Source organism: Aquimarina ulvae (assembly GCF_053613295.3).
On the sequence record NZ_JBSIBP030000005.1, the window covers coordinates 57,672 to 115,342 of the forward strand.

53 protein-coding genes and 1 tRNA gene (2 of these 54 cut by a window edge) are annotated in these 57,671 nt (G+C 33.2%); 32 read left to right on the top strand and 22 right to left on the bottom strand.

Going from position 1 to position 57,671, the window contains the following annotated elements; all coding sequences use genetic code 11:
- From ACWGOQ_RS12195 to tilS, 5 genes are all read right to left on the bottom strand, one after another.
- On the bottom strand, positions 1 to 461 hold the start of the coding sequence (locus tag ACWGOQ_RS12195) for a tetratricopeptide repeat-containing sensor histidine kinase (RefSeq protein ID WP_452058429.1). The gene continues 1,516 nt to the left of window position 1, outside the view; 461 of the gene's 1,977 nt are visible here — the first part of the coding sequence; it begins with the start codon at positions 459 to 461; its stop codon lies beyond the left edge, outside the window.
- Between the two features lie 198 nt (positions 462 to 659).
- Positions 660 to 2,528: a DUF885 domain-containing protein gene (locus tag ACWGOQ_RS12200; protein ID WP_452058430.1), complete on the bottom strand. Its 1,869-nt coding sequence runs from the start codon at positions 2,526 to 2,528 to the stop codon at positions 660 to 662.
- Between the two features lie 27 nt (positions 2,529 to 2,555).
- Complete coding sequence (locus tag ACWGOQ_RS12205; RefSeq protein ID WP_452058431.1) at positions 2,556 to 4,457, bottom strand: CocE/NonD family hydrolase; 1,902 nt, start codon at positions 4,455 to 4,457, stop codon at positions 2,556 to 2,558.
- 175 nt (positions 4,458 to 4,632) lie between these two features.
- Entirely contained in the window at positions 4,633 to 6,612 is a 1,980-nt protein-coding gene (locus ACWGOQ_RS12210; protein ID WP_452058432.1) for a protein-disulfide reductase DsbD family protein, read from the bottom strand.
- A complete protein-coding gene (gene tilS, locus ACWGOQ_RS12215; RefSeq protein WP_452058433.1) occupies positions 6,612 to 7,958 on the bottom strand; it encodes a tRNA lysidine(34) synthetase TilS in 1,347 nt (448 codons plus the stop codon). Before tilS ends, ACWGOQ_RS12210 begins: the two co-directional genes overlap by 1 nt.
- A 126-nt stretch (positions 7,959 to 8,084) precedes the next feature.
- On the opposite strand from tilS, the gene ACWGOQ_RS12220 reads away from it, so the two are divergent.
- A complete protein-coding gene (locus tag ACWGOQ_RS12220; protein WP_452058434.1) occupies positions 8,085 to 8,789 on the top strand; it encodes a hypothetical protein in 705 nt (234 codons plus the stop codon).
- Between the two features lie 17 nt (positions 8,790 to 8,806).
- Here the strand turns inward: ACWGOQ_RS12220 and ACWGOQ_RS12225 are convergent, their stop codons facing one another.
- From ACWGOQ_RS12225 to ACWGOQ_RS12240, 4 genes are all read right to left on the bottom strand, one after another.
- Positions 8,807 to 10,114: an anthranilate synthase component I family protein gene (locus ACWGOQ_RS12225; RefSeq protein WP_452058435.1), complete on the bottom strand. Its 1,308-nt coding sequence runs from the start codon at positions 10,112 to 10,114 to the stop codon at positions 8,807 to 8,809.
- 3 nt (positions 10,115 to 10,117) lie between these two features.
- Complete coding sequence (locus tag ACWGOQ_RS12230) at positions 10,118 to 10,657, bottom strand: NADPH-dependent FMN reductase (RefSeq protein WP_452058436.1); 540 nt, start codon at positions 10,655 to 10,657, stop codon at positions 10,118 to 10,120.
- A 537-nt stretch (positions 10,658 to 11,194) separates the two neighbouring features.
- Positions 11,195 to 11,269 (bottom strand) — tRNA-Pro (locus tag ACWGOQ_RS12235).
- Between the two features lie 75 nt (positions 11,270 to 11,344).
- Positions 11,345 to 11,959, bottom strand: a complete 615-nt coding sequence (locus ACWGOQ_RS12240) for a hypothetical protein (RefSeq protein ID WP_452058437.1) — start codon at positions 11,957 to 11,959, stop codon at positions 11,345 to 11,347.
- A gap of 99 nt (positions 11,960 to 12,058) precedes the next feature.
- Between ACWGOQ_RS12240 and ACWGOQ_RS12245 the strand changes: the two genes are divergently transcribed.
- The 23 genes from ACWGOQ_RS12245 (at position 12,059) to ACWGOQ_RS12355 (ending at position 37,576) form a co-directional block, all read left to right on the top strand.
- Positions 12,059 to 14,341 (top strand): TonB-dependent receptor domain-containing protein, encoded by a 2,283-nt coding sequence (locus ACWGOQ_RS12245; protein WP_452058438.1) that lies wholly within the window; start codon positions 12,059 to 12,061, stop codon positions 14,339 to 14,341.
- A 44-nt stretch (positions 14,342 to 14,385) separates the two neighbouring features.
- The gene (locus ACWGOQ_RS12250) at positions 14,386 to 15,507 is read left to right on the top strand and encodes a PQQ-dependent sugar dehydrogenase (protein ID WP_452058439.1); all 1,122 of its coding nucleotides are present in this window, start codon (positions 14,386 to 14,388) and stop codon (positions 15,505 to 15,507) included.
- A gap of 3 nt (positions 15,508 to 15,510) precedes the next feature.
- Positions 15,511 to 15,993: a c-type cytochrome gene (locus ACWGOQ_RS12255; RefSeq protein ID WP_452058440.1), complete on the top strand. Its 483-nt coding sequence runs from the start codon at positions 15,511 to 15,513 to the stop codon at positions 15,991 to 15,993.
- A 135-nt stretch (positions 15,994 to 16,128) separates the two neighbouring features.
- The gene (locus tag ACWGOQ_RS12260; protein WP_452058441.1) at positions 16,129 to 16,881 is read left to right on the top strand and encodes a hypothetical protein; all 753 of its coding nucleotides are present in this window, start codon (positions 16,129 to 16,131) and stop codon (positions 16,879 to 16,881) included.
- Positions 16,882 to 16,925: 44 nt separating this feature from the next.
- Positions 16,926 to 18,011 carry an anhydro-N-acetylmuramic acid kinase gene (locus ACWGOQ_RS12265; RefSeq protein WP_452058442.1) on the top strand — a complete coding sequence of 362 codons (1,086 nt, stop codon included), beginning with the start codon at positions 16,926 to 16,928 and terminating at the stop codon, positions 18,009 to 18,011.
- 94 nt (positions 18,012 to 18,105) lie between these two features.
- Positions 18,106 to 18,714, top strand: a complete 609-nt coding sequence (gene udk / locus ACWGOQ_RS12270) for a uridine kinase (protein WP_452058737.1) — start codon at positions 18,106 to 18,108, stop codon at positions 18,712 to 18,714.
- Positions 18,715 to 18,750: 36 nt separating this feature from the next.
- Positions 18,751 to 19,110 carry an FtsB family cell division protein gene (locus ACWGOQ_RS12275; protein WP_452058443.1) on the top strand — a complete coding sequence of 120 codons (360 nt, stop codon included), beginning with the start codon at positions 18,751 to 18,753 and terminating at the stop codon, positions 19,108 to 19,110.
- Positions 19,103 to 20,479, top strand: coding sequence for a methylmalonyl-CoA mutase subunit beta (locus ACWGOQ_RS12280; protein ID WP_452058444.1), 1,377 nt, complete (start codon positions 19,103 to 19,105; stop codon positions 20,477 to 20,479). Before ACWGOQ_RS12275 ends, ACWGOQ_RS12280 begins: the two co-directional genes overlap by 8 nt.
- Positions 20,480 to 20,572: 93 nt before the next feature.
- On the top strand, positions 20,573 to 21,193 hold the full coding sequence (locus ACWGOQ_RS12285; protein WP_452058445.1) for a hypothetical protein: 621 nt from the start codon (positions 20,573 to 20,575) through the stop codon (positions 21,191 to 21,193).
- Between the two features lie 106 nt (positions 21,194 to 21,299).
- Positions 21,300 to 21,941: a hypothetical protein gene (locus ACWGOQ_RS12290; protein WP_452058446.1), complete on the top strand. Its 642-nt coding sequence runs from the start codon at positions 21,300 to 21,302 to the stop codon at positions 21,939 to 21,941.
- A gap of 2 nt (positions 21,942 to 21,943) precedes the next feature.
- Complete coding sequence (gene scpA / locus ACWGOQ_RS12295) at positions 21,944 to 24,079, top strand: methylmalonyl-CoA mutase (protein ID WP_452058447.1); 2,136 nt, start codon at positions 21,944 to 21,946, stop codon at positions 24,077 to 24,079.
- Positions 24,080 to 24,173: 94 nt separating this feature from the next.
- The gene (locus ACWGOQ_RS12300) at positions 24,174 to 25,223 is read left to right on the top strand and encodes a sugar-transfer associated ATP-grasp domain-containing protein (protein WP_452058448.1); all 1,050 of its coding nucleotides are present in this window, start codon (positions 24,174 to 24,176) and stop codon (positions 25,221 to 25,223) included.
- 65 nt (positions 25,224 to 25,288) lie between these two features.
- Positions 25,289 to 26,566 (top strand): CoF synthetase, encoded by a 1,278-nt coding sequence (locus ACWGOQ_RS12305; protein WP_452058449.1) that lies wholly within the window; start codon positions 25,289 to 25,291, stop codon positions 26,564 to 26,566.
- Between the two features lie 261 nt (positions 26,567 to 26,827).
- Positions 26,828 to 27,709, top strand: coding sequence for an SDR family oxidoreductase (locus tag ACWGOQ_RS12310; RefSeq protein WP_452058450.1), 882 nt, complete (start codon positions 26,828 to 26,830; stop codon positions 27,707 to 27,709).
- 310 nt (positions 27,710 to 28,019) lie between these two features.
- Positions 28,020 to 30,875 (top strand): M16 family metallopeptidase, encoded by a 2,856-nt coding sequence (locus tag ACWGOQ_RS12315; protein WP_452058451.1) that lies wholly within the window; start codon positions 28,020 to 28,022, stop codon positions 30,873 to 30,875.
- Between the two features lie 133 nt (positions 30,876 to 31,008).
- Positions 31,009 to 31,773, top strand: coding sequence for a ParA family protein (locus tag ACWGOQ_RS12320; protein WP_452058452.1), 765 nt, complete (start codon positions 31,009 to 31,011; stop codon positions 31,771 to 31,773).
- A gap of 6 nt (positions 31,774 to 31,779) precedes the next feature.
- Entirely contained in the window at positions 31,780 to 32,685 is a 906-nt protein-coding gene (locus ACWGOQ_RS12325) for a ParB/RepB/Spo0J family partition protein (RefSeq protein ID WP_452058453.1), read from the top strand.
- Entirely contained in the window at positions 32,675 to 33,277 is a 603-nt protein-coding gene (locus ACWGOQ_RS12330; RefSeq protein WP_452058454.1) for a DUF5683 domain-containing protein, read from the top strand. Before ACWGOQ_RS12325 ends, ACWGOQ_RS12330 begins: the two co-directional genes overlap by 11 nt.
- Before the next feature lie 26 nt (positions 33,278 to 33,303).
- Entirely contained in the window at positions 33,304 to 34,002 is a 699-nt protein-coding gene (gene dapB / locus ACWGOQ_RS12335) for a 4-hydroxy-tetrahydrodipicolinate reductase (protein ID WP_452058455.1), read from the top strand.
- 159 nt (positions 34,003 to 34,161) lie between these two features.
- A complete protein-coding gene (gene lepB / locus ACWGOQ_RS12340) occupies positions 34,162 to 35,736 on the top strand; it encodes a signal peptidase I (RefSeq protein ID WP_452058456.1) in 1,575 nt (524 codons plus the stop codon).
- 52 nt (positions 35,737 to 35,788) lie between these two features.
- Positions 35,789 to 36,415 carry a WbqC family protein gene (locus ACWGOQ_RS12345; RefSeq protein WP_452058457.1) on the top strand — a complete coding sequence of 209 codons (627 nt, stop codon included), beginning with the start codon at positions 35,789 to 35,791 and terminating at the stop codon, positions 36,413 to 36,415.
- Complete coding sequence (locus tag ACWGOQ_RS12350) at positions 36,416 to 36,724, top strand: DUF6122 family protein (protein WP_452058458.1); 309 nt, start codon at positions 36,416 to 36,418, stop codon at positions 36,722 to 36,724.
- A 78-nt stretch (positions 36,725 to 36,802) separates the two neighbouring features.
- Positions 36,803 to 37,576: a M949_RS01915 family surface polysaccharide biosynthesis protein gene (locus ACWGOQ_RS12355; RefSeq protein WP_452058459.1), complete on the top strand. Its 774-nt coding sequence runs from the start codon at positions 36,803 to 36,805 to the stop codon at positions 37,574 to 37,576.
- A 52-nt stretch (positions 37,577 to 37,628) separates the two neighbouring features.
- On the opposite strand, the gene ACWGOQ_RS12360 is transcribed toward ACWGOQ_RS12355, so the two are convergent.
- The 7 genes from ACWGOQ_RS12360 to ACWGOQ_RS12390 form a co-directional block, all read right to left on the bottom strand.
- Positions 37,629 to 38,645, bottom strand: coding sequence for an endonuclease/exonuclease/phosphatase family protein (locus ACWGOQ_RS12360; protein ID WP_452058460.1), 1,017 nt, complete (start codon positions 38,643 to 38,645; stop codon positions 37,629 to 37,631).
- 2 nt (positions 38,646 to 38,647) lie between these two features.
- On the bottom strand, positions 38,648 to 39,553 hold the full coding sequence (locus ACWGOQ_RS12365) for a rhomboid family intramembrane serine protease (RefSeq protein ID WP_452058461.1): 906 nt from the start codon (positions 39,551 to 39,553) through the stop codon (positions 38,648 to 38,650).
- Between the two features lies 1 nt (position 39,554).
- Positions 39,555 to 40,343 carry a rhomboid family intramembrane serine protease gene (locus tag ACWGOQ_RS12370; protein WP_452058462.1) on the bottom strand — a complete coding sequence of 263 codons (789 nt, stop codon included), beginning with the start codon at positions 40,341 to 40,343 and terminating at the stop codon, positions 39,555 to 39,557.
- 6 nt (positions 40,344 to 40,349) lie between these two features.
- Positions 40,350 to 42,230, bottom strand: a complete 1,881-nt coding sequence (gene mutL, locus ACWGOQ_RS12375; RefSeq protein ID WP_452058463.1) for a DNA mismatch repair endonuclease MutL — start codon at positions 42,228 to 42,230, stop codon at positions 40,350 to 40,352.
- Entirely contained in the window at positions 42,231 to 42,524 is a 294-nt protein-coding gene (locus tag ACWGOQ_RS12380) for a hypothetical protein (protein ID WP_452058464.1), read from the bottom strand.
- 161 nt (positions 42,525 to 42,685) lie between these two features.
- The gene (ribH, locus tag ACWGOQ_RS12385) at positions 42,686 to 43,183 is read right to left on the bottom strand and encodes a 6,7-dimethyl-8-ribityllumazine synthase (protein WP_452058465.1); all 498 of its coding nucleotides are present in this window, start codon (positions 43,181 to 43,183) and stop codon (positions 42,686 to 42,688) included.
- 35 nt (positions 43,184 to 43,218) lie between these two features.
- Positions 43,219 to 43,992: a tetratricopeptide repeat protein gene (locus ACWGOQ_RS12390; RefSeq protein WP_452058466.1), complete on the bottom strand. Its 774-nt coding sequence runs from the start codon at positions 43,990 to 43,992 to the stop codon at positions 43,219 to 43,221.
- Between the two features lie 136 nt (positions 43,993 to 44,128).
- Here ACWGOQ_RS12390 and recF point away from each other — a divergent pair, with 136 nt between their 5' ends.
- Genes recF through ACWGOQ_RS12405 form a run of 3 tightly spaced genes read left to right on the top strand, consistent with a single transcriptional unit; the run spans position 44,129 to position 45,938 of the window.
- Positions 44,129 to 45,217, top strand: a complete 1,089-nt coding sequence (recF, locus tag ACWGOQ_RS12395; protein WP_452058467.1) for a DNA replication/repair protein RecF — start codon at positions 44,129 to 44,131, stop codon at positions 45,215 to 45,217.
- 11 nt (positions 45,218 to 45,228) lie between these two features.
- Positions 45,229 to 45,642: a hypothetical protein gene (locus tag ACWGOQ_RS12400; RefSeq protein ID WP_452058468.1), complete on the top strand. Its 414-nt coding sequence runs from the start codon at positions 45,229 to 45,231 to the stop codon at positions 45,640 to 45,642.
- Complete coding sequence (locus ACWGOQ_RS12405; protein ID WP_452058469.1) at positions 45,642 to 45,938, top strand: DciA family protein; 297 nt, start codon at positions 45,642 to 45,644, stop codon at positions 45,936 to 45,938. Before ACWGOQ_RS12400 ends, ACWGOQ_RS12405 begins: the two co-directional genes overlap by 1 nt.
- On the opposite strand, the gene ACWGOQ_RS12410 is transcribed toward ACWGOQ_RS12405, so the two are convergent.
- The 3 genes from ACWGOQ_RS12410 to ACWGOQ_RS12420 all read right to left on the bottom strand — a co-directional run bounded on the left by ACWGOQ_RS12410 (position 45,924) and on the right by ACWGOQ_RS12420 (position 49,577).
- On the bottom strand, positions 45,924 to 46,316 hold the full coding sequence (locus tag ACWGOQ_RS12410) for an acyl-CoA thioesterase (protein ID WP_452058470.1): 393 nt from the start codon (positions 46,314 to 46,316) through the stop codon (positions 45,924 to 45,926). The two genes, ACWGOQ_RS12405 and ACWGOQ_RS12410, sit on opposite strands and share 15 nt — an antisense overlap.
- Before the next feature lie 175 nt (positions 46,317 to 46,491).
- Positions 46,492 to 47,952 (bottom strand): hypothetical protein, encoded by a 1,461-nt coding sequence (locus ACWGOQ_RS12415; protein WP_452058471.1) that lies wholly within the window; start codon positions 47,950 to 47,952, stop codon positions 46,492 to 46,494.
- Between the two features lie 185 nt (positions 47,953 to 48,137).
- Entirely contained in the window at positions 48,138 to 49,577 is a 1,440-nt protein-coding gene (locus ACWGOQ_RS12420; protein ID WP_458202818.1) for a hypothetical protein, read from the bottom strand.
- 171 nt (positions 49,578 to 49,748) lie between these two features.
- Here ACWGOQ_RS12420 and ACWGOQ_RS12425 point away from each other — a divergent pair, with 171 nt between their 5' ends.
- The 3 genes from ACWGOQ_RS12425 (at position 49,749) to ACWGOQ_RS12435 (ending at position 53,812) form a co-directional block, all read left to right on the top strand.
- On the top strand, positions 49,749 to 50,270 hold the full coding sequence (locus ACWGOQ_RS12425) for an RNA polymerase sigma factor (RefSeq protein WP_452058473.1): 522 nt from the start codon (positions 49,749 to 49,751) through the stop codon (positions 50,268 to 50,270).
- Between the two features lie 73 nt (positions 50,271 to 50,343).
- Positions 50,344 to 51,258 carry a FecR family protein gene (locus ACWGOQ_RS12430; protein WP_452058474.1) on the top strand — a complete coding sequence of 305 codons (915 nt, stop codon included), beginning with the start codon at positions 50,344 to 50,346 and terminating at the stop codon, positions 51,256 to 51,258.
- A 4-nt stretch (positions 51,259 to 51,262) separates the two neighbouring features.
- Positions 51,263 to 53,812: a TonB-dependent receptor domain-containing protein gene (locus tag ACWGOQ_RS12435; RefSeq protein WP_452058475.1), complete on the top strand. Its 2,550-nt coding sequence runs from the start codon at positions 51,263 to 51,265 to the stop codon at positions 53,810 to 53,812.
- Positions 53,813 to 53,815: 3 nt separating this feature from the next.
- Here ACWGOQ_RS12435 and ACWGOQ_RS12440 read toward each other — a convergent pair whose 3' ends face one another.
- The 3 genes from ACWGOQ_RS12440 to ACWGOQ_RS12450 all read right to left on the bottom strand — a co-directional run bounded on the left by ACWGOQ_RS12440 (position 53,816) and on the right by ACWGOQ_RS12450 (position 56,437).
- Positions 53,816 to 54,655: a hypothetical protein gene (locus tag ACWGOQ_RS12440; RefSeq protein WP_452058476.1), complete on the bottom strand. Its 840-nt coding sequence runs from the start codon at positions 54,653 to 54,655 to the stop codon at positions 53,816 to 53,818.
- A gap of 164 nt (positions 54,656 to 54,819) precedes the next feature.
- Positions 54,820 to 55,239 carry a nucleoside-diphosphate kinase gene (locus ACWGOQ_RS12445; protein WP_452058477.1) on the bottom strand — a complete coding sequence of 140 codons (420 nt, stop codon included), beginning with the start codon at positions 55,237 to 55,239 and terminating at the stop codon, positions 54,820 to 54,822.
- A gap of 166 nt (positions 55,240 to 55,405) precedes the next feature.
- On the bottom strand, positions 55,406 to 56,437 hold the full coding sequence (locus ACWGOQ_RS12450; protein WP_452058478.1) for an alkaline phosphatase D family protein: 1,032 nt from the start codon (positions 56,435 to 56,437) through the stop codon (positions 55,406 to 55,408).
- 78 nt (positions 56,438 to 56,515) lie between these two features.
- On the opposite strand from ACWGOQ_RS12450, the gene ACWGOQ_RS12455 reads away from it, so the two are divergent.
- Together ACWGOQ_RS12455 and gldI are read left to right on the top strand one after the other, a co-directional pair.
- Positions 56,516 to 57,535 carry a DHH family phosphoesterase gene (locus tag ACWGOQ_RS12455; protein WP_452058479.1) on the top strand — a complete coding sequence of 340 codons (1,020 nt, stop codon included), beginning with the start codon at positions 56,516 to 56,518 and terminating at the stop codon, positions 57,533 to 57,535.
- Positions 57,532 to 57,671 carry the beginning of a gliding motility-associated peptidyl-prolyl isomerase GldI gene (gene gldI, locus ACWGOQ_RS12460; RefSeq protein ID WP_452058480.1) on the top strand. It continues 412 nt past the right edge of the window, so only the first 140 of its 552 coding nucleotides appear in the window; the start codon lies at positions 57,532 to 57,534; its stop codon lies off the right edge, out of view. The genes ACWGOQ_RS12455 and gldI overlap by 4 nt, the downstream gene beginning before the upstream one ends.

Genomic DNA, 57,671 nt, shown 5'->3' on the forward strand with positions numbered 1-57,671 from the left:
AATTGTTCCCGATATAACTTAGCTTCCATTAGATAGTCTGCTGCTTTTTCCAGGTTTCTTTTATTTTGTTCGATAATGAACCGATCATTATTCAACGTTGCCAATCCATCTTTATCGTTAGCCTTTTTGAAATGATTTAACGCTTTTTCAAAATTTTTATCAGATTCCAAGGCTCTTTTGGATTCATTACAAATAATCGCTTTTAATCTATAAGCGAGTCCTGCTCCTCTTGCGTACTCGATATCATCGGCCACATTAATAAGTTGATTGGCTAATGACTCTGCCTTATCCAATACATCTTCATTTACCAATTGTTGCAAATCTCTGATAGCTGTATGAAACAAAACTGAATCTTTTAATGTTTCTATATTGGAAAGATCGACTCCGGTTAGTTGGCTTTGCGAAAAACCATAAAAGTTCATCATAGAACAAACCATCACGATAAAGGTTATTCTTTTCATACTATTTATTTTGGGGGCAACAAGACAAAATACATTTTAAACCAACAAAATACACAAAAAAATAAATAAAAATAATAAAATGTAGTATTAAACTTACTTTTATTTACAGATTTACCGTATAGTACTCTGGCATTCAAATAAAAAAGCCTTTCAGATATTGAAAGGCTAACCACTTATTGTTTATAAATATGACTTAGGTTAAGAATCTTCTTCCTTTAGAGAAACTTTGTTTTTTGAGGCAACCCAGTCCTGTACTAACTCTTCTAGAACAGTTAGCGGTACTGCCCCATTTGTTAAAACAACCTCGTGAAACTCTTTAATATCAAATAATTCATTTCCTAAGCTTGTTCTGGCTAACTCTCGTAGTTCAAGAATTTTATTCATTCCTATTTTATAAGCTGTCGCCTGACCAGGAATCACAATATGTCGCTCCACCATTTTTATAGCATCGCTCTCGGCATTTGGGGTGTTATCAGTATAATACTTTATACCATCTTCTCGAGTCCATTTTTTATGATGTATTCCAGTATCTACAACCAGTCTGCAAGCTCGCCACAACTCCATAGCTAACCTTCCAAAATCAGAATATGGATCATTGTACAGCCCTATTTCCTTTGGTAAAAACTCATTATACAATCCCCATCCTTCGACATACGCCTGATACCCGCCAAATTTTCTAAATTTTGGAATATCTTCTAATTCCTGTGCAATAGAGATTTGCATATGATGCCCAGGAATACCTTCGTGGTATGCCAAAGCTTCCATTTGGTATTTTGGCATGGCTTCCATGTCATACAAATTAGCATAATACGTTCCTGGTCTAGAACCATCAGGAGTCCCTTGCTGATAAAAAGCTTTTCCCGCACTCTTTTCTCTAAAAGGTTCTACTGCTTTTACTACGATATCTGCTTTAGGTTTTGTAATAAAAAGTTCGTTTAATCTTGATTTCATATTATCAATTAAACCTACTGCTCTTTCTAAATATGCTGCTCTTCCATTTTCATCGTTATCATAATAAAATTTTGGATCTTCTTTCATGAACTTAAAGAAATCCTGTAATGTTCCTTTATACTTAAGCTCTGTCATAATATCCTTCATCTCTTTATGAATTCTAGCGACTTCGTTCAACCCTAATTTATGAATTTCTTCGGCTGTCATATTCGTTGTGGTGGTGCGCTTTAGTGCAGTATCATAAAAAGATTTACCTTTTGGAAATTTCCAGGCACCATCATCTGTTATGGCACGTTGTTGTTGATCTTCCAACATAGCAATCAGCGCTGTATATGCTCGCTTTACATCTTCTAACAATGCTTTTTCAGCGGTAGTCGTCAACAACTTTTTTTCCTCTTCTGAAAGTTCTAATGCGTTAATTTTTCTTGTAAAGTCTGAGAGCAACGTGCTTTCTTTATTGGATGCATCAAAGGGTTTTCCGGTTATTAAATTTCTACAATCGTTTAATACTTGAGCAAATACAAACTTTGGAGGAATAATACCGTTTTTCTCTCTGATTTTAATATTGTCAATCAGTTGAGCAAACAATTCATCCATTGCCGATAGTCGTGATATATATGCTTCTGCATCGCTTTTATTTTCTATCCGGTGCATATTAATCAAAAAAGCAGGAATCTCTGCCTGCATTCCCTGCAATTGATTTACCGGATAATTATAAAAGCGATATTGAAAATCCTCTATGGTATTTTCTAAATCGATTTTCATTAACTTGTAACTTAACTGAGTGGCTTTATCAAGCTTAGAAACATCCACAGAATCTTTCAGATATTTTAGTCTTTCTTTCGCTTTCTCTAAGTCTTCTCCTTCTTTTTTAGAGGATATATTATCCCACTTGGCGTAATCCTTTGTTTTTATTCCCAAATAGGCCTGCATCATAGGAGAGTCTGCAAGTTCCTCCTGAAACTGAGTTTCAAACCAGACATTAAGCTTCTTAGAATACTTTTCTATTTGTTCTTCATCGACATAGACAACTTCAGTTTCTTTATTTTCATTTTTACAGTTAACGGTTATCAATAAAAAAGTTGTAATTATGAGATAGCACATTACTTTATTCATCGTATCAGGATATTACGGTTTGTTAGTTTATTTTACAACAGAGAACTCTATAGATGAGTCTTCATATACTCTATGCGTCTGTTTTTTAAAATCAGATGCTTTTGCTTTAAAAATGTTAGGGACAAATGTCTGCGGATTGATATCTATAAAAGGGAACCAAGTACTCTGCACTTGAATCTGAATTTTATGCCCTTTTTTAAACGTATGATGTACATCCTGAAGTTTGATATTTACAGCCGTTTTTTGGTTGGATACAAATGGCTCTGGAGTACTGAAGCTATTTCTAAACCTTCCCCGTAATACTTCGCTTCGTACCATCATATGGTAATTAGACATTTTCAGGTATTTCTGGGTCTCCTCTGTATCTTCGGCATCTGTAGGGTATACATCAATTAATTTCACAGCCCAATCCGCAGCAGTTCCGGTAGTGGCAACCTGTAACTTGGCTAAAACCTCTCCAGAAAGCGTCATGTCTTCTGTAAGAACCGATGTTTCATACACCAATACATCTGGACGTCTTGCCGCAAAACGCTGATCGTCTGTCATATATTTTCTTGGTGTAAACACCATTTTAATATCTTCAGAATATGGAACTGGTTTTTTAGGATCACTAATAAACTCTGAAAATCCCTTCCCTGCATTTTTGGCTAAGCCTTTTCCGGACAAATACATCGTTTTTTTCTCGGTATTTTTAGGTGGCCAACTATCAAATGTATTCCATTCCTTCTTTCCTGTATCAAAAATCTGAATTTCGGATAAACCGGTGGATTCATCTCCATCTCCTTTTAGAAAATGATTAAAGAATTTTGTTTCTACATTCTTTTGAAAGGTAATTGAAATATCATCTCCAAAGTAAACGTTACCAATTGACTGGCGCTTTTTGTTCCTTGCCCAATCCCCGTGACTCCAGGGCCCAAAAACCATTATATTGTAATTTTTACTATTTTTTTCTATTTTCTCGTAAGTCTCAAAAGGTCCATACAAATCTTCTGCATCAAATAACCCCCCAACGACCATTACCGCAGGTTTAATATCCTTAAGATGTTGAATAATTCCTCTTTTCTGCCAGAAATCGTCATAATTAGGATGTTCCTTTAACTGCGTCCAAAAAACATTGTCATCTTTATAATATTGATCCAAAGAACTCAGTGGCCCTGCGTCCAGAAAAAACTGATATTGATCTTTAGCTTTTAATTCTGGAAATGTATACCAGCTCTCTTTTACGGGTTCTGTTTTTTCATATCCAAATACAGCGGTTGCTCTCCAGTAACTTAATAAATAAGCTCCATTATGATGAAAATCATCAAAAAAGAAATCTCCTATACACGCCTGTGGAGAAACTGCTTTTAGTGCGGGATGTGCGTCTAACAAAGAATACGTAGCATAAAATCCCGGGTAAGAAATACCCCACACTCCTACGCTACCATTATTATTTTCTACATTGCTTACTAACCATTCTATGGTATCGTAGGTATCACTTGCCTCATCAAACTGCTTGTCCGTTTTGTTTGGAATATACGGTCTCATATTGTCGTACACACCTTCACTCATCCATCTCCCGCGTACATCCTGATACACAATAATATTACCTTCTTTCATCAGAAATTCATTCGGTCCAATTTTAGATCGAAACTGATCCTCTCCGTACGGTCTGGAACTATATGGAGTTCTTTGCATTAAGATTGGATATTTTTTACTTGTGTCCTTAGGAGAATAGATAGTGGTATGCAGTTTGGTACCATCTCTCATAACAATATCTACTTCCTGCTTAGTGTAATAATCTTTTAGATCGTAAGCATCCGAATCACTGATGGATTTTGTTTCATTTTGAACAGTAGTATTACTTTCTGTAGTAACTTTTTTGTTACTAGAAAACATAAAAAGTAAAAATCCTAAGAAAGATAAGAGCGTAAATTTAGTGAATCGCATTTGTGTTATTTTAGATGAATGTGGAAGATAAAAAAATGCAATTTCGACTTGCTTCTTTTTAAGGAGATTTTAACAATCTTATTGTTCTAAGATAGTCTAAAAAAATAACCTTCGGGATACACCGAAGGTTATTTTAAAGAGTTATCAGTAAAATAATAGTTAGTAGGAATTATAACTACTTTTTAGTAAAATTCTTTAATCCCTTTTTTAACCAATTTAGGTATTCGTTTTCGTTAGGGGTATAAGACGTAGTAGTATTTAACAAATTCATTTCGGAGTCTATCAAAACATAATATGGTTGAGAATTATTTTCAAAGTTTAAAGTTTGAAACGTTGCCCATTTATCTCCAATCGTCTTAATGGATTTTATCTTTCCAGATGACTTAAGGAATTTGAATTGGTCTTGTTGCTTGAGTTTTTCTCGATCATCTACATAAAGTGAAATTAAAATATAATCATTTTTTAAGATATTAGTAATCTCCGGATTACTCCAAACTTGTTCTTCCATCTTTCTACAATTGACACAAGCCCAGCCGGTAAAATCTATCATTATAGGTTTATTTTCCTTTTTTGCTGCTTCAATTCCTTTATCAAAATCAGTATATGCATTTAATCCTAACGGTCCATGTGTTTTTTTCTCATATATACTGTAAAATAATGGAGGTGGAAATCCACTTAATAATTTTAGATTTGCATATACTGTATTGGTAAGACCTGGTATTAAATACAACACGAAAACAAGTGTTAACATTCCGATACTAATTCTAATTTTGCTTAGCTTTTTAATTGGGCTATCGTGGGGAAAACGAATTTTTCCAAATAGATAAAGAGTTAATGCTATTCCTATAATAATCCAAATTCCAATGAATATTTCACGTTTAAGAATTCCCCAATGTTCTACTAAATCTGCATTCGATAAAAATTTAAAAGCTAATGCTAATTCAATAAACCCTAAAACCACTTTAACTGCATTTAGCCACCCGCCACTCTTGGGTAAATTATTTAACCAATTAGGAAATAAAGCAAAAAGTCCAAAAGGTAGCGCTAATGCTAAGCCAAATCCTCCCATACCAAAACTTAATTGCATGGCTCCTCCATCGCTACTTAGCGATCCACCTAATAACGAACCTAAGATAGGTCCTGTACACGAGAATGATACCAAGGCTAATGTTAACGCCATAAAAAAGACTCCCAAAAGACCTCCTACACTTGTAGCTTTACTATCCATTTTATTACTCCAAGAAGCTGGCAATGTGATCTCAAAATATCCAAAAAAGGATATTGCAAATACGATAAAAACTATAAAGAAGATGATATTCAACGTAACGTTGGTAGATATATTATTAAGAATTTCAGGATCTAGAGAATCTAAAAGATGAAAAGGAAGGCTCAATAATACGTAAATGGCAAATATAAAGAAACCATATAATAGTGCATTGATCATTCCTTTCTTACGATCCTTAGCGCCTTTAGTAAAAAAAGACACCGTAAGTGGAATCATAGGAAAAACACAGGGTGTTAGTAGTGCAATCAAACCACCTAAGAAGCCCAATACAAATATTTTTAGAAAACTTTGGCTTTTTACATCTTCTTTGGGAAACTCATTCCAGCCTTTTACACCAATATCTAAAGCTTTAGATTTACTTATATCTTTAGATTCGATACCTAGAGTTTCTGATTCTGCAAAGTTTTGCCCAGATAAATTTAAATTAAACTCAACAATATCAGGCGCTAAACATTTTTCATCATCACATACTCCAAAAAACACTTCGGCTTTAACACTTTCCAGAGAAGGATTCAATCGTTTTATTTTCTGAGTAAAGACAACATTGTTCTCAAAATACTTAATTTCCATTTCAAATACCTTATCAAACTTCTGTATACCTTCAGGTTCTGTAGTCTTTCCTATTAGCTCATACGATTTTTCTTCATTATAAAACGTAAATTCAGTTGCAGTTGGTGCTATCTCATCAGTCTCCACTTCTTGCTGAGAATAAATATGCCATCCTTTTTCCAGCGTAGCTTCAAAATAAAGTGTATACACATTTTCTGACTCTTCCTTTACGCTACTTTTCCATTTTATAGGCTCAAATATTTGTGAAAATAATGTAGTGGAAAACAATAACGCTGCTACTAGTACTAGAATATTCCTCATTAGGTAATCGTTACTTTTAAAATTCTTTTCGTTTTTGGGCTTATTTTATATCTATTATCTGCTCTGTAATTGATAATCCAAACAATTTCATCACCAGAACATAATAGCCAAACTCTTTCTTTGGCCAGCAAAGATAGTTTTTCATCTTTAAAATACTTACTTAACTTCTTTTTGCCTTTCATGCCTAAGGGATAAAAATAGTCGCCTTCTATCCATTTTCTTACAATTAATGGATACTTTAACTTTTCTTTATCTACGTATATCGTTTTTAGATTGGTTTCCGACACTTGAGAAACCTCTTTCAGTTTGATCATGCCGGATGGAATGATAATCATATTCTCTTCTTCCTGAATTTTGTAAACACGATCAGAAACTTCTTCAATTATCGGGCATAGCAACAAATGCCCTCTATTTTTCACCAACCTATGTGTCGAAGAAAAAACTTGTTTGCCGGACTGTGAACTTAATATTTGCAGTATATCATCCCAAGCAGTAAAACCAAAATCTTTTAATAAGAAATATAAATATGCTTTGGGATCATCATATTGTTGTAGCTTACGTATCGGAATCTTAATGGTATCTAATTCTGAATATTCAAAAACATCTTTTCGTACGCGATTAACCTGATTTTTCACAAACGTATTGGTTTGTTTTAAATGACTCAATGTAGTTTCAAAATTTTCTAAAAAACTAGAGTTTATCGCCAAAAGTTCTGGTATTACATGATGCCTGAGTTTATTTCTCAAATATTTTGTGCTCTTATTACTGCTATCTTCTCGCCAGATTACATTATTTTTCTTTGCAAATTTTACAATTTCGTTTCTCGAAAAAGGTAATAACGGGCGTATATACAGTCCATTGATTTCCGGAATTCCCGTAAGTCCATCAATTCCTGTTCCTCTGGAAAGGTTTATTAAAAAAGTTTCCAGATTATCATCTTTATGGTGCGCTGTCGCAACATAATCATATTGGTATTCAATTACCACTTCCTGAAACCAATTATATCGCAGTGCTCTAGCGGCCATCTGTATAGAAAGTTTATGATCTTTCGCATATGTATCCGTGTCAAAACTTGTGGTAAAAAAAGGGACTTCTAATTTATTTGCTAATTCAGAAACAAACTTTTCATCCTCTTCGCTCTCGCTATCGCGCAACTGAAAATTACAGTGTGCAATCCCAAACTCTAAATCAAGTAATTTACAAATATGAGTCAGTGCCACGCTATCTAATCCTCCACTACACGCAATTAGTAATTTCTTTTCTTTAAGAAATGAAAAGTGATCGTCAATATGGTTCCTAAATTTTGCTATCAATATTTTTGATGTTACTATTTGGACAGGTATCAAAGATACGATTTTGTAAAGGTTGATCAACTTTTCTTATTTATGTCTTTATGTTTTGATTTTCAGGTTTTTAACACAAAAACTCAATCCTTTTTGTTATTTTTAAACAACTCTTAAAATTTTGATATTATGAATAGAATTGATGAAATGCCAAAATATTATGAAGATGATCATAAAAAAGAGTTTAGTAAAAAACTACTATCTGTAGTACCACATCTACATCCATACGTAAAACACAGAATATACATTGCGGAAAGCACAGGGATTTTACCAAGAAATATGTATTGTTCAAATGGTATTATAGACGATGCTATTGTAAAACTATATAATGAAGATCAATTAGATATTGCTATGAATAAGCTTACCTTAGAGTTAAAACTTTTCAGAATTGCAGATCACTTAATTGATGAGCTTTATATTAACGAAGGTTGGCATCAGCGATGTATCAGTACCAATTATTTTTTAAGAGAAGAACTTGATAAATTAGAAGAAAACTATACTTCTGAAGCAGATAACGAATTGATCATGAGCGAAGATTTAAATGATATTTCTTATCATCAAAACTCAGAAAAAAAACAGTTGTTCATTTATGATGATGCTGATTCTGCCATACTTAAAGTTATTAAATCTGAAGACTCTTCAAAAAATAAAAAACAGAAATTATTAGGTAAATTCTATAGTTGGTTGCCACTGGAAACTTCTAAAATTATTGATCTTTTTGTTTTCGGAAAATTAAATTTTGAAGAAATTGCCATCATAAAAGATGTCACTGCACAAGAAGTAAAACAAACAATTATTAATGTCAGAAAAAGTTTTAGAAAGAACCTTATTTAAATTATTAATTCACCTAGCTACAACTCTTCTAATACTTCTCTCATTGCTTTTGCTTTGATCAAACATTCTTCATATTCTTTATCAGGATCCGATTTGGCAGTAATAGCACTACCAACTGAATATGATATATATTGCTTACCCTGATTATACAAAATACTTCTAATGACTACGTTAAAATCAAAATCTCCGTTGGGTGTAAAATATCCTACTGCACCACTGTATAGCCCCCTTTTAGACACTTCAATATCTTCTATAATCTCCATAGCCGAAATTTTTGGAGCACCAGTCATACTACCCATTGGAAATGTGGTTCTGATAACATCAACCGGAGAAGTTCCTGAATCAATCTCTGAAACCACTGTTGATATCATCTGATGCACTTGTTTAAACGTATACACTTTACATAGCTCTTCGACCTTTACAGTGCCATTGAGCGCAGTTTTGGAAAGATCATTTCTAACCAAATCAACGATCATTACATTTTCAGCCTGTTCTTTTGGGTCTTGTTCTAATGCAGATACCAATTTTTTGTCATCTACAAGAATCTCGGATCGCTCGGCAGTCCCTTTGATCGGTTGAGAGATAATTTTATTTCCCTCTTTTCGCACATATCGCTCGGGAGAAGCAGATAATAAATAGTGTTCACTATTCCTAAAAAAAGCTGCAAAAGGAGGTTTAGAAATTTGATTGAGATGATAGTATGTCTCTAGTGGTGCAATACAACTATTTTCTGCAAAAAACTCTTGGCAAAAATTTGCTTCATAAATATCTCCTCTGTTAATATGAGCAAGCATTTGCAAAATTTTCTGTTTATATTCATCTTTAGTGATTCGCAAACTAATTTTAACCTTGCCACACTTAGAATCTGTATTAGAAAAGTCAAGGGAGGAAGGAAACGTCTGAATCAACCTGAAATCCTCTTCTATTTCATCATCTATCATTCTTAAGTATTGCACTTCTACCCTATCACCTTTAATGAGAAAAATTTTCTTAGGTTGTAAAAAATATAAATCTGGAAAATTTAAATTATCAGGATTACTGGAAACCAATTTTTCAGTATCATTTTTAAGATCATATGATAAATATCCAAAAATCCAATCTGAAGTTTGTTCTTGATATTCTTTTAGCCTGTCAAAAGAGGAGTGTTGATCTGTTTTTATTGAAGTAAAAGCATCCACTGCCAAAATAGCATCATAACTGGAATATTGTTGGGAATACCCATTAGAATCTAACCACATAATTTCCTCAAATTGCTGTGCCCATTGCAATAATTTGATTTTAAATTCTGAAGTGTTTTCTAACGTATATATTTTGGTACTGCGCACAAGCTATTTGATTTGTTGGGCAAAAGTACTTAGAACATCTTTCAATCCCAACAAAAGAGTTTCATCAGTAACTTCGTTATTTTCTAAAGAAAAGTTGGTGTGAAAGGATGGAAAGCTAAAACTTTCAATGATTTCTCCACCAAATCTTGGTAGTACATTTTTTGCATATTCTAAAGAGTTTATTCCACCTCGTTGACCAGGAGAGGTACTCATCAACAATATTTTTTTGCCTTCCAAGAAATTACGATCCAACCGAGATAACCAATCAATGACATTTTTGAAAAAAGCACTCCAACTACCGTTATGCTCATTTACCGAAATGATCAAGGCATCGGCCTCAGATATTTCTTGTTTTAACCCTAAAGTCATGCCAGGAAATCCTTGATTCTTTTCCTCATTCTCGCTATACATAGGCATTGGGTAATTAACCAGTTTTAACACTTTAACTTTATGATTCGTTATTTCTGAAGCAATATATTCTACTAGTTTCTGATTAATCGATGTACTACTATTAGAACCTGCAAAGGCAAGTATATTTTTCATTATGGATCCTATTTGTATCCAAAAGTAACTAAAATCAATGCCTCCACAAAAACAAATAATAATAGGCTAAATTATTGAGAATTCTTACACGAACTGTATCTTTATGAGTATGAATTTTTAAGGATCATTCATAAACTGAACTTGAAGTTTTGTTGTTGTTGTTGTTGTTGTGTAATTAAGGCTTGTTAAATCTACACATTTTAAGATTAGCATATGATGCTAGTTTATCAATATTTAATCAAAAACGGATTTGGATGAGTCTATTATAATATAAAAAAACACAGAATTGTACGCTTTCTATTTTAGATAATTTCAGAATCAAAATAATGAAACCAAAAGACCAGATTTTCTTTGGTGAATCTTAAAATAATTTATAATAAAACTGAAGTAGGATTAACTATGCAAATTCTAATAAAAGGATTGATATTCATTAAATCCAATTGTTGACGATCAACTAAAATATTTTAAAACGAAAACTTTAAGTAAACAGTTTCTTTTAAATAAAAAATCCAATCACTTGTGTGATTGGATTTTTTGTCGGGGTGGCAGGATTCGAACCTGCGACCTCCGCGTCCCAAACGCGGCGCGATAACCGGGCTACGCTACACCCCGAAAAAAGGTTATCCTTTTGCGGGTGCAAATATAAGTAAACTCTTTTAGTAAAACCTACTAAGTTTACTTAAAGTTTTATTTCAATATTCGTTTTAATTGAAGCTCTAACAAATACCCTAGTTTATTATAGCATTCTCTTATTCTTTCTATGTCTCCAAACTCTCCATATGCGTAGTTTCCGATTACTTTAGGTGCCTGTGTATTATACACATATGAATCGGGTTGATCAGTTTTTACGAATCGCAGTGTCGCTTCTAGCTTCCCTTCTTCCCTACCAACATCTGCTTTACCTCCATAACCAGTATATATCCAATCCGCTTCCACTATTAGCGTATAATCTGTAACTTCTTCGGTAGTTACGAACTGTAGTTCACTATATTTTTTTAATCTTTCACTTACTCCTGCAATAAAGGCATCTCGCCAGGTTTCTTTTTTGGCTAACTCATAGTTCTCTAACCATTCTTCTCCTTTATGTGTATCAATGTTACCATATTTCTTCTTCATGTTTTCAATAAATTCTTTTTCGGGATGGAGGCTATAAATAATCAGATCCTCCGGAAAAGCAAGTTTTACTGCAATCTTAGTCTCACTTTTTAAAAATTCTAATTTATTTTTATCTATTTTGATTCTTTGTGCAAAAGATACCGCACTGAAAACCGTTAGAAAAAAGAAAAAAATAATTCTAACCATGATAATTATTTTGATTTCGCTTTTGATTGAGATACAATTATAAGTTATTTTTAAGAATCAATCCTATAATAGTTTCCGATATTTGATAAAAAATCCCTTTTGAATAAGAAACTTGCGCTTCTTTTTTTCTTTATCAGTTATATGTTAAATGCCCAATTTAATGTATCAGGGCATATCATAGATAACTACACATCTTCACCCCTAGAGAATGTTACTATAGAAGATATTGAAACTGGTCACAAAGTATTTTCTAAAAACGATGGTACTTTCAAAATTAGAAGTAATGGAACGCTTCAGGTTTCCTTTACTGGTTATATTACTAAAAAAATCAAGATTACTAATGACCAGAATATCACCATATCACTAGTTCCTGAGCTCTATAAATTGCAAGAAGTATTGGTTAGTAGTCAATCAATTCCTATCCAAAAAAAATATGCAACCGATGCCGTAAACATATTGAATACGAATGAACTTAACAGAGGAAACACCATAGAATTACATCCTATTTTAAATAAAGTTCCGGGAGTATTTATGCAAAGTGGAACTTTAAATACAAACCGAATCACAATCAGAGGAATTGGTGCCAGAAATCTATTTGGCACAGCAAATATCAGAACTTATTTTGGGGATATCCCGCTAACAGATGGTAATGGGGAATCTTCTATTGAAGACCTTGAGTTAGCTTCACTTTCAGAAATTGAAATCCATAAAGGCCCTTCTTCCAGTTCATATGGTGTTGGACTTGGGGGAACCATCTTGCTAAAGCCAGACTTTACAGGTTTTCAAACAACAACGGGATCCTTTTCTAGCTCTTTAGGAAGTTATGGTTTAAGCAGAAATATTTTGAAAATTATAACCGCAACAGAACAATCAAATCTTACCATTATTTACAGTAACAACCAATCAGAAGGATACCGAGATAATAACACCTACAACAGAAATACTATCACTGCAACGTCTAAGGTAAAAATTGGACAAAAAAACAACCTTACACTACTCGCCAGCTATGTTAATTTAGAAGCAGGAATCCCCAGTTCTTTGGATCAAGAAGATTTTGAAAACACTCCCAGACAAGCTGCTTTTACTTGGGGTAGATCTCAGGCGTTCGAAGATGTAGATTATGGAATTCTCGGTCTTACCTGGAAGCACAAGTATACTTCTGATTTTTCTCATCATACCAGTATCTTTAGTGCTTTCAGAAATAATGATGAATCAAGACCTTTTAATATTCTTAAAGAAACATCAAACACCATTGGTATCCGAAGCAGAGTTGTTGGCAATTCGACTATTTTCAAAAAAAAATGGAACTGGACTGCTGGTGGTGAACTTTTTCTTGATTTTTATAATAGCAAAACCTTTGAAAATTTATATGAGGTGTATCCAATTGGGACTGGTAGTGTATCTGGAGAACAATTGTCTGATCTGGATGAAAAAAGAAATTACTACAATCTTTTTGCAGAAACTAATCTAAAACTCAATAACAAAATCCAACTGAATTTTGGGATACACCTCAATCAGACATTCTTTACGATTGAAGATACTTTTTTAGTCAATGGCGATGATAGTTCAGGGAAATTTGATTTTGATCCTATTTTATCTCCAAAAGCTGGGATAATCTACACCCTAAATATGCATTTCATATTATTTGGAAATATAGCTCATGGGTTTTCTACACCAACTACCACTGAATCCTTATTACCAAATGGAAAATTTAATTCAGAAATACGACCAGAGATCGGATGGAACTACGAACTAGGCGCTCGATACAAATTAATAGAAGGCAGACTGTTTGGTTCATTTTCGGTGTATACATTAAGAGTCAAAGATTTGTTGGTGGCTAGAAGAACAGTAGAAGATAATATATTTGCAGTTAATGCCGGTAAAGCAGTCCATAATGGTATAGAAGGATCTCTCCAATTTAGCATACTTAAAAATGATCAAGCACAGTGTAACCTATTTATAAATGCAACTGTAAACGATTATAAATTTGATGAATTTGTAGACTTAGAAACAGATTACTCGGGCAACGATCTTACCGGTGTACCTTCTTATGTGCTAAACACCGGAATTGATTGGATTTCAGAAAAGGGAGTCTATGGAAATATTAATTTTCAAATTGTTGATAAGATTCCTGCAAATGATCAAAACACTATTTTTAATAATCAATATGAATTATTACACGGTAAAATAGGATATAAAAAGGAACTTGGTCAACATATCTTGTTTGATCTATTTGTAGGAGCTAATAACATTTTAGATACTTCATATGCCTCTCAGGTTCAAATTAATGCTCAAGGGTTTGGTGGAAACTTACCCAGATATTTCTACCCAGGCTTACCTTTTAATATGTATGGAGGCATTAACATAAAATATAGACTATAAAAAAAAATTATTTGTACTTTTCAGAAGTAAACTCAATGATCATCATGAAGAATTTTATAATCCTAAAAATAATATTATTAAGCACGCTGGTTTCCTGTGCTCAGGAAAAGAAAAATGACATACCAATTCAACCAGATCCAAAAAATTATGTTACAGAAGTTGTGGTTCCAGATTTGCAAATTCCGTGGGGTATGGTTTGGCTTCCGGACGGAAGTATGCTGATTACGGAAAAAAGTGGTGAATTAATTCACTTTAAAGATGGGACTAAAACACAAATTGCTAATGTTCCTGAAGTATACAACCGTAATCAAGGAGGGCTATTAGATATAGAAATACATCCAAAATACCTTGAAAATGGATGGATTTACATGACATACTCTTCCAAAGAAGGATCGGAAAAAGGAGGAAATACTGCATTGATTAGAGCAAAACTAGAGAATAATAAACTAGTTTCTATTGAAAAATTGTATAAAGGAACACCTAATACAACTCGTGGACATCATTTTGGATCCAGAATAGAATTTGATAACGAAGGGTATCTGTATTTTTGTATCGGCGATCGAGGCAATAGAGATGAAAACCCACAAGATATTACCAGAGATGGCGGAAAAATATATAGGATAAACGACGATGGGAGCATTCCGAAGGATAATCCTTTTATTGATGAGGACAACTCAAAAAAAGCTATTTTTTCCTATGGACATAGAAACCCTCAAGGCATGGCAATCCACCCTGTTAGTGGTAAAATATGGGTACACGAACACGGGCCAAGAGGAGGTGACGAAATTAACATTATACAAAAAAGCGTCAATTATGGATGGCCAGTGATCACCTATGGAATTAACTATAGTGGATCTTCTATTACCGATATAACTTCGAAAGAAGGAATGGAACAACCAATATACTATTGGATTCCTTCAATTGCTCCTAGCGGAATGGACTTTGTTACCAGTAAAAAATATCCAGATTGGAAAAATGACTTATTAGTTGGCTCTTTAAAATTTCAATATTTAGAATTAGTCGAATTAGATGGTGATAAAGTTACTGGACGGAAAAAAATTTTAGAGGATATAGGCAGGGTTCGTAATGTACGAGAAGGTCCCGACGGATTTATTTATGTCGCTGTAGAGAATAAAGGAATTATTAGAATCATCCCAAAACCTTAATTAATGCTTGTAAAATTGAAAAGAAAAAAACGCCTAAAACAAATACTAATCCTAGAGATAATTTCGATTATATGCTGCATTTCGGTGTTAGCCAAACCACGAACATCTAATACAGCATATATAGCCAGCATGAATCCAAATTACCAAGAAACCACACTTGCTAAAAGTATTGCTCATGGGGAAGAAATTTATGTGGATTTTTGTATGCAATGTCATTTACCGAATGGAAAAGGGACTCCAAAAGTTTTTCCTCCTTTAGCAGGTTCAGATTGGTTAATCAATAAACGTAAAGAAAGTATCCATTCGATTAAATTCGGTTTAAATGGACCAATAAAAGTTAATGGACAACCCTACAATAGCGCGATGACCTCATTGGGACTGGAAGACGATGAAATTGCAGATGTCATGAATTATATTATGAATAGCTGGGGGAATAAACAAAAGAAAATGGTGACCACAGAAGAAGTTGCCGCTATCAAAAAATAAAAAAATTAGGTTTTTGTTTTGCCTTGATATTAAGATACTTTCTCATAAAACATATAACAAGCTACTTGCTCTTTACGTTAACATTTTTGATATGACGACAGAACAACTTCATTAAATTTGTTTTAATCGCGATTTATGAGATCTCTTCTATTTATTATGTTATTTTCTTTAAGCTTTATAGCCTATAATCAAGAAATAGATGATATCTCACCAAATAAGTATCGATTTAGATACAAGTCCGAGGTTTTTAAAGGTACCCGATTGCAAATCACCGCACAACTTAGAACTATAAAAAATAGCCCGAAGTTTTCTGGAATACCCGAGGAAATACAAGTAGGGCTTAATAAACTTTTTAAAGATGCTAAAAGCCAGCCACTACCCAGAAGGTATCGTAAGAACGCTATTAGATTCCTAGATGCCTTATATCATTACGAAGAATTTGTCATCATGTATAACGGTGCTTTATATGAAGTAATAGAAAAGCTGAAAAGAGATATGAAACGCATCGATTTTAAACTAGAGCGACAATATATAAAGTCCAGAACCTTGTTAGATCGTTCAAAAAAAAGAGATTCATCTAATAGCATACAAATAAATTATTTAACTGAGGAGCGAAGAAAAAGCCTAATCCGATTAGCCTGTCACCGCTGGATGAAGAAGAAATTCGATTCTTACAAAGGCATAGATATGGTAAAAAACCCCGATCAACTTATCAACGAATTTAAAAGAGCCGAAGCTGCTTATATCTTTTCCTTATACGGAAAAGAAAATGTAGACGAAATTAAAAGGTATCTTGAAAACGAAATTATTGATTTTTACTATAATAAAGCAATTGTCAAAATCGATCCAGAAAAACTTGAACTTCAATACATCAACAAATATAACTAGCTAAAAATAATTTTGTTGAGATTATTTTACTAGTTTGCGTATCGATGTCTTCACTTATCAAAAAATATAGAGTAATTGGGTTAATGTCTGGAACTTCTTTAGATGGTCTTGATATTGCCTATGCTGAAATAACCAAACATGTTAATTTTTGGTCATTTTCTATTGAGAAAACTAAAAGCATTGATTACGACAAAAAGCTTAAATCCAAATTAAAAAATGCAGTAAATATTGATACTGCTAGCCTTATAGCATTTCACAATAATTATGGAACTTGGTTAGGTGAACAAGTCAAGGAATTCATTGACCACCATGGGATATATTTGGATTTTGTTTCAAGTCACGGACATACTGTATTTCATCAGCCCGAAATTGGAGTAACCTATCAAATTGGTTCAGGTCAACATATAGCAAATGCTTGCAATCAAAAAGTAATTTGTGATTTTAGAACCAATGATGTTGCACTAGGTGGTCAGGGAGCGCCGCTAGTACCTATTGGGGATATGTTATTGTTCCGTGAGTACGATTTTTGTCTCAATTTAGGAGGCATTAGCAATGTTTCTTTTGATCTTGATGGAACGAGAATTGCTTACGACATTTCTCCTGCTAATATGTTATTAAACCTTATTTGCACTAAAATAAATCTTGAGTTTGATGATAGAGGCAAACTTTCCAGAAGAGGACGATTGAATACTAAAGTATTAAAAGCTTTGAATAGCCTGCAATTTTACGATAAATCATATCCAAAATCATTAGGATACGAATGGTTCTTAGAAAAGGTAGCGCCGATCATTAGTAATACCAAAGATTCTGTAGAAAATTTATTACACACAGCTGTGCATCATATAGCAGAACAAATTGCTTTGTCGATAATAAGGACCGGCAAACAAAACTCATCGCTTCTCGTCACTGGCGGAGGTGCCAAAAATGATTTTTTAATAGAAACATTACAACAAAAATTAGAAAGATGCTCTTCGGTCGTCATTCCAGAAACATATATAGTCGACTTCAAAGAAGCCTTGATTTTTGCCTTTATGGGTGTTTTAAGAGATAGAAATGAAATCAATTGTCTTCATACTGTTACCGGTGCAAAATGTGATTCTTCTTCAGGAGTAATATATTATCCAAGTTAATTTTCACTTCGTGACCCCATTCCACAAAAACTCTATCGCTCAAAAATGCGATAACTCAATAACTATTTCTAAATTTGCTCAAAAATTATTGGGAATGCTTATTATTGGTATCGCTGGAGGAACAGGTTGTGGAAAAACGACGGTTGTAAATCAAATTGTAAATGAATTATCAGAAAATGAAGTCTGTGTAATTTCACAAGACTCATACTATAAAGATACTAGCCATCTAAGATATGAAGAAAGAACTAAAATCAACTTCGATCATCCACAATCCATCGATTTTGAGTTATTGGGTGAACACTTGAAAGCACTTAGAAAAGGTGAAATTATTGAACAACCAGTCTATTCATTCGTAGAACACAATAGAACTAAGGAAACAATTAAAACAAAGCCTAGTAAAGTAATTATCGTAGAAGGTATTTTGATACTTACAAACCCACAAATCCGTGAGATGTTTGATATTAAAATATATGTACAAACGGATAGTGACGAACGGCTAATTAGACGCTTAAAACGTGATATAGCAGAAAGAGGTAGAGATATGGAAGAGGTTTTAGATCGTTATCAAAATACCCTAAAACCTATGCATCAACAGTTTATTGATCCAACAAAAGAGTTTGCTGATTTAATAATACCAAACAACAACTACAATAACGTAGCTATAGATATTGTCCGTACGATTGTAAAGGAACGCTTGAATTAACTTTTGTACCTTTATAATTTAAAAAACTGATCTAAATTGAAGCTAAAACGCTATTTTGAAAAGCTAAGAAATACTCCTGCGCTGATACCGGTTTTTGCCATATTTTTTAATAAGTATGTGCTCATAACCCTCGTATTTGTGATATGGATTCTTTTTCTGGATACAAATTCCTGGCTTATTCATAGAGAATTAGATGAAGAAATTAAAGAACTAAAAGACAATAAAGAATATTACAAGAAAGAAATTGTTAAAGATCAAAAGGATATTAAAATCCTGAAAGATAGCAATGAACTGGAAAAGTTTGCCAGAGAGGAGTATTTTATGAAGCGAGATGATGAAGAAATTTATATAATCGAATACGAAGACAGTATCCCTAAAAAAGAAAAAAATGACTAAAACATTGTTTGATGATTTTGATGAAGTTTCTGCCAAAGAATGGAAACAAAAAATTCAGTTCGATTTAAAAGGAGCCGATTACAACGAAGCATTAATTTATAAGTCATTAGAAGGAATTGACATAAAACCTTTTTACAACGAAGAAGATATTGAAGATATTTCTGTGATCAACAAAAGTATCTCCCACCCTTCTTCTTGGAAAAATTCAATTAAAGTTGATGTTACAGATGCAGTCGCAGGAAATGCAAAAGCTTTGGAGGCTATTAAAAAAGGAGCAGAAAGTATTTATTTTGTGATCTACAAAGAAGACGTTGATCCATCGGTACTCTTTAGGAATATTACCAGAGAAACATCTATTCATATAGAAACGTTGTTTTTATCAACGGATTATATTAATAAATTAAATCTACTCGCTGATACGTCAGAACTTTCAATTCGTGTGCTAACCGATATCATTGGTAATGTAGCAAAAAGTGGTAATTGGTTCAAAAACCTAAAAGATGACCATGCCAAATTAGAAAACATAGTAAATAAAAGTACTCATCTAAAAAATATCATTAGTGTAGACCTGAGTTTGCTTCAAAATGGCGGTGCTACGATGATCCAGCAATTAGCTTATGGAATCGCCCATGCAAATGAATATCTCAACTATTTTCAAAATCAAGAGAATAATCCTTTTCTCGATAAACCAATAATATTTAATGTGGCTATTGGAGGAAATTACTTCTTTGAGATTGCTAAATTAAGAGCTTTAAGGCTTTTGTGGAATTCTTTGGCTGCAGAATATAATGTGTTGAGAAAATGTTATGTGTTCGCACATCCTTCACACAGAAATAAAACCATTTTAGATTATAATGTAAATATGCTACGTACTACGACCGAATGTATGAGTGCCATCTTAGGTGGAGCAGATACAATTCATAATTTGCGGTATGATGATATATATAACGAAGAAAATGATTTTGGTACAAGAATAGCAATAAATCAATTGTTGATTCTAAAAAACGAGAGCTATTTTGATATTGTAAATAATCCAGCATCTGGATCTTATTATATTGAAAGTTTAACGAATCAGTTGGCAGATAAAGCCTTGGTATTATTCAAAAACATAGAGAAAGCAGGAGGATTTTTGAAACAACTAAAAGAAGGAACAATCCAGAAAAAAATAAAAGAAAGTGCTGATAAAGAACAGGAACTTTTTGATAACGAAGAGCTTATTTTAACCGGAACTAATAAATACCAGAACACCGATGAAGTAACTCCAAGATTGCAGAAAAACCCTTTTCTAGAAATGGTACAGAGAAAAACTTTGGTAAATCCAATCATAAGAAGAAGACTGTGCGAAAAAATGGAGAAAAAACTACTATGACACAATTAATTCATAATTTATTGTTAACTTTCGCAAAAATTAACACTTAATCACCATTTATTTAACAAAACTAAATCTTAATCGATGCCCCTAATGATTAGATCTAGAATTAGATTAATAACTTTATTACTGCTAACATCCATTTGTTACTCCCAAAATGATTTTAACTGTCTTGGTGTAGATCGCAGTGGACTTTACTCTAAAGCTTTTGATTCTTTTGAAAATGATTTGTTTGCTTACTACAAATTTGGAAATGACTCCATAAAAACATACCGTACTTTTTTAGCTGAAGTAGCTAGTTTATCTTTGGATTTAAGAAAATTACCATCAGATAACTCCATTCAACTCGCGAGGGTTTTTAAAAAGAAATCAAATGATCCAAATTCCATTTGGGTAAAACTCAGTGAATACGAAAATCAAGAAGCTATAAAAAAACCATTACCACCTACTACCCCTTCCAATAAAGAAGAAGAAATTTTGATATTTAATTATAGAGGAGGTCTCATTCAATGTTTAAAAAACAACAGTGATAGTAATGACTTTAAAGATATTATAAACACATTAGAGGAAGATGGAAATGTAAGCACATCTCTCATTGCACAACGAATTTATTATATTACTGACAAAAAGTTTGGTACTCCGGAAATAAAAAAGTTTATAGCTTTTGATATTTATTACTCTATACTCATGGTGATCGAAAAAGCCTTTGGATAACGGATAATTTCAACATTCTCCACAAAACTGCTTACATAATTACCATTTTCTAAAATAGATCATTAATAAAACCGTAATTTTACATTTTTACTAATGATTTTCTTCAATGAGGATAAGACAACATCTTCTTATTGGTTCTTTATTAATTTTAATTTCTTGTAATACGGTGATACAGGAAACCCAAAATTGGATCGAAAAATCAAAGACTAATACTACAGAAATAGTAGAAGGCTCCTTTTTTAATTTACAAAATGAGACAGTTAAAACTTTTCTGCCAGAAGGATTTAAACAATTTTCGCTAGAGAAATATAGAAAGATACTAGACTCCTGTCTAACAACGGTACAAGTAAAAAATGAGATATTGCGATTAAAGAGTTTAAGGGACATTGAAGACTCTTTTTATCTATTCTTCAGCCCATCTACAAAGGCTATATATACCGTAAATACACTTCCGTTTATGAATTTTAGTAAACGGGATGCTAAGATGCTACTTTCTTTTATCAAACAAAAAAATAACCAAGTACGCCTAATGACTAACCTAAATTTTAAAAAACTTAAGGCTGCTTATATAAAAAATAAGGATTTTACCCTGTTCCGATCTATATTTCAGGTAGATAATCTAAAAGAAAATATTCGGGTTTTTAGTAATTTCTACATTATTACTGCCGATAAACAAACATTTATGATCAACCTCACAACTCCCTTCGAAATTAATTTTGATAGGTATATTGAAAAAATGAAGTTTTAGAAATGACTAGAAAAAACATCCAACATATTACACTTAATGATGAGCAAAAGACATCCAGAACTTATAAAGAAAAGAAAACTGTTACTACCTCAGAAGGAATTCAAATAAAGGCTGAATATGATCATAACGATATAAAAAATCTGACTCATCTAAATTTTGTAGCAGGAATTCCTCCTTATTTAAGAGGTCCTTATTCGACTATGTATGTCAGAAGACCATGGACCATAAGACAATATGCAGGGTTTTCTACAGCAGAAGAAAGTAATGCTTTTTATCGTCGAAACCTTGCTGCAGGACAGAAAGGATTGTCGGTTGCTTTTGACCTTGCTACACATCGCGGATATGACAGTGATCACGAAAGAGTATTTGGTGATGTAGGAATGGCTGGAGTTGCCATTGATACAGTCGAAGATATGAAAGTACTCTTTGACCAAATACCCTTAGACAAGATGTCCGTATCGATGACCATGAATGGAGCAGTTTTGCCCATAATGGCTTTTTATATTGTAGCGGCAGAAGAACAAGGAGTCGATAAAAAATTGTTATCAGGAACTATTCAGAATGATATTTTGAAGGAATTTATGGTACGCAATACCTATATTTACCCTCCCACTCCATCGATGCGTATTATTAGTGATATTTTTAGATATTGCTCTAAAAACATGCCTAAATTCAATCCAATTAGTATTTCGGGTTATCACATGCAAGAAGCGGGAGCAACTTGCGATATTGAATTAGCATATACCCTAGCGGATGGTTTGGAATATATAAGGAAAGGAATAGAAGCAGGATTAGATATTGACTCTTTTGCTCCACGTTTATCATTTTTCTGGGCAATAGGAATGAATCATTTTATGGAAATTGCCAAAATGCGAGCTGCACGTATGTTATGGGCTAAACTAATCAAACAATTCAATCCCAAAAACCCGAAATCCTTAATGCTTAGAACGCATTGCCAAACCAGTGGATGGAGTTTAACAGCCCAGGATCCATTTAATAATGTAGCCCGAACCTGTATAGAAGCAAGTGCTGCTGCTTTTGGAGGAACACAAAGTTTACATACAAATGCCTTAGACGAGGCTATTGCATTACCTACAGATTTTTCGGCCAGAATTGCAAGAAACACGCAAATATACCTCCAGGAAGAAACACAGATCACCCGAACAGTGGATCCCTGGGCAGGAAGTTTTTATGTAGAATCGTTAACCAATAACATTGCTGAAAATGCTTGGAAACTGATAGAAGAAGTTGAAAAGTTAGGAGGCATGACAAAAGCCATAGAAGCTGGAATTCCTAAAATGCGTATAGAAGAAGCAGCTGCCCGCAAGCAAGCCAGAATTGATAGTCAACAAGATTTAATCGTTGGCGTTAACAAATTTCAACTAGAAGAAGAAGAACACATTGCAACATTAAAAGTCGATAATGAATCTGTACGAAAACAACAAATTGAAGGTCTACAGCAGGTAAAAAAATCAAGAGATGAAGCAGCGGTACAAAAAGCTTTACACAATTTAATCATAGCCGCTAAGGATGATGAGAAAAATTTATTAGCTTTAGCTGTCGATGCTGCCCGATTAAGAGCTACATTAGGAGAAATTAGTGATGCTTTGGAAAAAGAATTTGGAAGGTACAAAGCAGAAATTAAATCATTTACAGGAGTGTATGCAAAAGAAATAAAAAATGATGAATCTTTTAGCAAAGCAAGAGCTCTAGCTAACCATTTTGCCGAGCTAGAAGGCCGAAGACCCAGAATTATGATCGCAAAAATGGGGCAAGATGGTCACGATCGTGGCGCTAAGGTTGTAGCTACGAGTTATGCCGATGTAGGCTTTGATGTAGATATTGGACCGCTATTCCAAACACCAACAGAGGCGGCCAAACAAGCTGTAGAAAATGATGTGCATATTGTAGGCGTTTCATCACTAGCTGGAGGACATAAAACTTTGGTACCCCAAATTATAGCTGAATTAAAAAAACACGGAAGACAAGATGTTATGGTAATTGTAGGGGGAGTTATTCCTCCAGATGACTACGACTTTCTTTTTAAAGAAGGTGCCGTCGCTATTTTTGGTCCCGGTACCAAAATTAGTGATGCAGCTATAACCATACTTAACATATTGATTTCTACATTTGAGTAAAACTACTATAAGATCATAGTAGTACAATTATAAAAATGTTCCCCAATACCTATTAAAAGTTATTTACTATTAATGATTATAGTTAAATATCACTATGAATACAAAATTGAGTCTTTTAAAAAAAAGAATGTCTGTTATCCTAATTGATGAAAACAGAAAAAGCCTTTTAAAGATCATAAAAGAATCATTACTTTTTTGGATCATAAAGAAAGAAATTCCATATTTTTATTTTGGAAAATTTCTATATCGAAAAGAAGTTAAAAACTATAAAGATTATCTAAGCAGTAAGGAGGTAGATAAAATAACCTTATCAAAGAATCTCCATAAATTCCAATATTCATCAATTTTGAGAAATAAACTATCCTTTGCTTTATATATGGAGGAAAACAACCTCCCTACACCTAAATTAATCAGCTATAACTATAAAAATCGTTTTTACTTCAACACAATACTCCATTTCGTTAATTCAGAAGAAGAATTACTTCTTTTTATAGAAATGATCTTAAAAAAAACAAAAACTACGAGTCTATTTATAAAATCTACAACAGGAATGGGAGGAACGGGATGTTTTCTTCTAACTAAAAATAATCTAACAACGGAAGTAAAACAATATACAAATGAGATATTATCTAGTGAGTTTATTCATCAAGAATTTATAACACAACATCCTGAGATCAATAAGATTTACAAACACAGTATAAACACATTACGTTTTGATACATATATAGATAAAAAAGGAACAACACACATTTTATCAGCTTTTATGCGATTCGGATTTGGAGGTAGTTTTGTTGACAATGGTAGCTCAGGAGGCATGTACCTCTCGGTAGATTTAGAAAAAGGAAAAATATCAGGAAAAAGTCACCAACTTATGAAATATGGAGGAAAACAATTAGAAAAACATCCTGATACCGATACATTATTTGATGGGTTTGTAATTCCATATTTTCAAGAATCTATAATATTAATAAAAAAAGTGGTTTCATACATTCCAGATCGTATTATTGGTTGGGATGTTGCTATTAGCGATAGTGGACCAATAATTGTAGAAGGAAATGATAACAATTCCTTTATCACGCCAGATATAGCATATGGCGGTTATTTAAAACATCCAATATTTGAAGAAATACTTGAAGAAGCATAGTCCATAAATACATTATTTTAATATTATTGATATAATCCTTTCTTCTTTCTAAAACCCAAATCATTATGTTAAGAAACACATTATTCTGGATCGCGGATAGGTTAACAGGAAATAAAAAAAAGTCTCATTACAATGATATCAAATTCTTAATAACAAATAACACATCTGAAAAGGCAAGAAAAAGAAAAGAAAGATATTTAGATACTATTTTACAACATGCTATCAATACTGTACCATATTACAAAAATAAAAGGTGTTTAATTGATTCTTTCCCGGTAGTAAATAAAAATAGCATCAGAAATAATTTTATTGATTTTCAATCAGTAACTTATATAGACCAAAAGAAAAAAACAGTATCTACAAGTGGTTCTACTGGAACCCCTTTTAGTATGTATCATGATAAAAACAAAAGTATTCGTAATACTGCGGATAATTTATTTTTTTGGAAAGAAACAGGATATAAAATTGGCAACAAACTATACTTTTTTCGACTATGGAATGCTTTTAAAAAGAAAAGTTTTTTAGCACATTTTGCGCAAAATATTATACCGATTGATGTCTTCGATCTTAGCGAATCCTTTATCGATAATTTTTTAAACACCATACAGAAAAGCAAGAATAAACCCTGTTTATTGGGGTATGTGTCCGCTTTTGAGAAAATATGTAAACACTTGGATAGAAAAAATCCCAATTTCAGAATAACTTCGGTAAAATCAATCATAGCTATTTCAGAAAAACTAAATCAATACACAAAAGAATCTCTTAAAAAATATTTTGGAGTTGAACCACTTTCTAGATATTCTAATATCGAAAATGGAATAATAGCACAACAACCTAAAGGAAAATCCTACTTTATAATTAATGAAGCGAGTTATTATGTGGAAATCCTTGATATATATACAAATGAACAAGTGAAAAAAGGAGTCCTTGGTAGAATAGTAATTACAGACCTGTTTAATTACTGTACTCCAATGATTCGATATGACACAGGAGATCTTGGTTCATTTGATAGAATAGACGGAAAAAAAGTACTTACCCGAATTGAAGGAAGAAAAATTGATTGTATAAAAAACACTAAAGGTGAAATCATTTCATTTAATATCGTATTGATCGTAAACAAATATCCTCAATTAACACAATGTCAATTAATTCAAAAGAATGAAAAAGGATATGTTTTAAAACTTAATGCTGATAATAGCTTCAGAAAAGAAGAAGAACTCCTTTTTCATTTCAAAACCTATTTAGGAGGAGATGCAAATATAACAATAGAATATGTATCAGAAATCCCACTACTAGCATCAGGCAAAAGAAGAGTAATGGTAAACGAAATGGTTGAAGTCTAGCAAAACAATGCAAGCATCTTTTACGAAATTCTTATAAATATTAGTAAATATAAGCTTACCTATTCTTACATTCTAATCAAAAATGATTACGACTCTAAGAGTATTTAATTAAACTCAAAGATTTGCATTTGAAATTGTGATATATTTGTTCTGTAAAGATCGAGATTAATATTTCGTTATATTTAAAAAGCTATGCACGCATAGCTTTTTAAATATAAATTATAACTTTCACCAAAATAAAGATATACAAAAACAAAACATATGAGCTATACTGACAAAATGCTTCGCGATGGAGCACTGGAAGGAAAAAACATCGTGGTTACCGGAGGTGGTAGCGGACTTGGGAAATCAATGACTAAATACTTTATGGAGCTTGGCGCTAAAGTGGCCATTACTTCTCGTAATCTCGAAAAACTACAAGGCACTGCAAAAGAACTTGAGGCAGAAACCGGAGGCAGTTGCTTGCCAGTTCAATGCGATGTGCGGCATTATGATCAGGTGGAAGCGATGAAGGATCAGGTTTTAGAAGCATTTGGATCCGTAGATATATTATTAAATAACGCTGCAGGAAACTTCATCTCTCCTACAGAACGTTTATCGGCTAATGCATTTGATACCATTATAGATATTGTCCTTAAAGGAACAAAAAACTGTACACTTGCTTTTGGTAAACACTGGATTGATACAAAATATGAAAATACAAATGTATTAAATATAGTGACCACCTATGCATGGACGGGTTCTGCCTATGTGGTTCCAAGTGCTACTGCCAAAGCTGGAGTATTAGCCATGACAAGATCACTTGCCGTAGAATGGGCGAAATATGGAATGCGTTTTAACGCAATTGCTCCCGGACCTTTTCCGACAAAAGGCGCTTGGGATCGTCTTTTACCAGGTGATATGAAAGATAAATTTGACCTCTCTAAAAAAGTACCTTTACAACGTTTAGGAGAGCATCAGGAATTAGCAAATTTAGCAGCGTATTTAGTTTCTGATTTCTCTGCGTACGTTAACGGTGAAGTTGTCACTTTGGATGGCGGAGAGTGGTTAAAAGGAGCTGGACAGTTTAATTTACTAGATCAAGTTCCTGAACAAATGTGGGATATGCTGGAAGCAGCGATCCGTGCCAAAAAGGGTAAATAATTTATTTTAGAAAAATAGGCGAAATTTTAGTGAATATGAGGGTTCTTCTCTGATATTCACTTTTTTTTTGAAAAAAACCAAAAATTAAGAGGTAACATCTTTGGTACAAAAGACACTAATAATTAGATGCGAGCATATTTAAATAACATGCAGTACCTAAAAATAAAATCTATTAGTACAAATGAATTATGGAATTCCATAACTAATAGACTTATCAATTTGTTATTCAACTAAAAAAATAGTTCAATAACAAATGTTTTAACTATTTTTACCAAAATGAAATAAATTAATTCATACTAATAATTCATCAATGAAGAGAAAAACAATTTTTAACACATTCATAGGAGCACTTTTATGTAGTATTCCACTTGTCGGAATTTCTCAAACTACTACTAACAAAGAACTTGGAGCAGCTACTGATGTAAAAAATGAAGCTAAAATTCCAGTGGATCCTAACGTGAAAGTAGGGAAATTAGATAATGGTCTAACCTATTACATCCGTAACAATGGAAAACCCGAAGACAAAGTAGAATTACGACTTGTTGTAAACGCTGGATCTATTTTGGAAAATGAAAATCAGTTAGGCCTTGCTCATTTTATGGAGCACATGAACTTTAACGGAACTGAGAATTTCAAAAAGAACGACCTCATTGATTATCTCCAGACTATTGGTGTTAAATTTGGAGCGGATCTTAATGCTTACACAAGTTTTGACCAAACAGTTTACATCCTGCCTATCCCTAGTGATGATCCTGAAAAACTGGAAAAAGGATTTCAGATTATCGAAGATTGGGCGCACAATGCAGAACTTACTGAAGAGGCAATTGATGGAGAAAGAGGTGTTGTACTAGAAGAATACCGTCTTGGTAAAGGCGCTAATGAGCGAATGCTACAAGAATATTTACCGATCATAGCATATAATTCTAAATACTCTGAACGTTTACCAATTGGTACAAAAAAGAACTTGGAAAATTTCAAATATGAAGACGTTCGAAGCTTTTATAAAGACTGGTACAGGCCAGATTTAATGGCTGTTGTTGCCGTCGGGGATCTTGACGTAGCTACATTGGAAAAAAAGATAAAAGACCATTTTAGTGGCATCAAAATGCCTAAAACCCCTAAAAAAAGAGAATCATATGACACACCTAATCACGAGGAAACCTTAATAGCAGTAGTTTCAGATAAGGAAGCATCCAACTCAATTGTCAGATTAATATATAAGGATAGAGAAATATCTGAACCGATGACCACAGTATCCGATTATAGAAAAAATATAATTGAAGGAGTTTTTACTCAAATGATGAACAACCGTCTTAATGAGTTAAGAAACAAACCTAACCCACCATTTGTATTTGCAGGAAGCAGTCACAGCGGAACTTTTGCAAGAAATAGGGATGCCTACCAATCATTTGCCCTCACATCAGAAACCGGACAATTAAATGCCCTAAAAACAATTCTACAAGAAAATAAAAGGGTTCAAAAATATGGCTTTAAACCTGGCGAAATGAAACGTGCTAAAAAAGAAATAGCTGCCAATTGGGAAAAGCAATTTAAAGATATGGATAAGAGAGAGTCTGCGCGTATCATCGGAGAGTATATAAATAACTACTTGCAAGAAGAACCAATTCCTGGAATCGAATGGGAATATGAATATACTATGTCACAATTACCTACTATTACATTAGAGGAAGTAAATGGCTTGATTAAAGATTTTTTACACGATGACAACAGAGCTGTCGTAATGACTGGACCAGAAAAAGAAAGTCTAAAGCAAGTAACAAAAGAAGAGATCCTTTCCTTATTAAAAGAAGTAGAAACTTCAGCGATAGAAGACTATAACGATAAAGAAGTCCGTGAGAATTTAATCGAAAAAATGCCTGCTCCAGGAAAAGTTATATCTTCTAAAAGGAATGAAAAACTAGATGTTACTGTATTGGAATTAAGCAACGGAGCAAAAATCACCTATAAGAAAACAGATTTTAAAAATGATGAAATATTGTTCTCCGCATTTAGTTATGGAGGAAGCTCTTTGTACAGCAACGAAGACTATATGCAAATAGCATACGGTAGCAGTAGTGTTACTCAAACTGGTTTAGGCGGTCTTTCTCTAAATGACATGAATAAATTTATGTCTGGTAAAATTGTTAGACTACGCCCTTATATTGGAGGAATCTCTGAAGGATTTAACGGGTCGACAACTCCTAAGGACCTTGAAACACTGTTTCAGCAAGTATATTTATACTTTACAGATGTAAATAAAGATGAGAAGGCTTTCAGATCAGATCTGGAAAAACAAAAAGGTTTTTTAACAAATTACCTTTCTAATCCTCAGAACTATTTCCGTGAGGAATTTAATAAATTTCAATTCGGGAAAAACCCTAGATATACCGGTTTTCCTACTTCTGAAAAATTAGACGCTGTAAATTATGAACTAGCTTATAAAAAATATAAGGAAAGATTTGCGGGTGCAGGTGGTTTCAATTTTTATTTTGTTGGAAATGTTGATGACACCAAACTAAAAGAATATGCAGAAAAGTATATTGCTAGTTTGCCAGATATTGGTAAAAGTGAAGCCTACAACATAACTGATTTTAGACCTCTATCAGGTGCTCACGAGAAAACAGTATATAAGGGTAAAGATCCTAAAAGTTCTGTAAATATTATTTGGAGAGGCGAGACAGAATATAGTAAATCAGAGGATTTAGCTATGAAAGCCCTAGGAGAAATTCTTTCGATAAAATTAATCGAAAAACTTCGTGAAGAAGAGGGAGGCGTATATGGCGTTGGTGCTAGAGGTAGACTCAATAAACTACCTTATGGAAGTTATAATTTTAGTATTAGCTTTCCTTGCGGACCTGAAAATGTAAAAAAACTAACGGATGCTGCCATTAAGGAAGTAAAAACCATTATAAACGAAGGACCAACGGAAAAAGATTTAAATAAGATTAAAGAATCTAGATTGTTAGATTACAAGGAAAAAAGCAAACAAAACTCTTTTTGGTTAAGCAATCTTCAAAACGCTGATTATAATCAAACCCCTATAGAAATTGGAGAAACTTATGCTAAAACTATTGCTAAGTTATCCAAACAAGACATTCAAAACGTGGCCAAAAAATATATAGACACAGGGTATATTTTAGGCGTATTAATGCCAGAAAAAAAATAATTTAAACATAATATATGATCCAAAGGCCATCAGTTTCAGCTGCTGGCCTTTTTTATTAGAAACTGTTAATATTTTTCATTTTTATAATGTATAATTAATTGTATTTTTATCGCTTAAATCCAAATCTCCCCCAATGGGTAAAATAATAGCGATTGCCAATCAAAAAGGTGGTGTTGGTAAAACAACCACTTCTGTAAATTTAGCCGCTTCTCTAGGAGTATTAGAGAAAAAGGTATTACTAATAGACGCCGATCCTCAAGCCAATGCCACTTCAGGATTGGGTCTGGATGTAGAAAGTATTGAAAAAGGAACCTATCAAATTCTGGAACATACTATTAAACCTGCAGAAGCCATTTTAGAAACCAACTCTCCTAATGTAGATATCATACCAGCACACATTGATCTGGTAGCTATTGAGATTGAACTGGTAGATAAAGATGAACGAGAATACATGCTAAAGAAAGCTGTAGAAGGACTTGCATCGGATTACGATTATATTTTAATAGATTGTGCACCATCTCTCGGACTACTTACACTAAATGCGCTTACCGCATCAGACTCTGTGATTATTCCGATTCAGTGTGAATATTTTGCTTTGGAAGGATTAGGAAAATTGTTAAATACAATCAAAAGTGTTCAGAAAATTCATAACCAACAGCTGGATATCGAAGGGTTACTACTAACTATGTATGATTCGAGATTGCGATTATCCAATCAAGTGGTTGAGGAAGTACAGAAACATTTTAACGAAATGGTTTTTAAAACAATCATTCAGCGAAATATACGTTTAAGCGAAGCACCTAGTTATGGTGAGAGTATAATAAATTACGATGCTTCTAGTAAAGGTGCCAGTAATTACTTAAGTTTGGCGCACGAGATTATAAAGAAAAATAGTTAAGGATTCATGGCGAAGGCAACAAAAAAACAAGCTTTAGGTAGAGGGTTATCAGCTTTACTTAAAGATCCGGAAAATGATATCAAATCAGCAGATGACAAAAATGCTGACAAAGTCGTTGGAAATATAATAGAATTGGATCTCAACAGTATTGAGGTAAATCCCTTTCAACCACGTACAAGTTTTAATGACGAAACACTTCAGGAACTTGCGACTTCCATAAAAGAGATTGGCGTTATACAACCAATTACCGTTAGAAAATTAGATTTTAACAAGTATCAGCTAGTAAGTGGAGAGCGACGTTTTCGTGCATCAAAATTAGTTGGGTTAAAAACTATCCCTGCGTATATTCGTATTGCTAATGATCAGGAATCACTGACAATGGCACTGGTAGAAAACATCCAACGTCAGGATCTAGACCCTATAGAGATTTCATTATCGTATCAGAGATTAATTGATGAGATTCAATTAACTCAAGAACAATTAAGTGATCGTGTAGGTAAAAAAAGATCAACTATCGCTAATTACTTAAGATTATTAAAATTAGATCCTATTGTACAAACTGGTATTCGAGATGGGTTTATCACGATGGGTCATGGTAGAGCATTGATCAATATAGAAGATCAGCGACAACAGCTTGATATCTATGAAAAAATTATTGGAGATTCTTTATCCGTTCGTAACACTGAGAAATTAGTTCGGTCTTTACATAATAAAGAAGAAAATCCTACTACTGAAAAATCGGAAAGTAAAGCACCTCCATATATACTAAAAGGAATCAAAGATTTCTCTGAATATTTCGGAGCTAAGATTGATGTAAAAGTTTCCAGTAATGGACGAGGGAAATTAATCATCCCATTTTCTTCTGAAGAAGATTTTAAACGCCTAAAGAAACTTATTGATAGTGAAAACTAAGTCATTTTATATTATTTTATTCCTGTTTTTTTGTGTTCATACTAGTTTTTCTCAAGAAGAAAATGAGAGTGAAGAACTGAAAGTCGTTACAGAAGAGGTAGCTGTTAAAAAAAAGAAAAAAAGAAGTAAAAAAATAAGGCCTTATGAGCCTTTGGCTCCTGCTCGTGCGGCCTTTTACTCCGCTATATTACCGGGATTAGGACAAGCATATACCGGTAAATATTGGAAAATACCTATTGTATATGGTGCCCTAGGTACTGGTATTTACTTTTATATAGACAATAATAATATTTACAATGAGCTCAGAGATGTTTACAAAGCAAGGTTGTCTGGAGTTGATCCGAATAACCTTGATTTTGCTGGTTTTTCTGATGACCAATTGATTGATTTGCAAAGACGATTTAGAAAAGATCAGGAATTATCATTACTTATTACCGTAGGCTTATATGTTTTAAACATAATTGACGCCAATGTTACTGCTCATCTTCAACAGTTCAACGTTTCTAAAGATCTTTCGTTCGAACCTAAAATAAATTTTAATCAGTTTGATGCCAAACCGAATTATGGGATGTCACTAAACTATAGTTTTTAAAACTTAATAACCAACAAGAATAACACATGAAAATTGCGCTACTTGGATATGGCAGAATGGGTAAAACCATAGAAAAAATAGCAACACAAAGAGGTCATACTATTGTAGTTACTCTAGACAAAGACGATACAGAATATGATCTATCCATTGCCGATGTTGCTATAGATTTCAGTATTCCTTCTGCAGCCGTAGATAATATTACTAACTGTTTTAATTCTGGTGTACCTATTGTTTCGGGAACCACAGGCTGGTTAGATCATTATGACCACATCATATCCTTGTGTAATGAAAAAAAAGGTGGGTTCATATATGCCTCAAATTATAGCCTAGGCGTTAATTTATTTTTTGAATTAAATAAAAAACTAGCCAAAATGATGAGTTCTGTAGAAGGCTATGACATCCAGATGGAAGAAATTCATCATACTCAAAAATTGGATGCTCCCAGTGGCACAGCCATCACCTTAGCAGAAGGCATTATAGAAAACACGGATAAAGGTGGTTGGCTATTAGATCAAGGAGATGAAAAAAACATCTCAATTGTAGCGAAAAGAATCGAAAACGTTCCTGGCACACATACAGTCACCTATACATCTGAAGTAGATGACATAGAAATCAAACATACAGCTCATAATCGTCGAGGGTTTGCACTTGGGGCGGTAGTAGCTGCAGAATGGTTATATGGCAAAACAGGGGTTTTTGGAATGAAAGACGTTCTTGGATTATAATCAGAATATTCAACCGCTCTTGGTGCACGCTAAGGGACATTGGGTTGAAAACTATATTTTTTAATATAGACGAAGACGTAGATAATTAAACTCCACAATGTGGAATAAAAATGTAACACTTTTAGAGTTACATACACTTATATTAAAAACATTAAAAGAATGACTCTATCAGAATGGTTAATTTTTTTCCTTGCAGTACAAGTAGTACATTTCTTAGGAACCTGGAAATTATATGTAAAAGCAGGAAGAAAAGCGTGGGAAGCAGCAGTTCCAATTTACAATGCTGTGATATTAATGAAAATAATCAATCGACCGTGGTGGTGGGTTATTTTGCTATTTATTCCTGTAATCAATGTAATTATGCTTCCTGTAGTATGGGTAGAAACCATAAGAAGTTTTGGTAAAAACACGACTACCGATACTATTTTAGTTATCGCAACATTGGGCCTATATATTTACTATGTAAATTATATGCTGAATGTCTCTTATATTCAGGATAGAGATCTTAAACCCAGAACCAGTAGTGGAGAATGGATTAGTTCTATTCTGTTTGCTGTAGTAGCGGCCACATTGGTACACACTTATTTTATGCAACCCTACACCATCCCAACTGGATCTTTAGAGAGAACCTTATTAGTAGGTGATTTCTTATTTGTAAGCAAGTTTCATTACGGTGCCAGAACTCCAATGACAGCAATTTCTTTCCCTATGGTACACGATACCATCCCTGTGGTAAAGACAAAGTCGTACAATAGCGACATACAATATCCTTATTTTAGATTACCAGGCTTTCAGAATATCAAACGAAATGATATAGTAGTATTTAGCTGGCCTGTCGATACGGTACGTTTTTTTAGAGACCCTTCTGGAATACACGTTTATAAACCTATTGATAAAAAATCGAATTATGTAAAACGTTGTGTAGGTATCCCTGGTGATTCTTTAACTGTAGTTGACGGATATGTATATATTAATGGAAAACAAACAGAATTACCAGATAGAGCACAACTACAGTTTTCATACGAAGGCCGAACTAAAGGAAAAAGTTTTAATCCAGATAACCTTTACAAACGTTATAAAATAAAATCAAATGAATTTGCCTACAATAATGAACTATTTCAATTAGGAGGCTTAACTAATGAGGCTGCTGCTAAATTCAAAAATCATCCTAATGTTGCGAGCCTTGAAAGGTCCATATTATCACCTAGCATAAAAGAGCCTGGTATCTTTCCTAACAATGGAAAAGTGAATTGGAATAGAGATAATTTTGGTGCAATCTATATTCCTGAAGCTGGTAAAACAGTTAAAATGGATCTGAAAAGTTTTTCTTTATACCGTAGGATTATCGAAGTGTACGAAGGTTCTGAAATGGGGATTGATAATAAGCTAACTGTAAATGGTACTCAGGTATTATTAAATGGTAACCCAATCGATAGCTACACCTTCAAGCAAAATTATTATTGGATGATGGGAGACAACCGTCATAACAGTGAAGATAGTAGAGCTTGGGGATACGTTCCAGCAAATCATATTGTAGGGAAGCCTGTTTTTATCTGGATGAGTTGGGATAGCAATGCCAAAGGACTGTTTAATAAAATTCGGTGGGAACGCTTGTTCACTACTGTTGGAGGTAGTGGTAAGCCCGTATCGTATTTCTATTACTTCTTAATTGCTTTAGTGGGTTGGATTATTTTTAGTAAGTATAGAAAAAGAAAGAAGGCTGCAAAAAGTTAATTTTTCAGAAGTTTTTATTAATAACAGCCTTAAATAGAAATAATTCTAAGAATTGAAAACCCTACTCCATCCTATGTACTTTGGTTCTATTGCGCAATATGTAGCAATAGCGCAATCAGCATCCATGGTTTTTGAAAACCAAGACAATTATCAAAAACAAACCTATCGTAACAGAACGTATATATATGGAGCTAATGGAAAGCTTTTATTAACTATACCTATAAAACATATAGGAAACAAAACCAATAGTAAACAATTATACAAAGATGTACGGATAGAAAATGAATTTCCGTGGCAAATGCTTCATTGGAAATCGATACAATCCGCATATCGAACCTCTCCTTTCTTTGAATATTATGAAGATGATTTGGTACATCTTTTCGAAAAAAGAAAAGAGTTCTTACTAGATTTTAATTATGAATGTATGGAATCGATGTTCGACTGTTTGCAATTAAACCTATCCTACAGCAAAACAACATCGTTTCAAAAAAAACCTGAAGACATAGGTGATTTAAGGATATTAGTCAACGCAAAAAGGAAAGAACCTGCAAACCTGCAAACCTATATCCAAGTCTTTTCAGATAAATATGGATTTATCCCTAATCTTTCTATTTTAGATTTGTTGTTTAATGAAGGAACCAGTGCGTTATCATATCTGGAGAATCAATCTATTTTCTAAATGCTACGTACTATCGTGCATTACGGGTTTCATCTTGCAATTCCTTTAGTAATTGCTATCATTTTCTTTCCGAAACAATGGAAAAAAGTATACCTAATTTTTCTGGGAGCGATGTTCATCGATGTCGATCATCTGCTAGCCAGTCCAATTTCTGATCCAAACCGATGTAGTATTGGTTTTCACTTTTTACATAGTATTTATGCTATTATTGGATATAGCTTGTTAATGATACCAAAGCCTACAAGAACTGTTGGAATAGCGTTATTATGGCATATACTAACTGACCAATTGGATTGTTGGATGATGTAAGTAGTTGTATTTAAAAAATATTTTTTACATTTAGTACTAAACTTATGTAACCCATTTCTATTTTAATCCTTTTGATCTATGCAAAAATTTCTACTTTATAGCGCTGTTTTAGTCATTTTTTCTTGTGGAAAACAAACTAAAGATTCCAAAGAAAATTCCCAAAATAATAAATCAACAATTGTCAATGCACTTCCTATACAAAAGCATGCTACGATGCCAATGGACACTACGCTTGCCCGTAAGCTTTCTAAAAAGGAAATGAACTCCATTTTTAGTAATCGTAGACAAATTCAATTAGGTATCTCAAATACAGTATATCAGGCATACAGTTATACAGATGATTCCAATGAGTTTTACTTATTATTAACCGATCATAAAAAAGATATAACTAAAGAAAAAGACACCCTCTACGATAACGTATACGCATTATATTTAATCAATAACAATAATCAATTTAAAAAAAGGTCGACAATCAAAGGAGAAATAGATAAAGACTGGGAAACATCTATTGGCTTCTGGAACCAATATTCAGAAATATCGGATCTTGATAAAGATGGTATTGTTGATCCTATACTAGTATATGGTACTACTGGCCAAAACGGATATAAGGATGGCAGAGTAAGAATCATGGCATATTACAAGAAAAAAAGGGTAACAATTAAGCATCAAAATAGTGAAATTGCTGATGGCCGAATTACCAAAATCAATAAGAATTTTTATAAATTCCCTATTCAAATACAAGAAGCTGTAAAGGAAAAAATGAGACTTATGATCCAAAATGGACATGCGCTTTTTGTAGAAAGTTGGGAAAAAGATATGCAAAATAAATCTACACGCTTGGAAAAAATGTAGTTATCAATCTTGGTTTTATAGCTAAAAAATTACTGGAACATGAAGATTTTGATTAAAGCTTAATCCTTGAAAATATAGGGTAATGATCAGAAAGTTCTACATCAAAACTTTTAAAAGCAACCACTTCTGTATCTTCTGGCACTAAAATAAAATCAATCCTGGCAGGAAACAGTTCAAAGTTAAAAGTTTTGCCAAATCCTTTCCCGGCCTCCTTAAAAGTATCTTGCAGGTTTTCAGACTTAATCTTATCGTAGATATAGGAATACGCTGTATTATTAAAATCACCCATGACAATATTTTTATAAGGAGATGATTTCATGTGAGTAATAAGTTGTTCTGCCTGACTTTGTTGTTTTTTAAAAGATGTCTGTATCCTTTTAAACAGCTTTTGAGAATCTGCCTTTGCTAAATCATCTGTTTTAGTACTAATTCCATGAGATTGCAGATGAACATTATATACTCTGATCGTGTCTAAAGGTAAAACGATATCAGCAAAAATCACGTTGTTTGCCGTTTTCTTAAAATTTAGGGACCCTTTATTTAGAAAAGGATACTTAGAGAAAATCACCAATGCCAATTCTTGACTTTTATGATGAAAATATTCATATTTATTTTCGTACTGACTAAAATCTATATCTGGATTATTATAAAACTCTTGGGCGCAAAAAACGTCTGGCTTTTCATCTCTAACTAATTTGGAAATATCAGTAGGTATCAAGTCAGAGTCAATCCACTTAAACCGATTAAACGCATGCACATTATAGCTCAACAAAGACAATGTATTAGTGGTTTCATCCCATGACTTGCCTCTTATTTTGTATAAAGAAGATACGTGAGAAATACCTAAAACTAATACAATTAATGACAATAACATCTTACGCTTTAAGAGTATTACCCAATACAAAAAAAACAACACATTAATCACTATTAGTATAGGAACAGCTAGACTTAAAACTGACAATAATGGAAATGTTTGTGGTGACACATAAGGCAGCAAATAAGCCATCAATAAGGCAAATGCCACTAAAGAATTGACAAAGAAAACAACCTTATTAACAACTTTTCTCATAACTAATCTTTGCCCGCTTTGAACAAGAAGTCTTTTTCTTTTTTGGTTAAACTATCATAACCGCTTTTACTAATTTTATCAAGTATGGCATCTATTTCTGCTTGATTGGGGGTTTTAGGCTTGGGACTTGTGGTTTTCTTGTTAGTTGTAGTTTTTGCTTTTTTAGCCCTGTGTACTGTCTTTAAAGGACTTTTCTTTCGAGTTTTAAAAATACTAACTGTGGAGTCCATCAGCTTTTCAAACCAACTGCCAATATCCTTTCCTTTTTTAAGCTGACTAGCATAAAGATACCCAAACAATGCTCCGCCAAGATGCGCAATTAAACCACCAGAATTATTTGCTATTACATCCTGAGTTTCACTGGAGCTTGATAACCTTATAATGTCTCCTAACACCATAAAAAGAGCAATATGCCATACTTTTAAAGTAAACATAAAAATTCTGATCTGCGTATAAGGTGCATATGTCGCAATAAATACTACAACTGCTAAAACCGCTGCCGAAGCGCCAATTAAGTATCCTCTTTGACCTTCAAAAACCGGGAAAAAATTGTAAGCCAATACAAAAAGTAACCCTCCGCTTATTGCACCTAACAAATAAATGGTTAAAAAGCGTTTCTCTGTAAATAAGTTTAAGACAAACTGACTAAACCAATAAAGCATAAGCATATTCCAGAAAATATGCCAAAAGTCAAAATGCAAAAAACTATAAGTAACAATTCCCCATACTTGCAGTATAAGATTAGAAAAATCAGCCGGAAGCACAAACCATTCCATCAAACCACCCGGTTGTATTTTTAATATCCAGGCACCTAATCTTGCAATAAGAAAGATCAGGGCATTAACCGCAATAATCTTTATCGAAATATTTGCTGTTTTCCACTGATATGAAAGACTACCTGTTGCCATCTTAGTTCCAACGATTTTGATTAAACGAATTCTTTTTCCAATACCATACCATTAAGAATCCAAACAAAGCTCCTCCTAAATGGGCTAAATACGCTGTATTAGAAGGGCTAAATATTGAATACCCTGAAAGCATAGAGAATAGATCCAGCAAAATTATAGCTGGAATAAAATATTTTGCTTTTATTGGTATTGGTAGAAATATAAGCATCAAAGGAGTTTCTGGAAACAAAACTCCAAAAGCAACTAATACTCCCATTAATGCACCTGAAGCACCTACTAAAGTACCTATGAAATTTCCTGCTAGATTTTGTAAACCTTTCTCTCCTAAAATATTCTCCCATTGAGGATTAAACTTACCTTCATTTAATAAATCAAAAACAGCTTCTTTATTATAACCAGCATTGATTAAATTAGAAAGTTCTGCTTGAAACTGAAAATAATCCCATCCAGCATGAATTAGAAGTGCTCCGAGACCTGCCGAAATATAAAAAAACACGAACTTTTTAGTACCTAAAAATCTTTCAACTGGAGTACCAAACATCCAAAGCCCAAACATATTAAATAGTATATGCTGAAAATAAATAGTCTCTCCTCCTCCTGCTGTGGGGACATATCCTGCGTGCATAAACATATGTGTCAAAATCTGCCACGGCTTAAACAAATCACTCGCAACAAAATGGTATGCAAAGAGATTTTCAAAAAGGGCTCCGCGAGCAACGGACAGCATTCCTATCCAAAAAATAATATTTATGATCAGTATATGTTTAACCGCTTTCGAAACTCTCCCCATCTATTCTTAAAATTTTTTATCTATATCATCTACTGTTAACGTGATGAAAGTTGGCTTATTATCTGGTGTTATTGTTGGTTCTGTACACGCAAAAAGACTATTCACTATATGTTGCTGTTGCTCTTTAGCTAAATCAGCACCAGTTCTAACAGCTAAACTTCCTGAAATGGATCTTGCCAGCAAATCTGTTAATGAAAAACCACTATCAGGAACTTCTTGTTCGATATCACTCATCAACTTCTCCAAAAGTACAGAAACTTCACTTTCTGTAGTTACTGTTGGAATTCCCGTAATAGTTATCTCTTCTGGTTTAATATCTTCAAAAACAAAACCTGTGTTTTCCAGTTGTTCCTGAACTTCTTTTAAAAATTTAATCTCCTGCTTGGAAAAGGATAATTTTAGCGGAAATAACAATTGTTGACTTACAGCGCTAGCCATCGTAATATTACGCAACACCTCTTCATATAATATTCTTTGATGTGCTCTGTGTTGATGAATGATTACCATACCACTTTTGATCGTAGTCACAATGTATTTTCGCCTAAGTTGATAGGTAGTATTATGCTCTAATTCTGCCTGTTGTTCTCCATTAAACAACGAGCCTGTTACTTCAGAACTTTCAAATTCTATTGAAGAAAAATCACTCTCCGTTGATGTATCTTCTTTTTCTGAAGTCTCTATACCAGTATACAAGTTTTCCCAATTACCTGCTGATTCTTTTTTGAAATTAGCATAACTTTTTGTTGAAGAAAAAGAGGAATTAGCGTCAAGTTTATCCTCTTTAAAAGGATTAAAACTTCTATCTACTTCTATAGTTGGAGTTTTCACTATTCTACTTTTATACTCATATGGAGTATCCATAGATGCATCTCTATTAAAATCCAACACTGGCGCTACATTAAATTGACCCAGACTATGCTTTATTGTAGAACGCAACATGGCATATAATGCATGTTCATCATCGAACTTAATTTCGGTCTTCGTAGGATGAATATTAATATCAATAGATGTTGGATCTACGGTAAGATAAATAAAATAACTGGGGTGTGTTTTTTCTTTTAACAACCCTTCAAATGCAGAATTTACGCCGTGATTCAGATACGCACTTTTAATAAAGCGATTATTAACAAAGAAAAATTGTTCTCCTCGCGTTCTTTTTGCATATGCTGGCTTACAGACAAATCCTGTGATACTCACTAAATCTGTTTCTTCATTAACAGGAACCAATTTCTCATTGGTTTTCCCTCCAAAAATGTGCACAATACGTTGACGATAATTAGCTATTGGTAAACTAAAAACTTCACTACTATTATGATACATATCAAATTTAATATCTGGATGTACCATAGCCACCCGATGAAACTCATCAATAATATGGCGTAGTTCTACGGTATTTGATTTCAAAAAATTTCGTCGAGCAGGGATATTATAAAACAAATTCTTAACACAAATTGAAGTCCCTTTTGGAGTGACACAAACTTCTTGCGACACTACTTCACTTCCTTCAATTTTTATTTCTGTTCCTACTTCATCTTCTTCTTGTTTTGTCTTTAATTCTATGTGTGCAATGGCAGCAATAGAAGCAAGTGCCTCTCCTCTAAATCCTTTGGTATGTAATTGAAATAGGTCTTCTGCGGATTTTATTTTGGAAGTAGCGTGTCTTTCAAAACTGAGTCTTGCATCGGTAACACTCATACCAACACCATCATCGATCACCTGAATAAGTGTTTTTCCAGCTTCTTTTACAATTAACTTAATGTGCGTAGCTTTTGCATCGATCGCATTTTCTAATAGTTCTTTGACTACAGAAGCTGGTCTTTGCACTACCTCTCCGGCAGCAATTTGATTGGCTACGTGATCCGGTAAAAGTTGGATAATATCTGACATTTATTGTCGGGCAGTAAATATGGATAAATCAAAATCTATTAAATATAAAAAGATAAAAATGAGGACAACAGCAATGTATAGAACTCTTTTATTTATTTCTCGATTCCCTCGATTACGACTCGCTTTTCGATCTTCACTCCATTGAGAACCAAAATCGATCGCATTTCGAGTTTCACGATATTTAGTAATTCTATTTTCAAAATCATAGATATTCCCTTCACTCTTACCTTTATAATATCTTGGGGTATAGTTATATCTTCGATTTGTTTTTCTCTTAGGGATACTTAATTTCACCTGTTACTCCTTTCTTTTTATATAATCCAAATATACTTAAAATGCATAGTAATCTAAAGCTTTTAGCATTACAATAACATTGAGATATTAACAGCAAGGATGATGCCGCTTTTTCAAATTCAAAAAAAGAAAGAGTAATCTAAAAACTCGTACAACGTTTATTAAAACTTAGCGTCTTTACGTAGCTGTGCCATTTTTATTGCGGCAACTGCAGCTTCTGTACCTTTATTACCGTGTTTTCCACCAGATCGATCAATTGATTGTTGTAGATTATTATCAGTTAGAACGCAAAAGATAACTGGAATATCGTTTTGGATGTTTAAGTCCTTGATTCCGTGTGTAACTCCTTCACACACAAAATCAAAATGCTTGGTTTCTCCCTGAATCACGCTACCGATAACAATGATCACATCAAGCATATCAAAAGATTCTTGCATTTTTTTGCAGCCATATATTAACTCGAAACTACCGGGGACGTTCCATCTTACTATATTCTCCTTTATCGCCCCACAGTCCAGTAAAGCATCAAAAGCACCTTGAAAAAGACCTTCTGTTATTGTTTCATTCCATTCTGAAACCACCATCCCAAACCGAAAGTCTTTCGCGTTTGGGATGGTGGTTTTATCATATTGAGATAAATTTTTATTTTCTGTAGCCATATTTGAAATTCAGATTCCTGAATTTATTACTTAAATTATTTAAGCATTGCCTGAGCTCTTCCCAAATGAACATCTGCCTGATTTGCCTCCGGACTTTTAGAAAACTCTTCTTTTATTCGTTCTAAATAAGTAATTGCTACTTCAGGTTTTCCTAAAGAAATTGCAGTGATAGCAGACTTCAATAAGAATTTTGGTGTTGTAAAATCATTTGTTTTTGCTTTTGCTGCCTTTTCATAGTATGATAATGCTTCGTCCATTTGATCTAATTGAACAAAAGCATCTCCTATTCCACCTAGCGCCAAAGGTCCTAGCATCTCGTCATCACTTTTAAATTTATCAAGATGATCAATAGCTTCCTGATATTGATCCATGTTAAGATAAGAAAAACCAGCATAGTAATTTGAAAGGTTAGCCGCTTTTGTGCCACCATAATTTTCAATAATCTCCAAAAATCCATATTTACCTTCGCCTCCTTTAAGTGCTAATGTATATAACGAATCACTAACAGTTGTATTACCATTTACAGCATCGTCAAAATATTGTTGCGCTTGGAACATTTCATTAGATGCTTCTAGTTCTTTTGGTTCCTGTATATATTTTTGATATCCCAAATACCCTAAGACTATTACCGCAATAGCACCAACAATTATAAAAATATATTTTTGGTTAGCCGCAACCCATTCTTCTGTGCGGGAAGCACCTTCATCCAACGTATTAAATACCTCAGCTGTTGTAGATTGATCTTCTAATTGTTCAACCTCTTCTGCATTATTTTTTGGTTTATATCCTCGTTTCTTATAAGTTGCCATAAATTATATTTAATGAACGGCAAAAATAAAATTTTTATTCATAATTAAAAGCGAAAATATTTGTTATTTTTCAATATTTTGCACTTCTTAATTGAGAATTTCAAATACAGCACGATACACTGACGATCAGTAATTTATGATTCTAAAATCACTTTCTTTAATTAATTATAAAAATTTTGAATCCGTTAATTTCGAATTTGACAATAAGATTAATTGTCTTGTAGGACATAATGGTGTAGGAAAAACAAACATTCTGGATGCTATATATCACTTATCTTTTGGGAAAAGTTATTTTAATCCAATTACAGGACAAAACATAAAACATGGAACAGATTTCTTTGTTGTTGAAGGACTGTATGAAAAATTGGATCGAGAAGAAAAAGTAATCGTCAGTGCTAAAAGAGGTCAGAAAAAGGTAATTAAAAGAAATAGTAAAGCGTATGATACGTTTAGCGAGCATATTGGTTTTTTACCACTGGTTATTATTTCTCCTGCAGATAGAGATTTAATAACTGATGGAAGCGACACGCGACGTAAATTTATAGATGGAGTTATTTCTCAGAGTGATCCCATATACCTTACGACCTTACTTAAATATTCAAAGGTGGTTTCCCAACGTAATTCACTTTTAAAATATTTTGCAGCGAACAATACATTTGACTCAACTAATTTAGAAATTTATAATCAGCAACTTCATGAACTGGGCAGTACTATTTACCATAAAAGAACTACCTTTCTTGAAACATTTATCCCTATCTTCATTCATCGTTATGAAGCGATAAGTTCTGGTAGAGAAAAGGTTTCTCTAAATTACTTAAGTAAACTAGGCGAAAACAGCTTACGAACATTATTAGAGCAGCATCTGGCAAAAGACAGAATGTTACAGTATACAAGTGTAGGAGTTCATAAGGACGATTTATCTTTTGAAATTGAGGGGTATCCAATAAAAAAATTTGGAAGCCAAGGACAGCAGAAATCGTTTTTAATCGCATTGAAACTGGCTCAATTTGATTTTATAAAAAAACAAAGTAAAGTAAATCCATTATTATTATTGGATGATATTTTTGACAAACTTGATGAAAAGCGCGTTGAACACATCATACAACTGGTTGATGATCAAAATTTTGGACAACTTTTTATCAGTGACACTCATGCAGATCGAACAGAAAAAGTAGTTAAAAAAATATCTCAATCCTATAAAATTATAAAACTAGCATCTCTATAAAAAAGAAAATTATGCTAAAAAATAGTTTTTACCTAGTCATTTTTTTTCTGGTTTCATGTTCGAAACCAAATCCAGAAGATTTTATTAATCACATTGACGGATATTGGGAAATTGAAAAAGTAATTACAACCGAAGATGTTGAAAAACGATATACTTTTAATCAAAGTGTTGACTTTTTTGTAGTAAACGAAATGAAAGGTATTCGTAAAAAAGTACAACCACAACTGCACGGTAATTTTATAACGACAAAGGATCATGAAGCTTTTACACTGGTAATAGAAAATGATAGTTTACGGATGTATTATAAGACTCCGTTAGCAACCTGGAAAGAAACCCTTATTTCTGCAAAACAAAATCAGATGATCATACAAAATGAAGCAGGAAATCTGTACTTTTACAGACCATATACAAAGATTGAATTATAATGGCGCGAAGACAAAATGATCATCTTAGCATCAGTGACGTTCTTAAAGAATTCGTTAGTGAAAATAAACTACAGAAAGGTTTGGATAAAGTGGAAGTGCGTGATGTTTGGGAACAAATTATGGGTCCAGCCATTAACAAATATACCAGAAATGTAAAGCTAGATAGAGAAACTTTATACATAGAACTTACTTCTTCGGTACTCAGAGAAGAATTAAGCTATGGAAAAGATAAAATTATTACTAACATAAATGATGCTCTTGGCAGAGATCTAATCAGGAAATTAGTTTTGCGCTAATCGATCCCTTACAAATTCAATCTTGGTTTTTCCGTGTGGAGCAGGCTTGCCTTTCTCATCGAGGTTTACCATTGTTATTTTTTCCACCTTTATAATGGTTTTACGGGTTAATTTATTTCTTACTTCGCAGGTTAATATGAGTGAAGAATTTCCGAATTTTATTACATCCATTCCAATTTCTACAATATCTCCTTGGACAGCAGAACTCACAAAATTTATTTCGGACATAAACTTGGTTACTACTTTTTTGCTTTCTAACTGAATAACTGCATATAATGCAGCCTCTTCATCAATCCATTCCAATAACCTACCGCCAAACAATGTTTCATTGGGGTTTAAATCACCTGGTTTTACGATTTTTCTAGTGTGATATCTCATATTTATATTCCTTTACTTTTTCACAAAGTTAAAGAAATAGTAAGCATATCAAGAAGGTTTTAAGATATGCTGTAAAGAATTATTTATTTCGAAATTTGATCAGATAATTACTTTTAGATTCTAAATTTTAGTCTGCTAATTTTACGGTTTTACCATAAGATCATTGTAGATTTATCTACTCTACAACAATTTGCTCACAAAAGAAGGCTCCTTCTGGACAAGTATCTGTTTCTGCTCCAATACAAATTTCGTAGGTTCCAGGATCAAATTGAAAAAACAAGGTATTATCTGCTCCCGGTCCTCCATCCTGCTCAATAATATCCCCGTTAATTGTCCAATCATATACTGTATTATCTATTTCAGGAAATTCTGCAGTAAATGTATAGCTCGACGTATTTCCTTCCTGTTCTGCAACAAAAAACAAATCAGGACAGATGGGATCCACTACAATTTCTGCACAAAACTCTACAATAAACGCACAAGATGGCGCCTCTGTTTTAATACACACTTCGTGTACACCTGGTGATAATTCAAAGAGTAATGTGTTATCCCCACTCTCCCCACCATCTTCTTCTATTAATTGATCATCAATAAACCATTGATAAGTTATTTGATCAATTCCATCAAAACTGGATATAAAAGTATACTGTAAGGTTCCCTGTTCTTGCTCTGATTCAAAAAACAACTCTGGACAAGATTCAGTAATCTCGATTCTTTTACAAAATTCTATTCCCTCAGGACAGGTTTCCGTTTCAGTTCTGATACAAACTTCATAAACTCCTGGAGAATCAAAGTTGTATAATAATAAATTATCTCCTTGATTATTTGGACCATCATTTTCAATAAATTCACCATCAACAAACCAGCTATAAGCCCCTATATTCTCTAAGTCTGGAAAAGTCGCCTCAAATCTATATCCTAAATTAAAAGTATCTGTTTGTTCAAAAATAAAGTTAAGTTGGGGACAACGGCGCTCACAAGAGGCTATAATTCTGTAAAAGCCAAAATAAGTATCTACTGCTGTACTTTCAAAATTCGGTGCAACTAATACATTTACTGGAAATTTAAATTCAGGTTGATACGAAGTTCCTTGGTTTTGATAAAAAACCACAAACTCTTCATCCGAGTTTATGGTTACTTCTCTTGCATCCACCCCTTTCAAAGTAACAGGGTAATCAAACTTGAAACAGTTATCAAAAAATTGATCAAATTCTTCCCGAACAGTATCGAACTGACATTCTCGTAAGACATCTAATAAGGCCGTTTCATTGGAAATAGAAATTTCAGTATCACTTTCTCTAAAAACAATCTGAATTGGAAATTGTAATCCTGTAATATTGAAATTAGTACCTTGACTGGAAATCACATCTAATAATCCCTGATAACTATCTAATCTAATTGTAGAATTTGTATTATATTCTAAAGTAATCGGATATACAAATCTAAAACATTGATCATTTTCTGCTGGAAACGTGTTTTCTGTATCAAAATTATAAAGAACTGTAACTATGGCAGCACTGGATATCAAGCTATCCGTATTTTCTTCGGGAAAAAATGAATCATCATTTACACAACTATTAAAAAATAGTATTATTAAAAGTGCTGATAACTGTATGTTCGAATGGAAGTTCTTCAATTTTTTTTTGTCTTTATATAAGTAAAACGACTGAAAATCAATACACCCTACCCTAGCGCCGAATAATTTTTATCCGTTTTTGCCATCACAATCTAACACATCTTACCTATATATACAAAATTCCCTGGAAGATTGGCAATGCTCCCAGGGAATCATCCTAATTAACCTAACCTAACTAAACTTCTTTATTCAATAACTAATGTTTTACAAAATGTTATTCCATTGGGACAATCTGGTGTTTCTGCAATGATACAGATTTCATAAGTACCTGTTCCAAATTGGTAGTAGAAATAATTATCTCTATCATTACTCTCCAGCATTTCAGAATCCACTATCTCCCCATTGATCGTCCATTCATAAGAAACCGCATTCATTCCTTCAAATTCTGCCCAGAAATTATACCCTGGAGTATCCCCTTCTTGCTCGATATTGAAAAATAGATTAGGGCAATCATTTCCTGGCTCTTCTATTTCGATTACTTTACAAAATGTTATTCCATTGGGACAATCTGGTGTTTCTACAGAAAGACATACTTCGTATCTTCCTGGATTAAACTGAAAGTAAAAAGGATCATTAGGTCCTGAACTTGCTCCTACATAATCTCCGTTTACAGACCATTCTAAGGTTACATTATCAATGCCATCAAAAGAATTTGGATAAAAATAATATGCAGGATTATCCCCATCTTGTTCTGCTTCAAAAAATAATTCGGGACAAACTGTATTGGATTCAATTTCTATCACTTTACAATATGATGTTCCCTCCGGACATTCAGGAGTTTCTGTTTTTAAGCATACTTCATATCTTCCTGGTCCGAACTGGTAATAGAACCGGTTGTTGTCTCCATTATTAGAATCTTCAACAAACTCGCCATTAATATACCATCCTAACCACTCGATATCATCTGCACCTTCAAACTCAACCTGGAAATAGTATGCAGGATTATTTCCATCTTGTTCCAAAATGAAAAACAATTCTGGACAGTCTTCTTCTGTATCTCCTTCTTCTACTTCAATCACCTTACAATACGAAGTTCCATTAGGACATTCAGGAGTTTCTGTCTTGATACATACTTCATAGCTACCAGGCTCATTAAATTCCCAAAACAAATAGTTATCATCATTCTGATTCTGATTATCATTTTCTACTACCTCCCCATTTATAAACCACTCATAACTCGTATCTTCTATTCTAGGAAAATCTGCAATAAACTTATATTTATTCGGTCTTTCATATTGTCTTGCTTCAAAGAATAGATCAGGACAAGGATCTGTTTCATCTCGGTCTACTTCAATCTCTTTACACACCTCTAAAGGACACGTATCACTTGCTACTTTTACACAAATAGTATGTGTTCCCTCTTCAAACTGATAATCAAAAATCTGACTTGCGATATCATTAAGACTACCTGTGTCTACTACTTCTCCATCAATAGACCAAGTAAATCTTACATCTTCAATACCATCTAATTGCGCAACAAAACGATATACAGTACTACCTGGCACGTTATCGATGTTAATAGTAATATCGGGACAGGTTTCAAATTCTTCATTTTCCTCGCAGGAAGTAACTCCAATTAAAAGTGTAAAGATCATTACACACCAAATACTAAATTTTTTCATCATTATAATTTTTTAGGGGTTGTCTACAATTAATTTTAAGAAGTTTTTTATCAACCTCACAACAATAAAACGCAGCTTCAAAAGAATACCCTACCCAAAAATTTTAAATTTTATTTTTTTTGCTTTTGATCTCAATAAAAAAACTTCTAGATTTGAGACCCTAATCAACCCCAAATGCCTGATAGTAAAAACTCTACTTGTAATGAACAAGCCTTTGATCAATTTTTCAAAAGTCATGCAAAACTTTTAAGAAGTTATCTGTATTATAAATTCGGAGACCTAGATCAAGCGGAAGATATCGTACAAGATTCTTTTATTAAACTATGGAATAATTGTGCAAAGGTCCCTTTAGACAAGGCAAAAAGCTATGTCTATACCATTGCTACAAATTTGGGAATTAGCATAGCACGCCATCAACAAGTAAGATTTAAACATCAAAAATATATTACCCAACGTAAAAGTGATGTAACTAATGAATCTCCAGAATTTGTGATGCTTGAAAAAGAATATATGGAGAAATTAAAAAATGCAATTGCGGATTTACCAGATAGGCAAAGAGAAGTTTTTTTACTAAACAGAATCGATAAGAAAACTTATAGAGAAATTGCAGAATTATCCAATGTATCTGTAAAAGCTATAGAAAAATTAATGCATAAAGCACTTGTAAGTTTACGAAAGAAGATTGGAAATGTTTAAATAGTTGATACAAAATAAAAAAGGGGGTAGGGTTCTTAGAGAATGAAACGTTTCTTTACTATATACATGAGTTATGTTAGACGATAAAAAAGATGATATATTCTTATCCAGATGGATAAATGATGAGCTTTCTTCAGAGGAACTAATTGATTTTAAATCTCATAAAGAATATTATCATTACAGAAAAATAAAAGAAGGTGCAGATGCTTTGGATCTAACAGCGTATGATATCGATACAGCTTTACAAAAAATAAAATCCAAGCGCACTATCACTTCTGAAAAAAACACAAAACTCGTTATTAGACTTTGGCCATATTTGGCTGCAGCCGCTTCAATAGCTCTCATTTTTGGACTATTCTTTTTTAAATCGAACGAGTCATTTACTACTTCTTATGGAGAACAGTTAACCGTAACTTTACCTGATGGCTCTGAAATGATTCTAAATGCAAAATCTGAAGCTGTTTTTGACAAGGATAATTGGAAGAACAATAGGACAGTCTCTTTAACTGGTGAAGCATATTTTAAAGTAAAAAAAGGAAGTACATTTACGGTGATTACCACAAATGGAGAGATCTCTGTATTAGGAACTGAATTTAATGTTCAATCAAATGACTCTTTTTTTGAAGCTGTTTGTTATGAGGGAAAAGTACGTGTGTCTAGCGGAGAAGAAAACACAGTTCTGACTGCAGGAAAAGGGTTTAGGAAAATTGCTCGTACTGCATCAGAAAACTGGACCTTTGAGGCATTAGGGCCATCTTGGATCACTCATACAAGTTCTTTTAGAAGTGTCCCACTTCGTTTTGTTTTTAATGAATTAGAGGAACAATACCATATAAATATTAATGCCAAAGGCATTGACACAGGCATCATATACACAGGAACTTTTCCTAATAATGATATAGAGGTGGCTCTTAAAACAGTTTTTAGTACCTTAGGTTTGCAATACGAGCTTTTGCAAGATCGTAAGACCGTGGTGGTAGAAAATTAAGAGAATGACAAGACTTTTTTGCGTGTGCATACTTTTTTGGAGTGCTGCTGTTTTTTCACAAGAGAAAACAGTTGTTATTAATGCAGAAAATGCACCGCTTTCTCAAATAATCACATCTTTAGAAACACAATTCAACATTAAGTTCTCCTATATTGATGCTACAGTAATAAATAAGACTGTTACATTACAAACAACTACCAATACGAGTATACAGGATGTGATCGATACCCTGCAACAACAGTCAAAACTAAAATTCGAAATTACCGGAAAAAATTTTATTACCATCAGAGAATACACTAAGAAGGATACGATCAGCATATGTGGGACTATATATAACGAGAGTTTAGAACCACTAGAAAAAATCAGAGTATTCTTTAAGGCTTCCAGAACGAATGTTACTACCGATGAACAAGGCTATTTCGAGAATCTTCAAGTACCTTTGAATTCTGTAATTTTGATCAGTGCTCCGGGATTTAGGCAACGTGTACTTGATGCTTCAGAGTTTCTTGATGGCAACTGTATTAAAATCTATCTGAACAATACCATAGAAACGCTTGATGAAGTAATTATTCAGGAATACCTTACCAAAGGAATTACTCAAAGTAAAAAGGTAGTAAATATTGCTCTAAAAGATATTGAAATACTACCAGGTCTTACAGAACCAGATATTTTGCAAAGTATTCAACTAACTCCTGGGGTTAACAGTCCATTTGAAACAGCATCAGGAGTATACGTGCGCGGCAGTACTCCTCATCAAAACTTGGTGCTTTGGAATGGAATAAAGACTTATCACCAAGGGCATTTTTTTGGAATGTTGTCTGCTTTTAATCCATATGTAGTAAAAGAAGTGAATTTTTCTAAAAGTGGTGTTAGTGCAAAATATGGAGATCGGATTTCTGGAGTGATTGATATCAAAACCGAAAATGAGGTTGCCAACAATTTTACAGGTGGAGCCGGTTTTAATATGATCAATGCGGATGCTGTAATGCATTTACCAATTGTGCAAGATAGAGTATCACTACAAGTATCAGGAAGAAGATCCTTTACAGATATACTTGAAACATTTACTTACAAACAATTTGCTGATCGTGTATTCCAGAATACTACTATTGCAGAAAGAAACCCGCTTAATAAAGCTAAAAACGATTTTTTCTACGCAGATTTTAATGCTAATTTAATTACTAAAATTTCAGATAATGACAAGATTGAGGCGAATGCCTTGTACAGCAAAAATGATCTTGATTTTAAAAGAAGTGATGACCAAACATCTTTAAATGACAATCTAGTCACCGAAAATGAAGGCTATAATCTAAGCTGGGAACATAGCTTCAATCGCAAATTGAATATTCAAACCCACGGATATTACACACGATATTTGTTAAACTATCGGTTTATCACCGAAGAATCAGAAACTGCTTCTGAGATCGAAAGTAAAAAGAATAGTGTAAAGGATGTTGGTGCTGCTTTAGATATTCACTATTTCTTATCCGATTCACAAAAAGTTCTGGGCGGCTATCAATTTTCTAACAACATTATCAAATATGCATTTGTGACCACTACTCCGACCTATGAATTAATTCTGGATCAAGACAATCGTTTCCTGAATACTCATGCTTTGTACGGTGAATATAAATATGAAATTCCAAAAAAAATTTATCTATCTGCAGGATTACGTTTAAATCATTATACGGAATTAGGAAAATCAATTATTGAGCCAAGGGTTTTTATCCAAAAAAATCTGTCAAAATATTGGGAGGTTAATGCCACAGGAGAATATCGCAGCCAGCCAGTAAGTCAGATAAGAGAATCTGTAGTTAGCGATCTGTCCTTAGAAAATCAGGTATGGACATTGGCCAATAAAGAACAATTTCCTGTGATCACCAGCTATCAATTTACGATGGGAAGTAGTTTTAAGAAACATACTTGGTATTTTGATGTAGATACATACTATAAACAAATAGATGACATCACCTCGCTAACAGCAGGGTTTATCAATCCAGTCGATAACACCTATCATCCTGGAGAAAGCAGGATTTATGGAATAGATTTTTTTCTAAAAAAACGTTTTAAAAACTACAAAACCTGGGTGAGTTACTCATATATCAATACGCAAAATAAATTTGAAGATATTAACAACAATAAATCTTTTCCTGGCAATTGGAATATTGAGCACACGGTAAAATGGTCTCATTTCTATAAAGTCAATAATTTTCAGTTGTCTTTAGGGTGGCTTTGGCATACGGGAAAAGCTTACACCAATGTCGCGGGAGTTGATGACAGTGGAAATTTGGTAGTATTGGATTTTGGAGAAATCAACAGTAATAATCTACCTATATATCATAGACTTGATTTTTCTGCAATTTATGATTTCAAAATAAGATCAACTCCATATCTCAAATATAGATTAGGACTTTCTGTACAAAACCTATATGACAGAGAAAATTTACTTAACAGAGAGTTTCGAACTACTAACTCACTAGAAAACAGATTTATAAACTCTGATATTATTTCTTTGGGCATTACCCCAAATGTGAGTTTTAGAGTGTTTTGGTAATCTTTACAAGCGCTCTTTAAAAAACAATCTAAATTTTTCTTTTTGTTCCTCATCAAGAACATCAAGTATGGTATCGATCCACTCGGTTTCCATATCACCAGGATTCCAAAATTCTTCATAATCCAAATCTAAAAACCAAAGTTGGTCGAATTCATGCTCTTGATCCAATTTTTTCAAAAAGAGATCAAAGTTTGATTGAATATATTCTAAAAAACCTTGATCCAATAGCTCTTCAAACTGTTCACTACCGTGTTGTCCGCAAGCGCTACCAGCTCTTACTAAAGCCAATGATAGTGTTTCTTTACAGATACCATATTTATTTATGATATTACTAATATCACCATATTGATCAACTTCGTGATCCATATCATTGGTACGAAGAAAATCTATATAATTCTGGATGTATTGTATATCAGATAACGCCAACAAAGTAGCAATTGTTGTCCCTACTGGTGTTTCACTGTCTCTCCAAAACCTTTCATTATTTTCTTTATAATAAGAATCCTTTACAAACAATAAAAGTTTATGATGAAGCCCTGGAAAGACAATAGCTTGCTCTACGAGTTCATCAAAAAAAGAGCTTCTATCCTTAGCTTCAAGTAAAACATCATTTTGATCATAAAATTTATATTTGAATTCGTAAACAGCTGTGTACTCTTCTAAGACTCGATCTCTTGTTTCCGTTACTAATTCTGAGACCAAACCTAAAACCTTATCAAGTTGATCTTCTGATAAGTTAACCGTTGGGATTTCTGAATGAGGAATTACTTTTTCTAATTCTAATGACTTAGTACTAGTATTGCTAGCTCTAACCTGAAGTGTAATTCTGGAAATACTATTCATTCCTAAAAATTTTAATAATTACTTGACAATATTAAAGAATAATTAAGGTATTAAGATCCCGGTTTTCAGTGAAAATTCTTAGTATAATTGATCTGAAGTGGGTAAAAAAAAACCATTCTGATATTGCCAGAATGGTTTTTTACGTATTTTTTTTGATATTTTTTCTAGAACTGCTCTCTTCCTGAGAAGTGAAAAGCACCTTCGATAGCAGCATTATCATCGCTATCGCTACCATGAACTGCATTTTCACTAATCGAAGTAGCAAACTTTTTACGAATAGTTCCTTCTGCAGCTTCCTCTGGATTCGTAGCGCCAATCAAAGTTCTAAAATCTTCTACAGCATTCTCTTTTTCGAGAATAGCCGCTACGATTGGACCACTAGTCATATATTCTACTAATTCACCATAGAATGGACGCTCACTATGTACTTCATAAAAAGCCTTAGCATCATCAGTAGTCAATTGTGTTAATTTCATTGCTACAATTCTAAAACCTGAAGCTGTAATCTGTTCAAGGATTGCACCAATGTATCCTTTTCTTACCGCATCCGGTTTAAGCATTGTAAAAGTTCTATTTGTTGCCATTTTCAAAATTTAATTTATTCTATTTCCTTATAAGAGGATTTTTTTAATCACCATGCTGACCTACTTGGCCAAATACAAAATTTTGTGCAAAAGTATATATAAAAGTTTCAAAAACAAGAAATATCCACATAAAGTGCTGTCATTTTCGAATTCGTTTAAAAAATTCTTAATTTTTCGTATAGTTCTGCTTTATTTCCTGAAATATGGTGTTGTTTTTTCCACGTATCTGCATGCGCACTTCTTGCGTATCAAAATTGAAATTTAAAACACCAAAACTCGGTACAGAAATTACTTCACCAACCCTATGTTTGTTTGGCTCTCCTGTATATTTAGTGTATGCGTGTGTCAATCCACTGGATGTAAAATCTATAAGCGGATAGGATAGTTCTGGTAGGTTTGTTTTAGAAAATTCAGAAATATGCCTATCTCCACTTAGAATTATGGCACTCTTAACTTTCTCTTGTATAATCAGGTGCTTGAGTCGTTCTACTTCTTCTGGAAAATTTGTCCAACACTCCCATCCGTGTTCTCCAGATAAAAACTGAATACTACTGACTATGATATGAAAATCAGACTTACTACACTTCAATTCATCTTTTAACCACAGCCATTGTTTGTCGCCAAGAATCGTTCCTTTTATATTGTTATGAGGAACATATCGTTTATTACCAACAGTATCTTTTAAAAGTGGTGACCTAAAATATCGGGTATCTAATATGATTACTTTGATACTCCCTCTAGAATGGTTAAAAATTTTAGAGGTATAAATTCCTTCTTGCACTCGTCTGGAATCTTCTTTTGTAACTCCAAGAAAATCTAAAAACAATTGTTGACTTTCATTTTTCATCTCCCACGATACTCCAGCGTCATTTTTTCCATAATCATGATCATCCCAGGTAGCCATTATTGGAACTTGCTGTTTCAATTTTTGATAATCTACATTACTATTTTGAGTTTGGTAGTCTCTCTTGATTTTAGACATATCAGCAGAGTCACCATAAATATTATCACCGCCCCAAATAAAAAGATCTGGGTCGTTTTTTAAAATTTCTTTCCAAAACGGTTGAGGACTATTTTGTTTATTACAACTTCCAAAAGCAATAGTAAAATCATATTTTTCTCTTTTTGATATTTTTTGAGCATAAGAAGAATACACTACAAAAAGCACTAATACAATAATACTTTTCCTTATTTTCATTTTCGATTTATTTGAGTGGTACAAAATTAAGAATTCCTTTATTACCATATTATTAATAAATAGTATCTTCGCTGATCTATGAATTCGAGTGAGATAAAAGAAATAAAAGTGCTATTAAGCACTCCAAAAAATATTGTCATTATTCCCCATAAAAATCCAGATGGAGATGCAGTTGGCTCTACGCTAGCGTTGGATCATTATTTATTAGGATTAGGACATAATCCTACGGTTGTAGCACCCAATGATTATCCCGAATTTTTAAAATGGATTCCTGGGGAAAACAATATTATTAAATATGATAAGGATACCGATATTGCAGCTGCAAAAATAAAGGAAGCTGATATTGTTTTTACTTTAGATTTTAATCATTTTTCCAGAACAGGAACTCTTATGGAAAGCCTCCTGATCAAAACCGATGCTATTTTTATAATGATTGACCATCACCAACAACCAGATACCTATGCCAAATATACATACAGCGATGTTGGTATGAGTTCTACTTGTCAGATGGTGTATCACTTTATAGAAAAACTAAATGATCTAGACAAAATAAAAACAGCCATCGCTACTTGTCTATATGTTGGTATTATGACCGATACTGGTTCTTTTAGATTTAGATCTACTACCAGTACCACACATAGAGTGATTGCTGATTTAATTGATCGAGGCGCAGACAATACTGGCATTCACGAAAACATTTATGACACTAACTCATATTCAAAGTTACAATTAAAAGGGGTAGCACTAAAGAATTTAAAGATTCTTCCTGAGTATAAAACTGCTTATATAAGTTTATCTCAAAAAGAATTAGATGATCATAATTTTAAAAAAGGTGATACAGAAGGCTTTGTAAATTTGGGGCTATCGGTAAGTGGTATTGTACTTGCGCTAATTTTTATTGAAAATAAAGGTGAAGATATTATCAAAATTTCATTAAGATCCAAAGGCGATTTTTCGGTCAATGAATTTTCTCGTAAACATTTCGAAGGAGGAGGTCATCATAACGCAGCGGGTGGTAAAAGTAATCTTTCACTCACTGAAACTGTTGACAAATTTATTAGTATATTACCTGCTTATAAAAATGCCCTTAATTCATGAGACATTTTCTTCTATCTATAGGCTTTATAATACTAATTTTTTCGTGCAAGGCACCCGAGGCGAGGAAACCGGTAAGTATTTCATCGGGGTCTTTTATCAACGAATCTATTGCTCGAAATAAAGAGCTTAGTGCAAG

Coding starts and splice junctions, on each gene's coding strand:
- ACWGOQ_RS12200 (WP_452058430.1), bottom strand. CDS start 2,528: ATGAATAAAGTAATGTGCTATCTCATAATTACAACTTTTTTATTGATA.
- ACWGOQ_RS12205 (WP_452058431.1), bottom strand. CDS start 4,457: ATGCGATTCACTAAATTTACGCTCTTATCTTTCTTAGGATTTTTACTT.
- ACWGOQ_RS12210 (WP_452058432.1), bottom strand. CDS start 6,612: ATGAGGAATATTCTAGTACTAGTAGCAGCGTTATTGTTTTCCACTACA.
- ACWGOQ_RS12220 (WP_452058434.1), top strand. CDS start 8,085: ATGAATAGAATTGATGAAATGCCAAAATATTATGAAGATGATCATAAA.
- ACWGOQ_RS12230 (WP_452058436.1), bottom strand. CDS start 10,657: ATGAAAAATATACTTGCCTTTGCAGGTTCTAATAGTAGTACATCGATT.
- ACWGOQ_RS12240 (WP_452058437.1), bottom strand. CDS start 11,959: ATGGTTAGAATTATTTTTTTCTTTTTTCTAACGGTTTTCAGTGCGGTA.
- ACWGOQ_RS12250 (WP_452058439.1), top strand. CDS start 14,386: ATGAAGAATTTTATAATCCTAAAAATAATATTATTAAGCACGCTGGTT.
- ACWGOQ_RS12255 (WP_452058440.1), top strand. CDS start 15,511: ATGCTTGTAAAATTGAAAAGAAAAAAACGCCTAAAACAAATACTAATC.
- ACWGOQ_RS12260 (WP_452058441.1), top strand. CDS start 16,129: ATGAGATCTCTTCTATTTATTATGTTATTTTCTTTAAGCTTTATAGCC.
- ACWGOQ_RS12265 (WP_452058442.1), top strand. CDS start 16,926: ATGTCTTCACTTATCAAAAAATATAGAGTAATTGGGTTAATGTCTGGA.
- udk (WP_452058737.1), top strand. CDS start 18,106: ATGCTTATTATTGGTATCGCTGGAGGAACAGGTTGTGGAAAAACGACG.
- ACWGOQ_RS12280 (WP_452058444.1), top strand. CDS start 19,103: ATGACTAAAACATTGTTTGATGATTTTGATGAAGTTTCTGCCAAAGAA.
- ACWGOQ_RS12285 (WP_452058445.1), top strand. CDS start 20,573: ATGATTAGATCTAGAATTAGATTAATAACTTTATTACTGCTAACATCC.
- ACWGOQ_RS12290 (WP_452058446.1), top strand. CDS start 21,300: ATGAGGATAAGACAACATCTTCTTATTGGTTCTTTATTAATTTTAATT.
- scpA (WP_452058447.1), top strand. CDS start 21,944: ATGACTAGAAAAAACATCCAACATATTACACTTAATGATGAGCAAAAG.
- ACWGOQ_RS12300 (WP_452058448.1), top strand. CDS start 24,174: ATGAATACAAAATTGAGTCTTTTAAAAAAAAGAATGTCTGTTATCCTA.
- ACWGOQ_RS12305 (WP_452058449.1), top strand. CDS start 25,289: ATGTTAAGAAACACATTATTCTGGATCGCGGATAGGTTAACAGGAAAT.
- ACWGOQ_RS12310 (WP_452058450.1), top strand. CDS start 26,828: ATGAGCTATACTGACAAAATGCTTCGCGATGGAGCACTGGAAGGAAAA.
- ACWGOQ_RS12315 (WP_452058451.1), top strand. CDS start 28,020: ATGAAGAGAAAAACAATTTTTAACACATTCATAGGAGCACTTTTATGT.
- ACWGOQ_RS12320 (WP_452058452.1), top strand. CDS start 31,009: ATGGGTAAAATAATAGCGATTGCCAATCAAAAAGGTGGTGTTGGTAAA.
- ACWGOQ_RS12325 (WP_452058453.1), top strand. CDS start 31,780: ATGGCGAAGGCAACAAAAAAACAAGCTTTAGGTAGAGGGTTATCAGCT.
- dapB (WP_452058455.1), top strand. CDS start 33,304: ATGAAAATTGCGCTACTTGGATATGGCAGAATGGGTAAAACCATAGAA.
- lepB (WP_452058456.1), top strand. CDS start 34,162: ATGACTCTATCAGAATGGTTAATTTTTTTCCTTGCAGTACAAGTAGTA.
- ACWGOQ_RS12350 (WP_452058458.1), top strand. CDS start 36,416: ATGCTACGTACTATCGTGCATTACGGGTTTCATCTTGCAATTCCTTTA.
- ACWGOQ_RS12355 (WP_452058459.1), top strand. CDS start 36,803: ATGCAAAAATTTCTACTTTATAGCGCTGTTTTAGTCATTTTTTCTTGT.
- ACWGOQ_RS12360 (WP_452058460.1), bottom strand. CDS start 38,645: ATGAGAAAAGTTGTTAATAAGGTTGTTTTCTTTGTCAATTCTTTAGTG.
- ACWGOQ_RS12365 (WP_452058461.1), bottom strand. CDS start 39,553: ATGGCAACAGGTAGTCTTTCATATCAGTGGAAAACAGCAAATATTTCG.
- ACWGOQ_RS12370 (WP_452058462.1), bottom strand. CDS start 40,343: ATGGGGAGAGTTTCGAAAGCGGTTAAACATATACTGATCATAAATATT.
- mutL (WP_452058463.1), bottom strand. CDS start 42,230: ATGTCAGATATTATCCAACTTTTACCGGATCACGTAGCCAATCAAATT.
- ribH (WP_452058465.1), bottom strand. CDS start 43,183: ATGGCTACAGAAAATAAAAATTTATCTCAATATGATAAAACCACCATC.
- ACWGOQ_RS12390 (WP_452058466.1), bottom strand. CDS start 43,992: ATGGCAACTTATAAGAAACGAGGATATAAACCAAAAAATAATGCAGAA.
- recF (WP_452058467.1), top strand. CDS start 44,129: ATGATTCTAAAATCACTTTCTTTAATTAATTATAAAAATTTTGAATCC.
- ACWGOQ_RS12400 (WP_452058468.1), top strand. CDS start 45,229: ATGCTAAAAAATAGTTTTTACCTAGTCATTTTTTTTCTGGTTTCATGT.
- ACWGOQ_RS12405 (WP_452058469.1), top strand. CDS start 45,642: ATGGCGCGAAGACAAAATGATCATCTTAGCATCAGTGACGTTCTTAAA.
- ACWGOQ_RS12410 (WP_452058470.1), bottom strand. CDS start 46,316: ATGAGATATCACACTAGAAAAATCGTAAAACCAGGTGATTTAAACCCC.
- ACWGOQ_RS12420 (WP_458202818.1), bottom strand. CDS start 49,577: ATGATGAAAAAATTTAGTATTTGGTGTGTAATGATCTTTACACTTTTA.
- ACWGOQ_RS12425 (WP_452058473.1), top strand. CDS start 49,749: ATGCCTGATAGTAAAAACTCTACTTGTAATGAACAAGCCTTTGATCAA.
- ACWGOQ_RS12430 (WP_452058474.1), top strand. CDS start 50,344: ATGTTAGACGATAAAAAAGATGATATATTCTTATCCAGATGGATAAAT.
- ACWGOQ_RS12435 (WP_452058475.1), top strand. CDS start 51,263: ATGACAAGACTTTTTTGCGTGTGCATACTTTTTTGGAGTGCTGCTGTT.
- ACWGOQ_RS12440 (WP_452058476.1), bottom strand. CDS start 54,655: ATGAATAGTATTTCCAGAATTACACTTCAGGTTAGAGCTAGCAATACT.
- ACWGOQ_RS12445 (WP_452058477.1), bottom strand. CDS start 55,239: ATGGCAACAAATAGAACTTTTACAATGCTTAAACCGGATGCGGTAAGA.
- ACWGOQ_RS12450 (WP_452058478.1), bottom strand. CDS start 56,437: ATGAAAATAAGGAAAAGTATTATTGTATTAGTGCTTTTTGTAGTGTAT.
- ACWGOQ_RS12455 (WP_452058479.1), top strand. CDS start 56,516: ATGAATTCGAGTGAGATAAAAGAAATAAAAGTGCTATTAAGCACTCCA.